The sequence below is a fragment of the Hydrotalea sp. AMD genome (assembly GCF_004100315.1).
Lineage (GTDB): Bacteria > Bacteroidota > Bacteroidia > Chitinophagales > Chitinophagaceae > Hydrotalea > Hydrotalea flava.
Map to the genome: position 1 here is coordinate 1 of NZ_SCKY01000015.1, position 53,548 is coordinate 53,548.

Annotated in this window: 81 protein-coding genes, 21 tRNA genes and 1 pseudogene (1 of these 103 cut by a window edge); 99 read left to right on the forward strand and 4 right to left on the reverse strand. The window is 32.3% G+C overall.

All coding sequences use genetic code 11. From position 1 onward, the window contains the following. Window positions 1-71: 71 nt before the first annotated feature. The 12 genes from EO766_RS11640 (at window position 72) to EO766_RS11695 (ending at window position 3,300) form a co-directional block, all read left to right on the forward strand. Window positions 72-144: transfer RNA gene (locus tag EO766_RS11640), tRNA-Gln, on the forward strand. 55 nt (window positions 145-199) lie between these two features. Further along, window positions 200-272, forward strand: a tRNA-Pro gene (locus EO766_RS11645). Between the two features lie 395 nt (window positions 273-667). Beyond that, window positions 668-742 (forward strand) — tRNA-Pro (locus EO766_RS11650). 20 nt (window positions 743-762) lie between these two features. Next, the gene (locus EO766_RS11655; RefSeq protein WP_287101050.1) at window positions 763-1,086 is read left to right on the forward strand and encodes a hypothetical protein; all 324 of its coding nucleotides are present in this window, start codon (window positions 763-765) and stop codon (window positions 1,084-1,086) included. An 11-nt stretch (window positions 1,087-1,097) separates the two neighbouring features. Further along, window positions 1,098-1,186: transfer RNA gene (locus tag EO766_RS11660), tRNA-Ser, on the forward strand. A 136-nt stretch (window positions 1,187-1,322) separates the two neighbouring features. Continuing rightward, a tRNA-Tyr gene (locus EO766_RS11665) sits at window positions 1,323-1,405 on the forward strand. A gap of 3 nt (window positions 1,406-1,408) precedes the next feature. After that, entirely contained in the window at window positions 1,409-1,873 is a 465-nt protein-coding gene (locus EO766_RS11670) for a group I intron-associated PD-(D/E)XK endonuclease (protein WP_287101051.1), read from the forward strand. Then, a tRNA-Tyr gene (locus EO766_RS11675) sits at window positions 1,847-1,932 on the forward strand. Before EO766_RS11670 ends, EO766_RS11675 begins: the two co-directional genes overlap by 27 nt. Window positions 1,933-1,950: 18 nt before the next feature. Continuing rightward, window positions 1,951-2,217 carry a hypothetical protein gene (locus EO766_RS11680; protein ID WP_287101052.1) on the forward strand — a complete coding sequence of 89 codons (267 nt, stop codon included), beginning with the start codon at window positions 1,951-1,953 and terminating at the stop codon, window positions 2,215-2,217. Further along, window positions 2,214-2,627 carry a hypothetical protein gene (locus EO766_RS11685; protein ID WP_287101053.1) on the forward strand — a complete coding sequence of 138 codons (414 nt, stop codon included), beginning with the start codon at window positions 2,214-2,216 and terminating at the stop codon, window positions 2,625-2,627. Before EO766_RS11680 ends, EO766_RS11685 begins: the two co-directional genes overlap by 4 nt. Next, window positions 2,614-2,847: a hypothetical protein gene (locus EO766_RS11690; RefSeq protein ID WP_287101054.1), complete on the forward strand. Its 234-nt coding sequence runs from the start codon at window positions 2,614-2,616 to the stop codon at window positions 2,845-2,847. The genes EO766_RS11685 and EO766_RS11690 overlap by 14 nt, the downstream gene beginning before the upstream one ends. A 367-nt stretch (window positions 2,848-3,214) precedes the next feature. Continuing rightward, window positions 3,215-3,300: transfer RNA gene (locus EO766_RS11695), tRNA-Ser, on the forward strand. Window positions 3,301-3,328: 28 nt separating this feature from the next. Here EO766_RS11695 and EO766_RS11700 read toward each other — a convergent pair. Beyond that, a complete protein-coding gene (locus tag EO766_RS11700; RefSeq protein WP_287101056.1) occupies window positions 3,329-3,982 on the reverse strand; it encodes a GIY-YIG nuclease family protein in 654 nt (217 codons plus the stop codon). Window positions 3,983-4,147: 165 nt separating this feature from the next. On the opposite strand from EO766_RS11700, the gene EO766_RS11705 reads away from it, so the two are divergent. From EO766_RS11705 to EO766_RS11835, 28 genes and pseudogenes are all read left to right on the forward strand, one after another. Beyond that, a complete protein-coding gene (locus EO766_RS11705) occupies window positions 4,148-4,348 on the forward strand; it encodes an FmdB family zinc ribbon protein (RefSeq protein WP_287101250.1) in 201 nt (66 codons plus the stop codon). 13 nt (window positions 4,349-4,361) lie between these two features. Then, window positions 4,362-4,652, forward strand: a complete 291-nt coding sequence (locus EO766_RS11710; RefSeq protein WP_287101057.1) for a co-chaperone GroES — start codon at window positions 4,362-4,364, stop codon at window positions 4,650-4,652. Between the two features lie 251 nt (window positions 4,653-4,903). Continuing rightward, window positions 4,904-5,638, forward strand: a complete 735-nt coding sequence (locus tag EO766_RS11715; protein ID WP_287101058.1) for a hypothetical protein — start codon at window positions 4,904-4,906, stop codon at window positions 5,636-5,638. Window positions 5,639-5,698: 60 nt separating this feature from the next. Further along, window positions 5,699-5,766: transfer RNA gene (locus EO766_RS11720), tRNA-Gly, on the forward strand. A 633-nt stretch (window positions 5,767-6,399) separates the two neighbouring features. Continuing rightward, complete coding sequence (locus tag EO766_RS11725; protein WP_287101059.1) at window positions 6,400-6,624, forward strand: hypothetical protein; 225 nt, start codon at window positions 6,400-6,402, stop codon at window positions 6,622-6,624. A gap of 59 nt (window positions 6,625-6,683) precedes the next feature. Then, window positions 6,684-6,759 (forward strand) — tRNA-Phe (locus EO766_RS11730). Between the two features lie 14 nt (window positions 6,760-6,773). Continuing rightward, the gene (locus tag EO766_RS11735; protein WP_287101060.1) at window positions 6,774-6,923 is read left to right on the forward strand and encodes a hypothetical protein; all 150 of its coding nucleotides are present in this window, start codon (window positions 6,774-6,776) and stop codon (window positions 6,921-6,923) included. A 108-nt stretch (window positions 6,924-7,031) separates the two neighbouring features. After that, window positions 7,032-7,400 carry a hypothetical protein gene (locus EO766_RS11740; protein ID WP_287101061.1) on the forward strand — a complete coding sequence of 123 codons (369 nt, stop codon included), beginning with the start codon at window positions 7,032-7,034 and terminating at the stop codon, window positions 7,398-7,400. Between the two features lie 4 nt (window positions 7,401-7,404). After that, window positions 7,405-7,830, forward strand: a complete 426-nt coding sequence (locus EO766_RS11745; RefSeq protein ID WP_287101063.1) for a GatB/YqeY domain-containing protein — start codon at window positions 7,405-7,407, stop codon at window positions 7,828-7,830. Between the two features lies 1 nt (window position 7,831). After that, window positions 7,832-8,032, forward strand: a complete 201-nt coding sequence (locus EO766_RS11750; RefSeq protein ID WP_287101065.1) for a hypothetical protein — start codon at window positions 7,832-7,834, stop codon at window positions 8,030-8,032. Then, on the forward strand, window positions 8,029-8,253 hold the full coding sequence (locus EO766_RS11755; RefSeq protein ID WP_287101066.1) for a hypothetical protein: 225 nt from the start codon (window positions 8,029-8,031) through the stop codon (window positions 8,251-8,253). Before EO766_RS11750 ends, EO766_RS11755 begins: the two co-directional genes overlap by 4 nt. 283 nt (window positions 8,254-8,536) lie before the next feature. Continuing rightward, window positions 8,537-8,902: a DUF2493 domain-containing protein gene (locus tag EO766_RS11760; RefSeq protein WP_287101068.1), complete on the forward strand. Its 366-nt coding sequence runs from the start codon at window positions 8,537-8,539 to the stop codon at window positions 8,900-8,902. A gap of 159 nt (window positions 8,903-9,061) precedes the next feature. Beyond that, window positions 9,062-9,129: transfer RNA gene (locus tag EO766_RS11765), tRNA-OTHER, on the forward strand. A 6-nt stretch (window positions 9,130-9,135) separates the two neighbouring features. After that, window positions 9,136-9,209: transfer RNA gene (locus EO766_RS11770), tRNA-Leu, on the forward strand. Window positions 9,210-9,736: 527 nt separating this feature from the next. Then, window positions 9,737-10,012, forward strand: a pseudogene (locus EO766_RS18450) (HNH endonuclease); the annotation flags it as partial. Window positions 10,013-10,045: 33 nt separating this feature from the next. Then, a tRNA-Leu gene (locus tag EO766_RS11775) sits at window positions 10,046-10,123 on the forward strand. A 179-nt stretch (window positions 10,124-10,302) separates the two neighbouring features. After that, window positions 10,303-10,608: a hypothetical protein gene (locus EO766_RS11780; RefSeq protein ID WP_287101069.1), complete on the forward strand. Its 306-nt coding sequence runs from the start codon at window positions 10,303-10,305 to the stop codon at window positions 10,606-10,608. Then, window positions 10,609-10,767: a hypothetical protein gene (locus EO766_RS11785; RefSeq protein WP_287101070.1), complete on the forward strand. Its 159-nt coding sequence runs from the start codon at window positions 10,609-10,611 to the stop codon at window positions 10,765-10,767. 39 nt (window positions 10,768-10,806) lie between these two features. Next, window positions 10,807-10,877 (forward strand) — tRNA-Gly (locus EO766_RS11790). 103 nt (window positions 10,878-10,980) lie between these two features. Further along, window positions 10,981-11,835: a hypothetical protein gene (locus EO766_RS11795; protein ID WP_287101072.1), complete on the forward strand. Its 855-nt coding sequence runs from the start codon at window positions 10,981-10,983 to the stop codon at window positions 11,833-11,835. A 33-nt stretch (window positions 11,836-11,868) separates the two neighbouring features. Further along, entirely contained in the window at window positions 11,869-12,237 is a 369-nt protein-coding gene (locus EO766_RS11800) for a hypothetical protein (RefSeq protein ID WP_287101073.1), read from the forward strand. Window positions 12,238-12,487: 250 nt separating this feature from the next. Next, window positions 12,488-12,566: transfer RNA gene (locus EO766_RS11805), tRNA-Ile, on the forward strand. 186 nt (window positions 12,567-12,752) lie between these two features. Then, window positions 12,753-13,517: a DUF7873 family protein gene (locus EO766_RS11810; protein WP_287101075.1), complete on the forward strand. Its 765-nt coding sequence runs from the start codon at window positions 12,753-12,755 to the stop codon at window positions 13,515-13,517. Between the two features lie 609 nt (window positions 13,518-14,126). Then, the gene (locus tag EO766_RS11815) at window positions 14,127-14,633 is read left to right on the forward strand and encodes a hypothetical protein (RefSeq protein ID WP_287101076.1); all 507 of its coding nucleotides are present in this window, start codon (window positions 14,127-14,129) and stop codon (window positions 14,631-14,633) included. A 25-nt stretch (window positions 14,634-14,658) separates the two neighbouring features. Beyond that, entirely contained in the window at window positions 14,659-15,240 is a 582-nt protein-coding gene (locus EO766_RS11820; RefSeq protein ID WP_287101077.1) for a hypothetical protein, read from the forward strand. 2 nt (window positions 15,241-15,242) lie between these two features. After that, a complete protein-coding gene (locus tag EO766_RS11825; protein WP_287101078.1) occupies window positions 15,243-16,514 on the forward strand; it encodes a class II aldolase/adducin family protein in 1,272 nt (423 codons plus the stop codon). Beyond that, window positions 16,502-16,876, forward strand: coding sequence for a DUF3307 domain-containing protein (locus EO766_RS11830; protein WP_287101079.1), 375 nt, complete (start codon window positions 16,502-16,504; stop codon window positions 16,874-16,876). The genes EO766_RS11825 and EO766_RS11830 overlap by 13 nt, the downstream gene beginning before the upstream one ends. Window positions 16,877-16,933: 57 nt before the next feature. After that, on the forward strand, window positions 16,934-17,419 hold the full coding sequence (locus tag EO766_RS11835) for a hypothetical protein (RefSeq protein ID WP_287101081.1): 486 nt from the start codon (window positions 16,934-16,936) through the stop codon (window positions 17,417-17,419). Here the strand turns inward: EO766_RS11835 and EO766_RS11840 are convergent. Next, window positions 17,404-18,084, reverse strand: coding sequence for a GIY-YIG nuclease family protein (locus tag EO766_RS11840; protein WP_287101082.1), 681 nt, complete (start codon window positions 18,082-18,084; stop codon window positions 17,404-17,406). The two genes, EO766_RS11835 and EO766_RS11840, sit on opposite strands and share 16 nt — an antisense overlap. Before the next feature lie 129 nt (window positions 18,085-18,213). On the opposite strand from EO766_RS11840, the gene EO766_RS11845 reads away from it, so the two are divergent. From EO766_RS11845 to EO766_RS11950, 22 genes are all read left to right on the forward strand, one after another. Beyond that, entirely contained in the window at window positions 18,214-18,525 is a 312-nt protein-coding gene (locus EO766_RS11845) for a Rap1a/Tai family immunity protein (protein WP_287101083.1), read from the forward strand. Between the two features lie 30 nt (window positions 18,526-18,555). Next, a complete protein-coding gene (locus EO766_RS11850; protein ID WP_287101084.1) occupies window positions 18,556-18,819 on the forward strand; it encodes a hypothetical protein in 264 nt (87 codons plus the stop codon). A 9-nt stretch (window positions 18,820-18,828) separates the two neighbouring features. Further along, the gene (locus tag EO766_RS11855) at window positions 18,829-19,521 is read left to right on the forward strand and encodes an NUMOD3 domain-containing DNA-binding protein (RefSeq protein ID WP_287101086.1); all 693 of its coding nucleotides are present in this window, start codon (window positions 18,829-18,831) and stop codon (window positions 19,519-19,521) included. A 324-nt stretch (window positions 19,522-19,845) separates the two neighbouring features. Then, window positions 19,846-20,244 (forward strand): glycine zipper domain-containing protein, encoded by a 399-nt coding sequence (locus EO766_RS11860; protein ID WP_287101087.1) that lies wholly within the window; start codon window positions 19,846-19,848, stop codon window positions 20,242-20,244. 53 nt (window positions 20,245-20,297) lie between these two features. Beyond that, entirely contained in the window at window positions 20,298-20,600 is a 303-nt protein-coding gene (locus tag EO766_RS11865; RefSeq protein ID WP_287101088.1) for a hypothetical protein, read from the forward strand. A gap of 10 nt (window positions 20,601-20,610) precedes the next feature. Then, complete coding sequence (locus tag EO766_RS11870; protein WP_287101090.1) at window positions 20,611-20,871, forward strand: hypothetical protein; 261 nt, start codon at window positions 20,611-20,613, stop codon at window positions 20,869-20,871. A gap of 9 nt (window positions 20,872-20,880) precedes the next feature. After that, the gene (locus tag EO766_RS11875) at window positions 20,881-21,444 is read left to right on the forward strand and encodes a DUF5710 domain-containing protein (protein ID WP_287101092.1); all 564 of its coding nucleotides are present in this window, start codon (window positions 20,881-20,883) and stop codon (window positions 21,442-21,444) included. A 206-nt stretch (window positions 21,445-21,650) separates the two neighbouring features. Beyond that, window positions 21,651-22,481: an NUMOD1 domain-containing DNA-binding protein gene (locus tag EO766_RS11880; RefSeq protein ID WP_287101094.1), complete on the forward strand. Its 831-nt coding sequence runs from the start codon at window positions 21,651-21,653 to the stop codon at window positions 22,479-22,481. After that, entirely contained in the window at window positions 22,445-23,959 is a 1,515-nt protein-coding gene (locus EO766_RS11885; protein ID WP_287101096.1) for a nicotinamide phosphoribosyltransferase domain-containing protein, read from the forward strand. Before EO766_RS11880 ends, EO766_RS11885 begins: the two co-directional genes overlap by 37 nt. Before the next feature lie 135 nt (window positions 23,960-24,094). After that, window positions 24,095-24,271: a hypothetical protein gene (locus tag EO766_RS11890; protein ID WP_287101097.1), complete on the forward strand. Its 177-nt coding sequence runs from the start codon at window positions 24,095-24,097 to the stop codon at window positions 24,269-24,271. Next, entirely contained in the window at window positions 24,268-24,579 is a 312-nt protein-coding gene (locus EO766_RS11895) for a hypothetical protein (protein WP_287101099.1), read from the forward strand. Before EO766_RS11890 ends, EO766_RS11895 begins: the two co-directional genes overlap by 4 nt. A gap of 50 nt (window positions 24,580-24,629) precedes the next feature. Continuing rightward, complete coding sequence (locus tag EO766_RS11900) at window positions 24,630-24,812, forward strand: hypothetical protein (protein WP_287101100.1); 183 nt, start codon at window positions 24,630-24,632, stop codon at window positions 24,810-24,812. A 57-nt stretch (window positions 24,813-24,869) separates the two neighbouring features. Then, a complete protein-coding gene (locus EO766_RS11905) occupies window positions 24,870-25,022 on the forward strand; it encodes a hypothetical protein (RefSeq protein WP_287101101.1) in 153 nt (50 codons plus the stop codon). 58 nt (window positions 25,023-25,080) lie between these two features. Then, entirely contained in the window at window positions 25,081-25,902 is an 822-nt protein-coding gene (locus EO766_RS11910; RefSeq protein ID WP_287101102.1) for a hypothetical protein, read from the forward strand. 1 nt (window position 25,903) lies between these two features. Next, window positions 25,904-26,521 carry a hypothetical protein gene (locus EO766_RS11915; protein ID WP_287101103.1) on the forward strand — a complete coding sequence of 206 codons (618 nt, stop codon included), beginning with the start codon at window positions 25,904-25,906 and terminating at the stop codon, window positions 26,519-26,521. Window positions 26,522-26,588: 67 nt separating this feature from the next. After that, window positions 26,589-27,677, forward strand: coding sequence for a tRNA nucleotidyltransferase/poly(A) polymerase-related protein (locus EO766_RS11920; protein ID WP_287101104.1), 1,089 nt, complete (start codon window positions 26,589-26,591; stop codon window positions 27,675-27,677). Window positions 27,678-27,700: 23 nt separating this feature from the next. After that, a complete protein-coding gene (locus EO766_RS11925; protein WP_287101106.1) occupies window positions 27,701-27,949 on the forward strand; it encodes a hypothetical protein in 249 nt (82 codons plus the stop codon). Between the two features lie 73 nt (window positions 27,950-28,022). After that, entirely contained in the window at window positions 28,023-28,544 is a 522-nt protein-coding gene (locus tag EO766_RS11930) for a hypothetical protein (RefSeq protein WP_287101107.1), read from the forward strand. Between the two features lie 241 nt (window positions 28,545-28,785). Further along, window positions 28,786-28,859 (forward strand) — tRNA-Thr (locus EO766_RS11935). A gap of 29 nt (window positions 28,860-28,888) precedes the next feature. Beyond that, window positions 28,889-29,401 (forward strand): AAA family ATPase, encoded by a 513-nt coding sequence (locus EO766_RS11940; RefSeq protein ID WP_287101108.1) that lies wholly within the window; start codon window positions 28,889-28,891, stop codon window positions 29,399-29,401. A 250-nt stretch (window positions 29,402-29,651) separates the two neighbouring features. Further along, a tRNA-Lys gene (locus tag EO766_RS11945) sits at window positions 29,652-29,726 on the forward strand. A 366-nt stretch (window positions 29,727-30,092) separates the two neighbouring features. Further along, complete coding sequence (locus EO766_RS11950; protein ID WP_287101110.1) at window positions 30,093-30,353, forward strand: hypothetical protein; 261 nt, start codon at window positions 30,093-30,095, stop codon at window positions 30,351-30,353. A gap of 89 nt (window positions 30,354-30,442) precedes the next feature. On the opposite strand, the gene EO766_RS11955 is transcribed toward EO766_RS11950, so the two are convergent. Then, the gene (locus EO766_RS11955) at window positions 30,443-30,688 is read right to left on the reverse strand and encodes a hypothetical protein (protein WP_287101111.1); all 246 of its coding nucleotides are present in this window, start codon (window positions 30,686-30,688) and stop codon (window positions 30,443-30,445) included. Between the two features lie 119 nt (window positions 30,689-30,807). On the opposite strand from EO766_RS11955, the gene EO766_RS11960 reads away from it, so the two are divergent. The 20 genes from EO766_RS11960 (at window position 30,808) to pth2 (ending at window position 40,771) form a co-directional block, all read left to right on the forward strand. Further along, window positions 30,808-30,912 (forward strand) — tRNA-OTHER (locus EO766_RS11960). Between the two features lie 89 nt (window positions 30,913-31,001). Continuing rightward, window positions 31,002-31,075: transfer RNA gene (locus EO766_RS11965), tRNA-Ala, on the forward strand. Between the two features lie 107 nt (window positions 31,076-31,182). Continuing rightward, window positions 31,183-31,389, forward strand: a complete 207-nt coding sequence (locus tag EO766_RS11970) for a hypothetical protein (protein WP_287101112.1) — start codon at window positions 31,183-31,185, stop codon at window positions 31,387-31,389. A 714-nt stretch (window positions 31,390-32,103) separates the two neighbouring features. After that, window positions 32,104-32,415, forward strand: coding sequence for a hypothetical protein (locus tag EO766_RS11975; protein ID WP_287101113.1), 312 nt, complete (start codon window positions 32,104-32,106; stop codon window positions 32,413-32,415). Between the two features lie 78 nt (window positions 32,416-32,493). After that, window positions 32,494-32,555: transfer RNA gene (locus tag EO766_RS11980), tRNA-OTHER, on the forward strand. Between the two features lie 543 nt (window positions 32,556-33,098). Continuing rightward, the gene (locus EO766_RS11985; RefSeq protein WP_287101114.1) at window positions 33,099-33,638 is read left to right on the forward strand and encodes an HNH endonuclease signature motif containing protein; all 540 of its coding nucleotides are present in this window, start codon (window positions 33,099-33,101) and stop codon (window positions 33,636-33,638) included. A gap of 245 nt (window positions 33,639-33,883) precedes the next feature. Continuing rightward, window positions 33,884-34,198 carry a hypothetical protein gene (locus EO766_RS11990; RefSeq protein WP_287101115.1) on the forward strand — a complete coding sequence of 105 codons (315 nt, stop codon included), beginning with the start codon at window positions 33,884-33,886 and terminating at the stop codon, window positions 34,196-34,198. Window positions 34,199-34,269: 71 nt separating this feature from the next. Next, window positions 34,270-34,340: transfer RNA gene (locus EO766_RS11995), tRNA-Ile, on the forward strand. Window positions 34,341-34,430: 90 nt separating this feature from the next. Then, window positions 34,431-34,607 (forward strand): hypothetical protein, encoded by a 177-nt coding sequence (locus EO766_RS12000; protein WP_287101116.1) that lies wholly within the window; start codon window positions 34,431-34,433, stop codon window positions 34,605-34,607. A gap of 89 nt (window positions 34,608-34,696) precedes the next feature. Next, window positions 34,697-34,768 (forward strand) — tRNA-Asn (locus EO766_RS12005). A 37-nt stretch (window positions 34,769-34,805) separates the two neighbouring features. Continuing rightward, window positions 34,806-35,054 carry a hypothetical protein gene (locus EO766_RS12010; RefSeq protein WP_287101117.1) on the forward strand — a complete coding sequence of 83 codons (249 nt, stop codon included), beginning with the start codon at window positions 34,806-34,808 and terminating at the stop codon, window positions 35,052-35,054. 2 nt (window positions 35,055-35,056) lie between these two features. Next, window positions 35,057-35,266: a hypothetical protein gene (locus tag EO766_RS12015; RefSeq protein ID WP_287101118.1), complete on the forward strand. Its 210-nt coding sequence runs from the start codon at window positions 35,057-35,059 to the stop codon at window positions 35,264-35,266. Window positions 35,267-35,642: 376 nt separating this feature from the next. After that, entirely contained in the window at window positions 35,643-36,701 is a 1,059-nt protein-coding gene (locus EO766_RS12020; protein WP_287101119.1) for a nucleotidyl transferase family protein, read from the forward strand. Between the two features lies 1 nt (window position 36,702). Continuing rightward, the gene (locus tag EO766_RS12025; protein ID WP_287101120.1) at window positions 36,703-36,954 is read left to right on the forward strand and encodes a hypothetical protein; all 252 of its coding nucleotides are present in this window, start codon (window positions 36,703-36,705) and stop codon (window positions 36,952-36,954) included. Window positions 36,955-36,973: 19 nt separating this feature from the next. Beyond that, window positions 36,974-37,591, forward strand: a complete 618-nt coding sequence (locus EO766_RS12030; RefSeq protein ID WP_287101121.1) for a hypothetical protein — start codon at window positions 36,974-36,976, stop codon at window positions 37,589-37,591. Between the two features lie 229 nt (window positions 37,592-37,820). Next, entirely contained in the window at window positions 37,821-38,576 is a 756-nt protein-coding gene (locus EO766_RS12035; protein ID WP_287101122.1) for an ATP-grasp domain-containing protein, read from the forward strand. Between the two features lie 302 nt (window positions 38,577-38,878). Then, window positions 38,879-39,172, forward strand: coding sequence for a hypothetical protein (locus EO766_RS12040; RefSeq protein WP_287101123.1), 294 nt, complete (start codon window positions 38,879-38,881; stop codon window positions 39,170-39,172). Further along, on the forward strand, window positions 39,147-39,395 hold the full coding sequence (locus EO766_RS12045) for a hypothetical protein (protein ID WP_287101124.1): 249 nt from the start codon (window positions 39,147-39,149) through the stop codon (window positions 39,393-39,395). The genes EO766_RS12040 and EO766_RS12045 overlap by 26 nt, the downstream gene beginning before the upstream one ends. Window positions 39,396-39,409: 14 nt before the next feature. After that, entirely contained in the window at window positions 39,410-40,372 is a 963-nt protein-coding gene (locus EO766_RS12050) for a MazG-like family protein (protein ID WP_287101126.1), read from the forward strand. Window positions 40,373-40,375: 3 nt separating this feature from the next. Beyond that, the gene (gene pth2, locus EO766_RS12055) at window positions 40,376-40,771 is read left to right on the forward strand and encodes an aminoacyl-tRNA hydrolase (protein WP_287101127.1); all 396 of its coding nucleotides are present in this window, start codon (window positions 40,376-40,378) and stop codon (window positions 40,769-40,771) included. Here pth2 and EO766_RS12060 read toward each other — a convergent pair. Beyond that, the gene (locus EO766_RS12060) at window positions 40,746-41,288 is read right to left on the reverse strand and encodes a GIY-YIG nuclease family protein (protein WP_287101128.1); all 543 of its coding nucleotides are present in this window, start codon (window positions 41,286-41,288) and stop codon (window positions 40,746-40,748) included. The two genes, pth2 and EO766_RS12060, sit on opposite strands and share 26 nt — an antisense overlap. A gap of 381 nt (window positions 41,289-41,669) precedes the next feature. On the opposite strand from EO766_RS12060, the gene EO766_RS12065 reads away from it, so the two are divergent. From EO766_RS12065 to EO766_RS12145, 17 genes are all read left to right on the forward strand, one after another. Further along, the gene (locus tag EO766_RS12065) at window positions 41,670-41,894 is read left to right on the forward strand and encodes an adenylyl-sulfate kinase (protein ID WP_287101130.1); all 225 of its coding nucleotides are present in this window, start codon (window positions 41,670-41,672) and stop codon (window positions 41,892-41,894) included. Between the two features lie 113 nt (window positions 41,895-42,007). Further along, window positions 42,008-42,490 carry a riboflavin biosynthesis intermediates N-glycosidase gene (gene ybiA, locus EO766_RS12070; RefSeq protein WP_287101131.1) on the forward strand — a complete coding sequence of 161 codons (483 nt, stop codon included), beginning with the start codon at window positions 42,008-42,010 and terminating at the stop codon, window positions 42,488-42,490. Between the two features lie 125 nt (window positions 42,491-42,615). Continuing rightward, window positions 42,616-43,737: a hypothetical protein gene (locus EO766_RS12075; RefSeq protein WP_287101132.1), complete on the forward strand. Its 1,122-nt coding sequence runs from the start codon at window positions 42,616-42,618 to the stop codon at window positions 43,735-43,737. Window positions 43,738-43,813: 76 nt separating this feature from the next. Next, window positions 43,814-44,464, forward strand: a complete 651-nt coding sequence (locus EO766_RS12080) for a hypothetical protein (RefSeq protein ID WP_287101134.1) — start codon at window positions 43,814-43,816, stop codon at window positions 44,462-44,464. Between the two features lie 57 nt (window positions 44,465-44,521). After that, window positions 44,522-44,746: a hypothetical protein gene (locus tag EO766_RS12085; RefSeq protein ID WP_287101135.1), complete on the forward strand. Its 225-nt coding sequence runs from the start codon at window positions 44,522-44,524 to the stop codon at window positions 44,744-44,746. After that, window positions 44,746-45,015, forward strand: a complete 270-nt coding sequence (locus tag EO766_RS12090) for a hypothetical protein (protein WP_287101136.1) — start codon at window positions 44,746-44,748, stop codon at window positions 45,013-45,015. The genes EO766_RS12085 and EO766_RS12090 overlap by 1 nt, the downstream gene beginning before the upstream one ends. 144 nt (window positions 45,016-45,159) lie before the next feature. Beyond that, window positions 45,160-45,618, forward strand: a complete 459-nt coding sequence (locus EO766_RS12095; RefSeq protein WP_287101138.1) for a cupin domain-containing protein — start codon at window positions 45,160-45,162, stop codon at window positions 45,616-45,618. 36 nt (window positions 45,619-45,654) lie between these two features. Then, window positions 45,655-47,190, forward strand: a complete 1,536-nt coding sequence (locus EO766_RS12100; RefSeq protein WP_287101139.1) for a TROVE domain-containing protein — start codon at window positions 45,655-45,657, stop codon at window positions 47,188-47,190. Window positions 47,191-47,488: 298 nt separating this feature from the next. Then, complete coding sequence (locus EO766_RS12105; RefSeq protein WP_287101141.1) at window positions 47,489-48,358, forward strand: hypothetical protein; 870 nt, start codon at window positions 47,489-47,491, stop codon at window positions 48,356-48,358. Window positions 48,359-48,404: 46 nt separating this feature from the next. Continuing rightward, a complete protein-coding gene (locus EO766_RS12110; RefSeq protein ID WP_287101142.1) occupies window positions 48,405-49,193 on the forward strand; it encodes a putative endonuclease domain-containing protein in 789 nt (262 codons plus the stop codon). Further along, window positions 49,174-49,887: an RNA ligase family protein gene (locus EO766_RS12115; RefSeq protein ID WP_287101144.1), complete on the forward strand. Its 714-nt coding sequence runs from the start codon at window positions 49,174-49,176 to the stop codon at window positions 49,885-49,887. The genes EO766_RS12110 and EO766_RS12115 overlap by 20 nt, the downstream gene beginning before the upstream one ends. A gap of 205 nt (window positions 49,888-50,092) precedes the next feature. After that, window positions 50,093-50,287, forward strand: coding sequence for a hypothetical protein (locus EO766_RS12120; RefSeq protein ID WP_287101145.1), 195 nt, complete (start codon window positions 50,093-50,095; stop codon window positions 50,285-50,287). Window positions 50,288-50,364: 77 nt separating this feature from the next. Further along, window positions 50,365-51,291 carry a DUF723 domain-containing protein gene (locus EO766_RS12125; protein ID WP_287101146.1) on the forward strand — a complete coding sequence of 309 codons (927 nt, stop codon included), beginning with the start codon at window positions 50,365-50,367 and terminating at the stop codon, window positions 51,289-51,291. Beyond that, a complete protein-coding gene (locus EO766_RS12130; RefSeq protein WP_287101148.1) occupies window positions 51,249-51,551 on the forward strand; it encodes an HNH endonuclease in 303 nt (100 codons plus the stop codon). Before EO766_RS12125 ends, EO766_RS12130 begins: the two co-directional genes overlap by 43 nt. A 3-nt stretch (window positions 51,552-51,554) precedes the next feature. Continuing rightward, window positions 51,555-51,956: a hypothetical protein gene (locus EO766_RS12135; RefSeq protein ID WP_287101149.1), complete on the forward strand. Its 402-nt coding sequence runs from the start codon at window positions 51,555-51,557 to the stop codon at window positions 51,954-51,956. Between the two features lie 214 nt (window positions 51,957-52,170). Next, a complete protein-coding gene (locus EO766_RS12140) occupies window positions 52,171-52,932 on the forward strand; it encodes a hypothetical protein (RefSeq protein ID WP_287101150.1) in 762 nt (253 codons plus the stop codon). Between the two features lie 114 nt (window positions 52,933-53,046). Then, window positions 53,047-53,548 carry the 5' portion of a hypothetical protein gene (locus EO766_RS12145; RefSeq protein ID WP_287101151.1) on the forward strand. It continues 347 nt past the right edge of the window, so the window shows 502 of its 849 coding nt (coding positions 1-502); the start codon lies at window positions 53,047-53,049; the stop codon falls past the right edge of the window.

Consider the following 53,548-nt stretch of genomic DNA (forward strand, 5'->3'; position numbering starts at 1 on the left):
CCGGTTCGATTCCGTCGTAGCCTGGTTGGCGGTGTCTGTTCTGTTTGCGATTATAACTCAATATGTATTTTTGGCCTATAGTGTAACTAGTTAACACACAACTCTTTGAAAGTTGTATTCCAAGTTCAAATCTTGGTAGGCTAGCAAACGTGCCAGAAGATTTGTGGGAAATTTATTTCCTCCCCTTCTGGACAAAATTCAGGGTATAGCTGAGGTTGGTTTAGCATACCGTTTGGGGCGGTAAGACGTAGGTTCGAATCCTGCTATCCTGACAAAAAATTATTGTTGCATAGATAAGAGTTACTTCATTGGTTCAACTCCAATCTTTCCCACAAATATAAACAAATGGGAAAGACGCCGTTGGTGGCACATCTCTCATCAATTATAACTCAATAATTTGATTTTCATCTATAGCTTAAATGTAAATCACTCCCAGTTGGTGGGAAAGATATGGGGTTAAATTCCTTTTTAGATGACAAAATCACAGAGAGACCCAGTACCTCTGATATATGTCTGTCGAACTCTTTATTTGGAGTAGCCCGGTATATTACGTATGTTGACGATTTTGTGATTTTACTTTTAATATGTTGTTGCGTAGATTAACAGTTACTTCTTTATATCAATCATAAAACAAACGTACTGTTATCGATTATAACTCAACATTATTCGGAATGTAACTCAGCTTGGCCAGAGTGCACCGTTTGGGGCGGTGAAGTCGTGGGTTCGAATCCCTCCATTCCGACATATTAACAAAAATAAATTATGACATTAGATGAAATAACCAACAAAATTAAACTAACAGTTACTCTAATTGAAAATGGAGTAGTATGGTTAGAAAACGAGGATCAATCATTTACTGCTGATATTCCATTAAGACATACCTCTGTAGGTGCTAATGGTGATCCACGTGAATTTGAAATAGATAATACCTGTGATATATATTGGTGTTATGATACTACTCGTGGTTATTATTTTGTTGCACATTCAGATATAAATAAAAAAATATTATTTGTTCAAGTATCTGAAACAGATATGGGATTTGAAATAGTAGGAACTTTCATTTTTCATATAAGAACAAAACATTAAGAAAATAAATTGGAAGATTAACCGAGTGGGACTTGGACTCGCCTTGAAAGCGATGGGAGCGTTAACAGCGCTTGGGGATCGAGACCTCAATCTTCCGCCAAATTAAAGAAAAACTAACCGTTGCGTTAAAAAGAGTTCCTTCGTGAAATTGGTAAACACACTAGTCTAATAAACTGGCATTTGCAGGTTCGAGCCCTGCAGGATAAATCCTCTTTTTGTTAAATCTCGGTTATATTGGATATGCTGGTGGGACGGTGACCACCACTTGACTGTAAATCAAGCGCCTCTGGCTTAGTAGGTTCGAATCCTTCCATGTCCACTTATGAATGAATTTGATAAATTAAATCTTAGTGTTAATAAAAAACAAGGTAATCTTGGAGTTGCAAGAGCAATCTATGAATACACTAAGATGGGATATACTGTATTAGTCCCATTATCTGATTCAGATAAGTACGATTTAGTTATTGATGATGGTGTTATGCTTAAACGAGTACAAGTCAAAACATCTAGATGTAAAGCTAAATCATACAAAAGTTACACAAAAACAGGGTATCAAGTAAACCTTTCCACTAAAGGTGGGAATAGCACAATTAATACAATTCGTTGTCGTGAGAAATCAGACTATGATATATTATTCGTTCTACTTGAGACTGGTGACTGTTGGTCAATTCCAACAGAAGCATTAGGAGAAGCGAAACACTCCATTATAGTTGGAGCAACTGGACCTAATGCAAAATATACAGAATATAAAATTTGTAAAGGGTACGCGCTAACGTTGGAGAGTTAGGGCTGGCTGTAACCCAGTTGCTCAATGCTGAATAGGTTCGAATCCTATAGTGCCCACCAATTAAACAGAGATATAATATGATTTTTGTTGCAAAAGATAAACAAACTGGATTATATTCAAATGCAATCCATGATTGGTTTCTTGATAACCAAATTTGGATCAAAGAAACTAATCATTCTGTTGAAGAAGTGATTGATGAACTTTCACAATCAAACGAATCATCTTGTCTGTGGACAGATAATGTACGAGATGCTGATATATGGAATCAATATAATATTGATCGATGGAAGAAATATCTTCCAAATGTTGAATTTGTTACTGTAACAATTACAGTTGAAAAATGATAATTTGGAATCAATCATTAGGAAGACCTGAAGATCCTTATATGAAAAGGTGGTGTTTAATAACACCTTGGTTTTCAATAAGAATTCATCATTGGTTTCGAGGTGATGATGATAGACATTATCATGATCACGATTGGGATTTCACTTGTATAGTTCTCAGCGGATCATATTGGGATTTATCCTACACTGATAATAATGGTGTAGAAGACGTAACATATGACTTATTAACTCCAGGTTCAATTCGCCATAGAAAAGCAGAATTTAGACATATTGTTCGAACAAACGGTTGTTGGACATTAGTCATAACAGGAAAGAAAAGAAGAAAATTTGGTTTCTGGGTTCCTAACAAATCAGGAAAACTAGTTTGGTTAAGGGCAAGAAGGTACTTTTTTAAATATGGTCATCAATAGTCCAGGTTTTTGGAAACATAAAGAGACAGGTGAAATACTTGATGTTTATGAGTTAGAACCAGTCGGCAATATCTTATGTGTTTGGTGTGGCGATGTAGGTAATCCTGTAGATCAAACAGAAGTTTGGTCTTCGGATGAGTGGCTAGGACACATTCCTGTTGACATTTTTGTTAAAACTGAAGGTAGAGATGAGTTAAATTGGATTAAAATTTCCAGTTGACATTTTAGAAAAGTAGTGTAAAATATTAAAAATAATGCGGGGGTAGCTCAGTTGGTAGAGCACAGTTGAGAAAGAAGGGAAATATAGACGCAAAGAACAAGGACATCCTACGACGGTGGGAAAGAATTAAGTAGGGTAGTCTATATAGAAGCTTGAGTATCTTGCTTTAGACACTGTCGACGGTGACTAAAGTAAATAACATGACTGAGGTCGGTGGTTCGAATCCATCCCCTTCGTACTAAATATGTTGTTGCATAAGTAAGAGTTACTTCATTGGTTCAAATCCGATATTCCCCTCGAACTAACAGAAATGGGGAATACGCCGTTGGTGGCATCTCTCTTATTGACATTAACTCAACATATGATCGGAAATTTGGCAGAGAGGCTTATTGCACCTATTTCGAAAGTAGGAGATCCCAACGGGATCCGTAGGTTCGAATCCTACAATTTCCACATAACTAATATACAAGGAATGTAAAAATTATGGAATTTTGTGTTTTTGAAATATTTCAAGATCCCATCTAGGATCTTTAATTTCAATTAATCCTAAAGATTCTCCCGATCTTGAGAACGCCGGTCTTTTCCCCTTTCTAATATTCGACCAATGTTGTCGTGTGGAAATAGATGGCTTAGTATTATTCATTTTTAACGTGTTAAGTCTTCGTTGTATTTGGTCTTTTGTGCGTTTACCTATCTTTTTACCTTTGGTTGCACCCACAATCTCACCAGATGCCCACCTTGGATCATTTATTGATACTCTGGTTATTTTTCCTGTTTCAATAATTATAGCAGTAGTTGTTCCTTTTCTAGTGTTGCTCATTTTTTGTGATGTTTCAGTAGAAAAAGAATGATGAGAACCACCCTCTCGAAGATTATATCCATTTGGATATAAGGTATTGTGAGATTGAATTAGTTTAGATTCTAACATATTAGCTTCATCTAAAGTTAGATTCTCAATTAATATTTCGTGATGGAAGTTATCCCATCCGTATTTTTGTATGGCATTATTGAACGCCATACAACCAGTACTAGATTTATGTTCGTTACATCTACGTTGGTAGTTATTTGTTAATCCAATATACGATTTGCCCGATGGACTTGTATGCTTATAAATGAGATAAATAGATTCAGACATAATTAACCTCTACGTTAATGTTTGTTTAGAATACCTCATTTGACGCCAATCTTATGAGGTATTTGATAATAATATTTATGAAAATCAATTTCCAGTTGAAATTAATAAATGTTAAAGTATAATAAGTAAAATAAATTTGAAAAATTAAGGAGAAGTGTCATAGCTATTTATGAATTTCAGTGTCAGGAATGTGATCATAATTTTGAAGTTATGCAAAAAATGAGTGATCCATATCCAACAGTTTGTCCCGAATGTGGCAAAGAGAATCTAAAGAAACTTGTTTCTGCTAATACAGGAACCTGTTTTATGGGTGGTGGATGGACAAATCCAGGAATGAGTGCTAGTACAAGAAAAGTTAAACGATAATTAAAGGATAAAAATGTCGAAAATTATACCAATTCTTGATCGTATTGCGGTCAAAAGAGATGATGAAAAAGAAGTTAGTGCTGGTGGTATTATTCTATCAGGATCAGCTGTTGAAAAACCATACGAAGGAACAGTAGTTGCTGTCGGTGGTGGTAAATACACAGATAAAGGCGAATTAATGCCAATGCATCTGAAAGCTGGTGATAGAATTGTATTTGGTAAATATGCTGGAACAGAAGTTACCGTTAGTAATGAGAAATTCATTATCATGAAAGAAGAAGAGATTCTTGGTATTTTATCTTAATTTTTAATTAATATGTTAACAGAAATTCAAAAATTAGAAGAATGGATTAACCATAAAAAAGATCTAGTTAATTTTAAAGTTTCTTTTCGTGGATTGCCTAATAAAAAAAACTAGCTAGACAAATCAATAATATTCTGTTAGCATATAAAGAAGGTAAAACATCTGAGTGGAATGATTATTAATTCCAATGTTGATTTTGAGAATTATTAAAGTATAATACTCATTTTTAAGTTTTAACAAAAAGGGTAAAAATGAGAAAATTAGTTTTAACAGGATTGGTATTATGTTCCACAGTTGTCTTGTGTGAAGATATAGCACATGCTGCTGGTGGACATAGAGGACATCATGCTGTTAAACGATTAGATACAACCCCAACTGATACAGAAGATGATTCTTGGATCTTGGGGTTAGAATCTAATACATATGCGGATACAGTATATCTGAATCCAACAGTAGCCTATTCAGGAGCAAATAATTGGGATATAAGTATATCCTCATATAATATTCCTGTTTATGGTGGTGGAGCTCAGAATTATGAATATGATACATATGCAGCTATATCAAAAACATTTGATATAACTAAAGACATATCATTGGTATTTGGTACACAAAACGGAACAACATTGTTTCCTGATTCCATGCAGAGATGGCATAATATGGATTTCTCTAATGGACGATACAAATTAACCAATTGGTTAACAGTATCTGGTGGTGTGTATTTTGCTAATAAATCATTGACTACTGTTGCAAATGAAGTTGGATTTATGTCAGGATTTGAAATGAAACTTATTCCTGGTACACTTCATTTACAAGGTGATTATATGAGTGGACATACAAATGTGTCCGGTGCTGAAATTAATTTGCAATGGTATGCAACTAGACAAGCACAATTGTATATTGGTGTAATCGTTCCTGAACGAGATTCAGGTAATGAGTTTGCTGGAGTTTTAGGTTTTAATATATCAACAAAAGATATGTTAAAATAAAAATTTCCAGTTGACAAAATTAAAAATTAATGTATAATATTTTACATAATTTAGAAAAAAGCAGTGTTAGTGTAATGGTAACACGCTCTTGTCCAAAGAGAAATAAGGTTCGAATCCTTAATACTGCTCAAATGCTGTTGCGTAGAATTAGAGTTACTTCTTTCTTTTGGTGAAATCACAAGCACTCTGTTCGATTATATCTCAGCTAATTTTGTTCGGGTAGACAAATAGGTAAAGTCACCACACTTTCAATGTGGAGTATATGAAAAGTAAAAAATGTGTTGATTGTGGTCAGACCAAACTTCTATCTGAATATAGAAGGGATAAAGTAAGAATAGATGGATTTCGATCAGAGTGCAAAGATTGTTCTAAATTACGAAACCCACGATATTATGCTAAGTATCGTGTTGGACATTTAGCACACACAAAGAAACGAAGAGATTATCATCGTCAGACTTTATCAGATATAAAGACAAATAAAAAAATGCTATGTATGTAATGAGGATACTGCTTGTTGTTTAGATTTTCATCATTTGGATCCAAACGTAAAAGATTTTACTATATCAGATAATATTCATATGAATTTAAATAAATTATTGAACGAAGTTGATAAATGTGTTGTACTTTGCAAAAATTGTCATTATAAAGTACATAATAATTTAATAACTCTTATATTCCCGTCGACTAATGGTTAGGTCATAACTCTTTCAAGGTTACAGTGCCGGTTCGAATCCCGTCATCAATACAACCAAGGAAAAATTATGAATGATATAAAACAACATATTGGTGGATATGTTAACTTTGTTTGTTATGGCAAAGGTGAATTGTGGTATAAAACTGATTCAGGATTGGAGTTTCCAGTTCCAATTGATGATACAGGTGATGGAATTTTCCTTGCCAAAGATAAAGCATTATTGTTTATGAGATATATTCGTAAACATCTTGCTAATATTGAAAAGGGAAAACAAGAATGTCAAATAGATTAAAATTGTGGAGGGTGACAGCCCGTAAGAGTCCGGTAACGGAGTGCTCGCTGTCATAAAATGGAACTGTGGCAGAGGTGGTCCTACATGCGCAAGCCTGAAGAGCTTGAGATTCCGGTTCGATTCCGGACGGTTCCACAATAGAGGATTTTATGGATAATAAAAATATTGGTAGTTCATTTGATGATTTTCTTGAAGAAGAAGGTATATTGGATGAGTGTACCGAAACGGCAATATCCAATATAAAAGAATTTGAAGATACAAAAGAACAAGATAAAATATATCAAGACGTATTAACATAATGGTAATGTAGAGATCTGCAAAATCTCAAATATCAGTTCGATTCTGATATGCGTCTCTAATGACTGGTTCGAATCTAGTCCGATGTTCCAACGCAAAAGGATATCATAATGAACAATCCAAGTAGAAATATTTGTATAACGAATGATTTTGGTAAAACTATATTTTACAAAGCTCATTGTTCTTGTACAGATGATAAACATACACAAACTCTAGTATTAGATCGAGACCAAGATGATGTAATAACATTATCTATTCATTCCACAATATGGTCAAAATATTCATATAAATGGTGTGATAATTGGTATGAGAAATTAGGGGTATGGTTAAATTCACAAAAATTGAAATGGAAACAAGTTTTTATTCTGATTTTTACAGATCAGATTGAAGGTGAAAACGAATTTATGTTTCATGGTGAAGAACAAGTTCAAAGTTATATAGATGCCCTACAATTAGGTCTTGAAAAAATAAAAAGGTAAAAAGATGTCTTTATTACAACAAATCCGTGCTGATTTAGATGCTGCACGAAAAAATAAAAACCAAGGGTTGTTAACTATTCTTACAACATTGTATTCAGAAGCTGCAATGGTTGGTAAAACTAAACGTAATGCTGAATCAACCGATGAAGAAGTACTTTCAGTTGTTAGGAAATTTAAAGTTGGTGTGGAAGAAATCCAAAAGATTAAAGGTTTGACAGAAGAATCTATTAATGAGGTAAATGTCTACGAAAAATATTTACCTCAACAATTTACTCCTGAACAACTTAATAATCACATTAACGAAATTATTTTAGATGTTGGTAAAGACCCTAAAAACATGGGTAAAGTTATGGGTTTATTAAAAGCTAAGTATAATGGCTTTTATGATGGTACAAAAGCGTCTCAATTAGTTAAAGAATTATTAGCTTAATATGAATACTGCATGCAAATGGACATCAGATTTGGTTTTTACAGGTAGCAAATGGAGTCCAGCTAGTATACAATACACTACGGGATGTGGATATCCACATCCCAGAAGTGATATTAATGGTAATGAATATAATTATTGTCCATATTGTGGTCAGAAAATATCTGACACAATTGATGAAAAAAGTGAAGATAAAACAATATGACCAGTTATTCAAACTATGTTAAAGATAAGTTAATTAAGTTATCGGAACAATATGATTATCCTAATCAGGAATTGGATGCTATTGGTGAAGTAATTGCTAATTCCATTATAGCTTCTCAAATGGATACATCAATAGTAGGAGATGCATTATCTTGGTTAAACGACAATGAATTAGTCCAAGACACTTCAGATTGGTTAAAAGGAAACGATATCATCACCTAATTGTTTTAATGAATCAAAACATGTGAATCATGTCCTGCCACATGGGAAACGTGGATATGGCTACTTGTTTCCAATCGGTATAACAAGTCTTCAGGTTACGATGGAAGATAACCGGTGCCAACGTTTAGGAGTATCAACGCCTTAAAGATGAAACTTCGTGCTGATAGGTAAGCTATAAGTGTTTAGGATGATAACTAAATGCGTTTTTCGTGATATAGCATTATGGTAATGCATAATTTTCATAAGATTAAGGAAGTCAGTTCGATTCTGGCTATCACGACATATGAGAACAATAATAGCAGGAAGTAGAAATTTCAATGATTACGAATTACTATGTGCTGTAATCGAATCATGTCCTTGGGAAATAACAACAATAGTTTCTGGTAAAGCTAGAGGTGCTGATTCCCTTGGTGAAAAATATGCTAAGGATAATGATATCCCTGTTGATGAATTTCCAGCTAATTGGAATTTACATGGTAAAGGTGCTGGTCCTATTCGAAATCAACAAATGGCTGAAAATGCAGAAGCATTAATTGTTCTTTGGGATGGAATTAGTACTGGAACAAAAGATATGATTTCCAGGGCTAGAAAATCCAATCTCAAAATAATGATATACATTTACACAACTGGAAAATTAGTATTCAACTGAAAATGGATCCAAACAAAGCTTGTGTAATATTTGATGAACATTTAGGTTGGGCAATAGTTCATGATTTAATTGCTCATCCAATTATGGCACTTACCTTGTATAGTAAGATAAGTATAAAATTTCATAATTGGACATCTCGTAAAGCATGGAAAAGAATATAGGTCAGCCACTGGGTGGTAACTGGTCTCCAAAACCGGTTTTGGTGGGTTCGATTCCCACTTGGCCTGCATAATGCCCTTATAGTCCAATTGGCAGAGGCACTAGGTTAAGATCCTAGATAGTGAGAGTTCGAATCTCTCTAAGGGTACAGATATTCTAAGTAATACTATAAATACCTTTATCATTGATAAAGGATAATATATGTTACTTAAAGAATTGTTTGAAAATTTGCGTAGTGAATATGCTGCCAATGCTGCCTTAGCATCTACTAACTCTAATCCTACCAGTTGGGGAGTTTATAACTCACAGGATTAACACAAAATGCTGCTGTTGCAATTGCACAACGATCAGACTTAATTAAAAAACATGGTAAATTAATTGCAAAAAGAATGTAACAATTAATATGGATATTGCTCTCGTGGGCCAATTGGAAGAGTCGTTGGCTCATTAATTTAGTAATTGGTAGAGCTTATTCGAACTTATATAAATATATACAAGTTCGAATATAAAATGATGCGACAATACAAACGTCTAACGAAAGAAGAATTAGAAAATGTTATTAAAGGTAGTATATCATACGCCGAGGCCCTTAGAAAACTGGGACGAAAACCTGTTGGGGGATCAATTACTAATATAGCATTAATATGTAAGCGATTTAATATTTCAACAGATCATATGCTGGGGCAATCTCATCGAAAAGGAAAATCATATCCAAGGAATATTGAACAAGTAAAAAACAGATTAACTGTTGGGACATCTGTAGATCGTCGGATATCATCCTATATATTACGCAGAGCATTGTTAGATTCCGGAACTAAACATGAATGTGCCTATTGTAATATTCAAACTTGGAATGGAGAACCTTTAGTACTCGAAATTGATCACATAAACGAAAAGTACTGGGATAATACATTGGATAATTTACAATTTCTTTGTCCTAATTGTCACTCAATTAAAACCAAACATTATATAGAAAATAAAAAGGCCTCCTTATCCCAACTGGCAGAGGAAACATGTTTAGACCATGTTAATGTACTGGTTCGAATCCAGCAGGAGGTACCAAAAAAAGCTTCCTTTACAAAAGAAATTTTAGAAAAATTAGTATGGCAGCTTCCAATTACTTCAATAGGTAAGAAATATAATATGTCAGATAATGGAATTCGTAGATGGGTTAAGAGGTGGAAGATTACAACTCCACCCCGTGGATATTTTTTGCGCGGTAGCTCCTTTTTGGATAAAGTATGAATAATAAAGTAACTGCATTCAATAACATCTTCGAAGGAAGAATTCAGAAATTAATTAAACAAATAAAAGAGCTTCGTAAAAAGAAGGGTAACCTGGAATTAATAAAAGGTTTACTCAAAGAAGCTAAACACATAAGATCAAAAATGAAAAAGGTTGAGAAAAAGAAGAAACAACCTTGTTATTTTATTACTATTGATAAAGATATTAGTAGTAGATTAATAGAATGTTCACCAAACATTCATATTACCTCAGTATCTGAAACTGATAATGAAATAACAATTAGATTTATAAAAGGTGTATAAATGGATTTGATCTGGGCAATAATAGTAGTAGCATGTTTATGTTTAATCACAATGATACCTAAACAACCAACAACAGAAAATAAAAAACCTGTTGTAGTAGTAGAAGAAGAAAAAAGACCAGTTGTTTATATTATTAAACCAATGTCAGAACGAAAGTAATTGGTTTACTAGTATGATTTTGTTATAAATATAATAGATGCGATTATAGTATAATGGTATTATATCTGGTTGCCAACCAGATGATATGGGTTCAATTCCCATTAATCGCTCAAAGGTTTTCCCTTTCTAAAAGATAAATAATCAATCACAAAAATCTAAAGTAAATAAAATTCCATATAAATAAGTAATATTATTAGTGGATTTTAAATGCTTTTGTCAGAAATATTAATTGAAAAGATTATTGTATCACCTCAAATACATGATAAGATTCAAACAGCAATATTAAGTTGGATCGAGGCTGCTATACCTTATGTTGATAACAATCTATCATCAATAGACCACAATAAAAAACAAATAACTGAATTATTAAGACGAAGATTAGCTCCAACTATAACCAATATTGTTAAACAATATAGACAACCAATTCCTGATCCTGAATATATGGGACATAAGGTTAATGTCGAAGTAGATATTTTACATGCCTATTCAGAAGCCGGATCAGTTCGTAGTAGTTGGACAAAATATCGTGATGTACCTAAAATGCGAACAGCATATGTATATAAGAACACTCTTAATATAACATTATCACCTTATCAAATATCTAATATTGTATTACATAAAAACGAAAATTCGATTGGAGAATTAGTATCTACTATAACCCATGAAATAACTCATTTGATTCAATCATTAAGTTCAAGAAGAAATTCAGTTTACAACAAAAATTATTATAGTACTGGTGCTGATAAAGACACAAGATATTATATGGCTAAATTTGAAATAGATGCTCATGCTCAAAGTCTCGCATCAGAAATATTATCAAAATCTAAAAAGATGCCTGATCCAATAAAATATATACAAAACATATTACCTTTAATTGGAATGGGAATACAAACTGTATTTAATCGACCAACCTTTCCATCTAAACATTATCAAGAGATTAAAAATTTATTAACATCCCCCTCAGATGATCCAAAATTAGCTGAAGCAAAAAAGAGAGCATGGAGAAGATTTAATAAACGAATTTATGAAAAACTATCTAATTATCTAGAACATTTACAACAGAAATAGATAAATAATGTTATATTAACAAAGGATATCCCAATGAAAGTGTTTGAAATACTAAATGAAAGTTCTGATACATTAGAAGACTTACGAAATCAGTTATCTCATGAACGTGATATGTTCTCAAAAATAGATCATCCATCTAAATCAGAACATGATGATTTTAATCGTATTGTAGCAGACTTAAATAAAAAAATACAACAATTTAAAAAACAACCTACAGCTACAGAACAGCCGTCTAAAATACCAGCATTAAAACAACAAAATTTAGATAAAGCAGAAGCTAATCTCAAGAAAGCACAAGAAAAATTACGATCAGCAAAAACAGATCGAGAGAAAAAATCCTGGAAAGCAAATGTAGAAGTAGCTAAATATGATCTACGAAAGGCACAACAACAAATGAAATAAAAATAGTAGGGGCCTAGCCCCTATTTTTTGTCTATAAATCCATCGTTGACTTTAATAAATTATTAAGTATAATATTTCAAATAAATTGAAAACAAATATAAAAAATGAATCCTTTATACTTTGAAGCATTTAAAGTAACCAATACACATTACTTTGAAACCTTAAATTCATTCCTATCAATTGGATTAGGGCTTCCTGTACTAATAAGTTTATTCATAATCTTATTTCTCCCTAAGAGATAAATCCATTTGGGCCGGAAGCTTAAGTCCGGTATAAGCAACCGGCTCATAACCGGAAGACAGTGAGTTCGAATCTCACTCGGCCCACCAATTTCGATGTGTTAGTTTAGTGGTAGAATACTTAAATTATACATTTACTGACAATAACTCACTAATGTGCTGCATAAGTCAATGTTACTTCCATGTCCAGGAAGAGACAGAGGTTCGATTCCTCTACACATCGCAAAACACAAGTAATGTGTTTTTATACTTATAATCATATTAAGGAGAAATCGTATGTCAAAATTACACGAAATTTTAGCTGTTGAATCAAGTACTGAAGGTTATTTTAAAGACGCATTGGTTGAAATGACCAATTTGTTCAAGAACAAAGTAGCACATTTCAACGCATTCAACAAAACCTTGACTCTTCACGGTGAAGATACACCTGAAAAAGCAGCCAAAGAATTGGCTGAAACTGAAAACCAAACATTAACCACTACTGTAAAAACAGAGTTGGATTATCTTGCTGATGTTGTGACACAATATCTTGATGTCATCGCTCAAAAAGATGATGCAAATCAAAGAGCCGTTGCCGATATCATTATCAACGGTGTAACAATTGCTTCAAATGTTCCTGCTACAACCCTATTGAGTCTGGAAAATAAATTGAAACAATTACGTCCTATTTATGATCAAATCCCAACTCTTCAACCAGGTACTGATTGGAAATTGGATCCATCTTTGGGTGATGGTGTGTATGTTGATTCTAACAAACAAGTTAGATCAAAAACCAAAAAAGGCTTTGATTTCAAAGTGTTAACACCTGCAACTGACAAACATCCTGCTCAAGTTGAGAAATGGGAAACTGTTGATGATATTGGATTCACAACTTTGACACGTTGGACAAGTATGATTTCTGTTGCAGACAAATCTGCATTGTTGAAACGTTTTGATGCATTATCAAAAGCTGTTAAACAAGCACGTCAACGTGCAAATGAAGTAGAAGTACATGATGTACATATTGGACAAGCATTGTTCGATTATTTGTACAATAAATAAAGTAATATGATTGGAATATTAAATTTAATATTCCAATCTCAAATAAATTGAGATAAGTTTATCGTTAATATTGTTTTTGTAATTAGTTAACTATTTACATTATTTGGTGGTTCGAATCCATCTCTGCCCACTAAAACAGTTTAGAAAGGACAATACGTTCCGTAGTACGCGAACAAACATTAGTAACTAGTTGCTAATGTTTAAGTAGAGGCGTGAAGAATAAACTGTTATTATTTTTATGGGCAGGTGCCGGAATTGGTATACGGAATTGTAATTAGTTGTTTTATAGTATTGTCTCAACAACATTATCTAAAAACATTGTGTAAGTATATAACAGGGTTTTATTACTGAACGTTGTGGGTTCGAGCCCCATCCTTCCAACATAGGGTAAAAAGTGTTAATTATTGGAAGGTAATTCAATGGTAGAATGTCAGTTTGTCATCGTCCCTATACCTGTAAAATCGAAAACACCCATGTTTTAATATTATTGCAAATAATACAACTGAAACCGACGGTTAGGTTAAACCGTCGGTTTCCCTTTATCCCACCGTTGATTTCACAATAATATTTGTGTATAATTTCTTCAAATATCAAATTGGAGATTTAAAAATGTATATAGTTTATAAGGCACAAGGTGAACAATCTCATCAAGCTTATTATGCTTATACAGAAGGTAATACAGTTGATGATGCTCGTAAAACCTTCCTATCCCACGCATCTGTTCGTTCAGATGAAATGAGTGGTGATTATAGATTATTTCATTTAAATAATAAAGACCCTAATTTAATAACATTCGATATTCTCGAAACATTCGAAGATGAAGTATCAGCTTACATCTATCGAAATATGTTACGTACAATATGTCATAATACCGTAACTGGTACATCAACTTGGCCAACTCGAGTGGCTCAACAAATCAAACAATCAAGACCACCCAAAAAAGCAAAAAAGAAAAAAATCATACAACAATTAAAAACTGCTAGACAAGCATGGGCTAACGGTAAATGGTCTAAAAACATAATTAGTGGATTAATTGATTTGTATGATAGGGATGATATAGTGTATGATTTAGACAATTTAACACCCAACGAATTTGAATTGAAGTATTCAATTTAAAGAATTACAAATCAAGGATAATAATATGACAACACAGGATAAAAAAATAACATCGGAATATACTGGAATATTACAACCAAAAATGAGAAATCGTTTTAATGTGACATTTGATAATGGTGCGGATGATTTATCCGCATTATCGATGCAAACTATGATGGTATCAACTTTTGATGTTCTTTCACCACTTTTAAATAAGTTTGGCATTAGTGTGAAAGATGAAATTCAAGTTGTAATTGAAGATGATGTTACAAATAAAGCAAATACTGCTGTCAGATGTTTACTTAATCAACAATTTACACTAAAGGTAACCATTCTAAATGGTTTTGATAATGTAGTTGAATCCTATACTTTTGAAGATGCAGAAATTATAGGTATACAAGTAGATCAACCATTTGATTATGGATGTGGCAGTAATACAATCGAATTTGGGTTAAATTCAACTTCCCCAGAATTTAACAAAGAAGTTAATTCATTAGGCACAATAGCTAGTGCAATTTATCATGCACTGAGAAAAATTAATATTTGGTTTACAGCTAAACAGAGACCAAGCATGGCGGTAACCAAAATTTTAACAATTAGTTATTCATCCGTAACTCACAAGTTTTAATTATGAAAAAAATACACATCATTGGCGGTGGAACAATCTCTCATGTTCGCAATCATTTGTCGCTAATAGCTCCTGCTTGGGGCACCACTGCTCGACAGATTAATAGACTGATAGAGAATTGGATTAATGAATATGAGTATAAATGGGATTATAACAATCCTATTGAATATGATTGGAATTTACATTTGACTAAGGTAGCTGATTATGAATCCAAATTAGTCACCAACGAAGATGTGGAACATTTAGTTGATCAGTTAATTGCTGATCCAGATACTAAAGTCATATTTTTTAATGCTGCTATGTGTGATTATGATGGTAGTATTAATAACCAAGAAAGTGGTAAATATGCTGATCGTCTAAAAACAACAGATGGTTATCAAACCATGTTGTTAAGACCATCAGCTAAAATCATCAAAAAGATCAGACGTGAACGAAAAGATATCTTTTTGGTTGCATTCAAAACAACCACAAATGCAACAGAAGATGAGCAGTATATAGCTGGTTTGAATCTGTTGAAAGAAAATAGTTGTAATTTGGTATTAGCTAATGATACGGTTACCAGAACAAATATGATTATTTGTCCTGAAGAGGCACGTTATTGTGTTACTACTAATCGTGATCTTGCAATTAACACATTGGTAGATATGACAATGAAACGTCAAGATCTACATTTCACTCGTTCAACTGTAATCGAAGGTCCATCTGTTGATTGGAATGATCCAGAAGTTCCAGAATCATTACGCGAAGTGGTTAACTATTGTATCGAAAAAGGTGCATATAAACCTTTTCGAGGCGCAACTGCAGGACATTTTGCAGTTAAAGTTGATGATCAAACGTTTTTAACAAGTAAAAGATCTACAGATTTCAACAAGTTAAATGAAATTGGGTTAGTAAAAGTTGTTTCATCTGGACCTGATGAGGTAATTGCATATGGTGCAAAACCAAGTGTGGGGGGACAAAGTCAGCGAATTATATTTGCTGAACATGAAGATGTTGATTGTATTGTACATTTTCATTGTCCGCCTAAAAATAACATTGCGATGCCAATTAAAAGGATGTCTCAGTATCCATATGAATGTGGATCACATGAATGTGGACAAAATACATCAAATGGATTATCAGAAATTTGGAAAGGTATCAAAGCAGTATATTTAGATGAACATGGTCCTAATGTTGTATTTAATAGAACTGCTGATCCTAAACGTATTATCAGATTTATTGAAACATTTTTTGATCTATCAGAAAAAACAGGAGGTCCAGTATGGATTCAATAACAGTATTATTACTAATAAGTTTGTTCGTATCTAAACATTTTTTGTGTGACTTTTTGTTACAATGGAAATATCAGTATAGTAATAAACATATATTTGGTCATCCTGGTGGTATATTACATGCTGGTATTCATTCGGTTGGAACTATAATTGTATTATTTCAATTACCATTATCTACTGTACTTATATTGGGGTTATCATTATTGGATGGTATTATTCATTATTTTGTTGATTATGGTAAAATGAACATCAACAAATTTTATGGATGGGGACCTACAACACATGAACAATTCTGGTGGTTAACTGGCTTCGACCAATATGCCCATTATTTAACATACATACTAATTATTTACATATTGATTTAATTTAAATATTAGTGTATAATATAATTCTATTTTCCTTCTTATTATTAAGAGAATATTATGACTTATATTAAAAGTACTGGACGAATAATATATGATCCTAATCGTCCAGGAATGAAAAAGAGAAATACTGGATGGTGTATTATTTCTGTTGATACGGAAATAACCAGATATTATAGATGGTGGTTAGAATATCAATATCATATACATTTACAACCACCATCTTGGGATGCACATATATCTGTTGTCAGAGGAGAATTCCTGTCTGATGCTGTAAAATCCTTATGGAAAAAATATCATAAACAACCTATTGAATTTGAATATGAACATGGTAATATTCAAAAACATCGAAGTGGTCGTGAGCAAGATGGTATAGTTCCTGGTGATTATTATGTAATTGATGTTAAGTGCCCAACTATTGATATGATACGTCAAGAATTAGGCCTAAAAACAGGGTATAAATACCATCTAACGGTTGGTAGGTCATATGAATATGTCAGTCGTTATGAGAACAGAAAAGATAGAAGACATCAATCTGGTAAATAATATTCTCGTTTACCGGTTTCAGGATTAATTCTCCATTTTTTACCTAGATTGTATGCCATATTGTATCCTTTCATTGATTTTGCTCTTTTTGATTTAGTTTCTTCAGATTGTGGAGGCAGTTTTAACCCCTTATTCCATGGGTCTTTCCCTCTACTTCCATTATGTTCTGATATTTTACATTTAGTTTCATCAGAGTGTTTCCTACCTCTGATAGCAGACATACGTTTTTCTATATGTTCGGGTGATTGGGATATACCATTTCTATTATTTCCAGAACGAGATTTTGAAATATTCTGTTTATGTTCTTCTGATAAATGTTTACCTTTTCTAGGATGATGTTCAGAAAGTTTTTGTTTGAGTTCTTCTGAACGAATAAAATTAATACCACCTATGTGCAAATTGTATCCATTAGGAGCTAATGTATTATGTTCAAGGATCAGTTGTTGTTCTAGAGTATTCGCCTCATCAAGTGTAAGATTGTTTGCTAATATTTCTAAGGTTAGACTCTCAAAACCATATTTTTGGATGGCATTGCGTAAAGCAGTACATTCAGATTTTGGATCTTTATGACCTGAAATTCGTCTTGATAAGTGTTTCGTTTGTCCAATATAAGATTTTCCGGATGGACTAGTGAATTTGTAAATTATATAAATAGCTTCGGACATAACAGTCTCCTCAATAGATTGTTTGTTTTGAGATAGTAAGAAATTACCGTTTCTTACTATCTCACTCTACTATTTATCCTTGTTGATTTTTAATTATATTATTGTATAATATAATTTTGGAGAAAAATAATGAAATATATATTTTTGTTGATGTTATTTCTAGCATCATTTAACACATCAGCAATTTCAGGTAATGAATTAACACAACTAAACATTAATAACCAACATTACTATATAGTAGGAACAATAGATGCATTCTTAATATTTAATAACGTATCTAAGTCACCGGCATTCTGTATTCCTGATAATGCAACACATAGTCAAAGTTGGAATATAGTAAACAAATACCTTACTGATCATCCACAGGATTTGCACCAACCGGCGGCTGGAATAATATTGATGGCATTGTCTCAAGCGTTTCCATGTTCTAATGATAAATAAACAACCTAAACGTTTTATAAAGGATAAAAGATGAGTGAAGAAAACAAAAAACCAAAAATCATATTTGCACCAGGAGTATTAGAACAATTGGAAGCTGAAAATACTCCTGAGGAATTACAAGAATTGTTTGATAGTTTATCAGCAGGTTTTGCTGATGGATCTATTTTCGATAAATCTACTCCTGTAGATTTGGAAGAATTGGAGCAATCAGATCCTGAATTGTTTACACATTTAATGGAACAAATGTCTAAAATAAATGAGGATGGAGAATTTGATCAACCAACAGTTCATTAATGGAAGTATATGTATCTAATATACAAATTTACTAGTCCATCTGGTAAGAGTTATATTGGTCAGACAAACAACCTTATTAAAAGGCAACAAGCACATATCAACATTAATAGTAAATGTTCGGCGATTAGAAATGCCATCCAAAAATATGGTTGGGAAAATTTCACTGTTGAAATTTTAGTGGAAAATATATCTTTAGATGAAGCAAATATATTAGAAGAAAATCTTATCAAGGAACATAATACGTTATACCCAAATGGATATAACCTACGAACAGGAGGATTAAATCAATTATTTTCTGATTACACCAAACAAAAATTGTCTGAAGCTCACACAGGAAAGATATTATCAGAAGAACATAAACAAAAAATTTCCATAGCTGGACGAGGGAAGAAACGATCTGATATAACAAAATCGAATATTTCGAGAGCAAAGACTGGTGTCAAACATACGAAAGAGACTAGAATGAATATGTCTAAATCTCATCAAAACATTTCAGATGAAACTCGCCAAAAAATGTCAAAAGTACGACTAGGTAAAAAACAAACATTAGAAACTAGACAAAAAAGATCAGATGCGTTGAAAGGAAAAGCTAGATCCGATGATACTAAATTAAAGATTGCTAATAGTAAAAAAGGAACAAAATTAGTCATTGATCCTTTAACTGGTAAACGAACATATGTAAAAAAGGAAACTATAGGATGAGAACACATTTTTCTGATCAAATAATGTTAACACAAATTCGATTGAATTCAATCGATGATATTTCTTTTATGTTAGAATATCTCATGTGGGAAACATCAACAGATACAATAATCGGTATAGGTACTCCAACTTATGATGATATCTGTGAATGGATTAGAGTACTTGAATGTAGACTTGATCGTGATACAGATCAAGTACAACAATGTATTGATAGTTGCAAAGAGTATATAAAACCATAAATATTAGATGGTTAATAAATTATAAACCATATAATATATCAAAACAAAAATTAACAACTCAATTATTATCCAAGGAGGATTTGGAATGAGAACAAACAAAATTTTTAACGTAACAGCATTATTAGCACCAATATTATTGGTGGGATGTGCATCAATGACAGGATATTCACCTGTAGTAGATCCATATAGTGATAGAAATGCAATGAATCTTAACAGAGATTATGCACAATGTGAAGCTATCGCTAAACAATCTAGCTCTGTAGGTAAAGATCTATTAGTTCAAGGTGGTACCGGTGCACTGATTGGTGGAGCAACTGGTGCTGCATTAGGTGCAATTTTTGGTAATCCAGCTGTTGGTGCTGCAGCGGGTGGTACTATTGGAGGATTAGGTGGAGCATCCAAGGGTGGATTTGAAGCTGATGAAAGATATAAACGAGTATTTCGTAACTGTCTAAGAAGCAGAGGCCATTCTGTATTAGATTAATATCTAAATCCACTTGAATGTATAAATATTATATATTCAAGTGGAGATAATACATGAGTGGATTAGTATTAAATGAGTCAGTTATAGACCCAGCAACAATTCAAACAAAAAATATTACTATCAGTAGAATCCAGAGCATTAATTCTGGTGTACGTATTTGGTTTGTAATATTAACAACCGAAAATGAAATATATCAACGTTGGTCAATGTTGATGAATCCAACAGATGAGTTATTGATATTATCACAACCAGGTGATACAATAACAATCAATTATATAAATGATACAGTAGAAGATTTGATTACTAAACAATTCGAATCTTTTAATAGAACTGTAATATTGAAAGCATACAAATAAGGACATAGATATGAAATTATTTGAGATTGCACAATATACAGAACTTTTTACTCTTACTAACGAAAAGGGTCAAACTATTGCTACTGGATTAACCTTTAATAAAATCAAGAAAATTGTAAATGATCCACAAGATGAAGCAAAATATGGAAGACTTAGGGTAATAAAAGATGCTCCTAATGAGGATTGGTTAACTAAAAAACAAGGATTAGTTAATTATGATAAACCAGTTGATAATGAGGATGATATATTATCAAAACATCAAGCGTTCTAAGGATAGATTATGAATTTAATTAAACATTTACATGAAACAACTGTAGTTTCAACAGCGAAACAGAAAAAATATGAAGCTGTAAAGTTCCCTAATGGATTTATCCAATTCATGGAGTCATTAGTTATTAATGAATTAATTTCATCTGATTATCATCGAGTTAAAACTGAAAATGGTATAAAATGGGATGATCATTTACTTAATGGTGGTGTCATATTAGAAACTAGTTCTAATCCTTTGTTGGAGACATCAGATATAATAATAACAGGAAATAAAGATGCAATTGAAACGTTTGAATATCTTTTAAGAATAAATGAAGTAGAAAGTGAAAAAGATGATCCTTGGACTGATATTGGATATACAAGAAAAACAACGCCAACAAATGTATCAGCACCACCACCTCCACCAGATGAGAATAAAAAACCTGTTAGAAAAATTAGAATCAATTTAAATGTACCTTATTCTCAAAGAGAATCTGCAAAGAAGATGGGAGCAAGATGGGATGCAGGTATTCGTCGTTGGTATATGTTTGTATCTAATGAAGATTTAAAGAAAATACCTAATGCTTGGAGATAGCATTAAATTCCATATTGACTTTTATTTTAACATATAGTATAATATATTTTTCATTAATAAAACATTCGGATAGACTGAATGTTCAACACACTTTAGGAGGAGTTCCTATGTTAGAAACAATATTACCATTCAATGCAATCCTTGCCGCTGATGGCTATTCATCTTAGTTGATACATAAATATATCCATCAACAACTGGAATATTTTATGACAAAATTTTATGTATATCAGTTAAGAGCTGAAAACGAAGAGCTACCATTTTATATTGGTAAATCTTTTGATGGAAGCAAGAGATACATTGAGCACTGTCATTCTGCCCGATGCAAAACGAATTCGTGTTATAATACACTAAAATCAAAGAAAATACGAAAATTATGGAAACAACAGTTAGTATTTGTTGAAGAAATACTAGCAGTTGTAGAAAATGAGGAATTAGCATTAATATTGGAGTCAGAACTAATTAAAAAATATGGTCGTCGCGACAATAAAACTGGTATCCTATGTAACCATACAGATGGTGGTGAAGGTGGGTACGGGAAAATTATTTCTGAAGAAACTAAACAGAAAATGTCGGATTCTAAAAAGGGAAACAAGATAAATGTAGGACGTTTACGTCCTGATATGAAAGAACGTTGGAGTAAACCAATAACTATGTTTTCTGAATCTGGTCAAGTAGAACAATATTTCGCGTCTCTACAAGAGTGTATGAATATTACTGGTATTCATAAGGCTACAATAAGTATGTGTTTACTTGATAAGTGCAAGTATGCAAGTGATAAACATGGTGTTAAACACCAATTTAAATTTGGTAATATAAATGAACCTATTGCACCACTTATTACTAATTGGCAAAAAATAGAGAAAGTATATCAATATGATACTAATTTATCATTGATTTATGAATTTACATCAGTACAAGCAGCTGCTTTACACACCGGGATTTCTGAATCAAGTATTCGAAATTGTATAAGAGGAGCATCGAGAACTGCTGGTAATTTCATATGGACAAAAAATTTATTAACAACTGTTGGAGAATAACAATGCTCACTAATATCTTACCCACGAATTATATATTATTAACCGATGGCTATAAGGCGAATCACTGGGAAGAAGAATTAGGATTAAATATCGACTATCGTTGGGCAGTAATTGTTCCACGAAAAGTTAGTAAGTATTCCGACATCATTGTGGCAATGGGTCAAACCTTCCTGTCAACAATGTTATCATCCATTCGTATTACTGAATGGATGATCGATGAGGCAGAAGTTGAAATCACTGAACAAGGTTACAATTTCAATCGTCAAGGTTGGCAAGTCATTTGTCGTATGATGGACGGTAAGCTTCCACTAGCCGTGTATGGTGTTGAAGAAGGACGAATTGTAAATCCACAAACACCAATTGTCGGTATCATAAACACACAACCAGGATTTGGATGGCTCGTAACATATTACGAAACATTTGCCCAAGAAATCATTTGGAAGATGTCTACAGTTGCATCCATTTGTCGCTCAATTCGTGTTGGATTGACGGAAATGTGTATTGAAACTGGAACAGATGTAGATTGGGTTAACTTCATGCTTCACAATTTTGGTGATCGTGGTGCTGATAGTCCAGATGAAGCACCTGTAATGGCCGGTATGGCTCACGCTGCAATTTTTGATGGATCTGATTGTTTGAGAGCAAATAGATATATCAAAAAAATGTACGGTACATCAAGACCGTCTACATCTTCAATTGAAGCAACCGAACATAGTATTATGTGTGCACACTCAGATTCTGAAAAGAAAGATGACTGGGGTGCAGCGGTTATGGCGGTGGATCGTTTATATGCAGCCGTTGAAAGATTTAATAAAGGTGTGGGCTTGCCTGCTGTATCTGTTGTAATCGATACATACAACAGTCGTCGATTTGTTAAAGAATATCTTGGTACAAAATTGAAAAATAGGATCTTGACATCGGGTGGTCGAATGGTAGCAAGACCTGATTCTGGTGATCCAAAAATTGAACCAAGTATGGTAGGTAAAGATTGGGAAGATACATTTGGTGTTACGCTTCGTACAGTAGGTGAAAAAACGTTCAAAGTTTTACACCCACAAAATGGTGTCATCCAAGGTGATGGTATTCGTGTTGATACCTGGAGAGGTGTAGCAGAAGGTTGGAAGAACTCTGGATTTGCTATGGATAACTTCTGTCTTGGAATGGGATCTGGTGTAACACATGATGGTGCACGAGACGATTTCAGTTTCAGTATGAAATCAATTGCCGACTACAAAAACGGTCGTTGGGTTGCTAATCTGAAAGATCCAATTACAGATTCAGGTAAAAAATCATTATCAGGATTGGTTCGTTGTCGCGAAGATGCAAACGGTAATCTGGAAGTGTATGATGCCATTCAAGAAGGTAGTATTTTCTCCTTCTTAGATTCTACTCCAGGTTGGAGACTTTGGTCTAAAGATGGATTCCGTGAGTTCCGTCAAGCTTGGGATGATGTTAAAACCAGAGCAAGATCAATATAAAAAACAAAAAATGGGTACAATTGTACCCATTTTTCTTTGTTGTCAATTTTTAAATTACATTATATAATATTCCTCGAATATTATTGAAAATGAAATATATTATAATTCCCAAATTAAACAAACGAAAATACTTATATGATAGACAAAGTGAAAATTTTACGAGCAAATGGCAATCAAATTGCTCTATTAGAAATTGAGATTAATCAATATATTCAACAGGGATATCAACCCCATGGTGAATTAAAAATTTTAAAAGTGGATCGAGATGAAGTTCTGATCCAACAAATGGTTTTAACAACGGAGCAATCATGACCCCTTATATTAATGCTGATGATAAACAACAACTTGATCAAGCAATTGACAAATTGTTAGATGTACTACGCCAATTAGAGAGTGATGAACCAGACATTCATGATCATACTGATGATCGTGTGATGTATATAATCACATCTCTCTTCAAGACAATTTACACCCACAATCCAACTGCACATAATCAAGCTCTAGGTGTACTAGAAAATACCAAACTCCATTTCTTTATGGAACATATACGCTCAGTACAAAAACAATCAAAATTTGATAGCGAAATGTCAGACACTATCATAATCAAAGATTCAGAATAACCTACCTCAAATCTAACATAAATATCTCTGTCCTTTTTTCGGAGATATTTATGTTAATCACAGAAAACACCCCTATTAAATTTGCTGTTATTGTTAACGGTGTCCAAGTTGGAACACCACAACCTACAAAAACATTAGCAGAAGCTATTATTTTAAATCTACCTCCTCAACAACGACAATTAGCTGAAATTCGTCCAGTAACAACTGGTGGAGCCGAGTTATTACTTGGATAATACCAATAAAATTTTAATTATCTGTAAATAGTATTGAAATAACTATGGTAACTTATAATGGTCATTGATAAACTTACAGTAAAAGATATATTAGAACATTTAGATATTATTATTGAATATCTCACATATAATGAAGCATGTTGTTCCGCTTTAGATATAGCACTTCAATTAAGAGAAGAAATTGAAGAAACAGCATATAATGATGACTAATATTGTGTAAAATTTTATAGTTATACATAAATACTGAATATACATCTAGGAGAGAAATATGCCTCAAGCATATGTTAAAAAATTAGCAAAAACACACGGAACATCAACCAGTTCTGCAGAATCAAAATGGAAACAAGCTAAATCATCTGCAAAAAAACAAGGTAAAGAAGCAAACTATGCCTATATTACCAGTATCTTTAAAAAAATGATGCACGAGGAATCTTATACAGGTAGTCTTAAAGATTTCTTAACATTAGTAGAAAGACATAATGATGATGATGAAAGTTATGATCGTGGTCGTATGGGTGATAGCTTTAATTTTTCACCAGAAGATAGAGAAGAATATGATCGTGACGAAATGAAAGGTATCGACGATGAGGATGAATTCGATGATGAACGCGAGTTTGACGATGAAGACTTAGGTAATCATGGACACCGTCTAGCAGATATTGTTGAACCAGAAGATTTAGACAACGATGAACATGAATTTGATGACGAACATGAATTTGATGACGAACATGAATTTGATGACGAACATGAATTTGATGACGAACATGAATTTGATGATGAACATGAATTTGATGATGAACATGAATTTGATGATGAACATGAGTTTGATGACGAACATGAGTTTGATGATGAAGATGATAACAAATTTAACTTTGGTATAAAGGAAGATATTGCTGATACTATGTCATTAACATTCCTAGGTGAATTAATGAACTTAACTGAAAAGAAAAAAGTTCCTCTTAAAAAAGCAGCTAAAAAGGTTTATCACAGAGATTATGAAAGAACAAAAAATAAACCATATAGAAAATATCATCCTGAATCAGAATATGTAAAAGAAACTATTACTAGATCAAATTCAAGAAGGGTTTAATATGAAAGTAAATGAATTATTAAATGAAGGTCCTCTTGATTATTTTAGAGGAGCAGGACAAGAGTTGGGAAACAAAATTCGTAATATTTCCCAACCATTTAAAGATATTCATCGTGCTGGTCAAGTATCATCTATGGAGTCCGATATTACTAAATCTGTTGTTAGATTAGCTAAAACCATTCAAAAATATCGTGAAGTCAAAAAACAATTAACTCCTGTACAAGAAGGAGTTTTTGATTATCTTCGTGGTGCTAAACAAGAAACTGGTAAAAAAATGCAACAAGCATTTCAACCATTTAAGGATATTCATCAAGCGGGTAAACAAGAATCATTAAGAAGTTCTCTATCACAATTAGAGCAATCTTCAAAACAACAACTAAATGAATTAGTTCGATTATTAAATAGATATGGACCTAATTCTATTGATGTTGTTAAAAAGGCTTTTCAAAAATATGATATTCCTATTGGTATTCGTGCAGCAGTGATTAATAAATTAAAAGGATTGGTTAATCAATCAACCAATAATCCTCCAAGATCTAGACCAACTCAACAACCGAATGTTGGTTCTAATAATACACCAACAGGATCAGCTATTCAAGCTCGTTATCACAACTTTTAATCCTATTGAAAATTGTTAATTATTAACGTATAATTATTACGTTAATAATTAATGATGGGATTTTATCATGCAACAATATATCGTAGGTGGATCAATAAGAGACGTCCTTTTAGGATTAGAACCGAAAGATATTGATTATGTTTGGACTGGAGCAACCCCCGATGATATGACAACAAGAGGGTTTGTTCAAGTTGGAGCAGATTTTCCTGTCTTTTTAGACTCTAAAGGTGATCAACATGCATTAGCCAGAATCGAACGAAAAGTTGGTACTGGATATAATGGATTTGAATGTACTTTTGCTCCTTCCATTACTATAGAAGATGATCTAATGAGAAGAGATTTAACAATCAATTCGATGGCTGTTAAAATTGAAGATTGGGATCAGTACTGTATAACTAAAGATCAATCATTAGTAATCGATCCATTTAATGGTATTCAAGATTTGAAATATGGATATCTAACACATACAAGTGCTGCCTTTGCAGAAGATCCTATTCGGATATTACGAACAGCTCGATTTGCTGCGAGATATGGTTTCACTATAAGTTCAGACACGTTAGAGTTAATGAAGAATATAGCTCCTGAATTAAACCATGTTTCTACTGAACGGATATGGGCTGAATTTGCAAAAGGTTTAATGGAAAAACATCCCAGTAAAATGATGAAAGCATTATATGTATGTGCATCAGAGGTAAACATTTTACAACCATATTTGTATTTTCATGAAGACGTATTGGATAGATGTGATGCATCTATTCCATTAGAATGTCGATTTGTTTTAGTTGGATATGATTTTAGACCTGATGATTATGAAAGACTCTCTATTCCAAATAATTGTAGTAGATTGAATATATTGTATCGTCAAGTTAAACCATTATTGTGGAATTATGAGCTTTTATCCAATGAAGACAAAATTAAATTGTTTACATTGACTAGATCGTTTAATGATGATCATAATCTTGAATTGATCTTTAAAGTCATGTCAGTACACAGATGTTTTAATACTAATCTGGTAGATATGATTAAAAGAGATTTACAAATATTGAAACAATTGGACTTAACAGAATTGATTAAAGGTATAAAAAACGGTAAAGATATCCAAGATATTATATTTAAGGCAAGAATATCTGTTTTGGAAGAAAACTGTCATAAATAATATATCCTTTAGGAGATTTATATATGGCAACCGCAACTTATGCATATCCAGCAGGATCAGTTGTTTTTCATGTTAATGCTGTAACAGGTGTTAGAGAAGCAATCGTATCAGCTGTAAACATCAATGTAACATTAGCAAACGGAACTGTTATTAACTATAACATTGCGTATAAAAATTCAGTATATGGTATTGCAACTGTATTAGAATCTGTATTATATAATGATATAGATCTAGCATTAGCTGCATATAAACCGTTGGTGGATTTACCCTAATATTCCTTATTGATTTTTTTATTAATTAGTGTATAATATTCCTCATAACTTAATAACTTATGAGGAATTTTTTATGTCTGCTGTTATCTCCGAAGTAACCAATACTCGTGCAAAAAGCAAAAGAACATTAAACCCGATTAAAGGTATAACACATTGGTTTAACAATGTTACTAGCGATTCCAGTTTTCAAGATCATTTCATAATTCGAAATGATGTCAAAGTTATTAAACCATTTCTTGATGGAATTAATGCTGAATACAAATTAATCCATCAATTGCTTTTTGTTCGTAATACACCAGAAGTAATCAAACGATTAGAAGAACTTGATTTCAAATTGGCAAATGATGTTTTTCATGGTATGAAATGGAACGGTTTACCTACCAGCAAACACCTAAAAGATACAACTATACGATTGTATCATCGTGAATATAACATCGAGATATATCTTCAACCAGCAGAAAGTTGGTCAATTGTCACATCAGCATGTATTATTACTGATGATTTAGCAAAGAAAGATAAAATTAAAGTACCAGATACTTTCCTATCTGTTTATGATAGTTTATTAACAATAATGATTGGTGGCACAAAAAAATAATTTTTCACCACTGTTGATTTATTAATAAATAATCTTTATAATGTTAAAAAATGAGGAGACAAAATAATGACTGATTTGAATGATCAATATCCGTTATATAAACCTCAAGTTGAATCACTAGAAGATTATATAACATTAATAACATCAGGTGATATTAGTTTTGTCGTACCTCTGATTATGGCTGGATTACTAACTTGGTTAGTTTTAACGGCAACGAAAGGTTCAGATAAGTAGATATAAAGCTAAGTTAGCACAACGGTAGTGCAGTGCATTTGTAATGCGAAGGTTGGTTGGGTTCGAATCCCCCACTTAGCTCAACAACAACTCATGGATGAGAACATTAGATGAAAGTTATAAATTTATTTGGAGCGCCAGGGTCTGGCAAATCAACAATTCGTGCAAGAATATTTTCAGATATGAAAATTGCAGGATTTAAAGTTGAGGAAGTTACGGAATATGCAAAGGATATAGTTTGGGAAGAACGATTTAATGTTTTTCAAGATCAAATTTATATTCTAGGAAAACAAAATCGTAGGTTATTACGATTACAAGATAAAGTTGATTATGTAATAACAGATTCACCTGTATTGTTGGGTGTTTGTTATATGACACCGATCCCTTATTTTGAGTCATTGGAGCAATTGATTATTGCTGTATTTAAGAGTTATGATAATATCAATATCTTCTTGAATCGTACACATGAATATCAAGAGTATGGACGGAATCATAATGAAGAGGAAGCTAATGTATTATCCAATGATATCAAATCGTTGATGATTAAGAATAACATTCCTTTTATTGAAATGAATAGTAGTGAAGTAAGTTTAGAACATATTTTACCATTACTAGAAAAATAATTTTAAATTTATGGTGACTCACCATAAATAAAACATATATAATATAAACAAGTTAAAAACGGTAAAACCAAAATGAAAACAATCAACACAACCACAATTAGAAATAATGTGACAGCCATCGCAAATAAAAATGCGAAAGGTCAGGGGTTATTGTAAGTTTTATCTAATATTAGAACTAACAAAAACCTCGGAATCGCAAGAAACCGAGGTTTTTTAGTTTTAGGCTCTTTAAAAATTTGGAATGCATATTGGATGTATGGCCTAACTGGACAAAGGCACTCGTCTTTTAAACGAGGATATCTGGGTTCAAATCCCAGTGCATCCACATATGGGGACAGTGATGGGTCACGGAGTTGTCTTGCACACAACTTGTCTACAAGGATTCGATTTCCTGGGTATCCACAAATGAACACGGAGAGATAATATGACAGATAAAGATGCTATTATAAAATTGAACAAATGTATTAAGACTGTTAAAAGAATCAATAATATGTTAGAGGATTTAGGTGTACGTCATGAACGAGAAAGAATTAAGCGAAAAGGACAAACAGATACTAATCAAGAAAGCACATAAGTTGTTAGATAATATTGAAGACACATTAAAGTTTATAGTTAATGACATTAAAGAACGGAGGTTGCATATGTCACAGCGCCAAGCAGACCAAGACAAGTAAGTGTAAAATTTAGAAAGATGTGTGAAGTGTATAGATTGTTTGCCAAAGACTGGGAGCAATGTTGTGACTTTAGTGAAGAAATGATGGTAGAATTGTTTTATTCAGAATCATATGGTGAAGAGGTTTCACCTAATAATGGTTTCTATGTGGGTAAGAGATATTTGAATTTAAATGTGGCTATGTGGAAAGAAGACATCCAAAAAGGATTGTTATTTAAACATGAACTATATGAGGATCATTATCCACATTGGTGGCTTGATAAGATATTACGAAATTAGATAACAATATCAAAAAATATCGTTTGAAATAATAAGAAAATCGATGGAAAATGATTTACAAATAATGTAAATACAAATATATCACTTTATTATTTTGGAGAAATTATTATGACATCAAGCAAAACAAAAATTGTTTTAGGATGGATTAAGAGAAGTCCATTTTTATCAACCTTAACAGCCTTTATTGTATTAAATTTAATAACAACAATATTGACAGGTGGGTTTAATTGGTTAGGATTATTAACCAATTTATTTCCAACATTAATGGTATTCTTTTTATCTTCTTTACAAAATGAAAATAAAAAATCCAATGTTGAAAAAGTAAAAAAATTCATGTAAAATATTTTACATAATTTGAAAAAGATTTATGGAGTGACTTTGAGGCTTACCAAACAGCTTCAAATAGTAAGCGATTTGATTAATGTTTGCTCATAGAAACTCCACCACGATTTGTGGATCAGTAAGATCAGTCGGTAGAGAATGCCACATCTATGAATGCAAAAGATGCTGAAAAAATGGTGAGAATGGTGGGCCGAGGGTTCGATTCCCTCCTGATTTGCATTATTTGGTGGTAAGCTGGAATATATTGGAAATATCCAATACCGAAAGGTAAAAGTGACAATGCCATTATATTCTAAGCACCACATTGGGGCTGTAGCTCACTTTGGTAGAGCATCGTGTTTGCATCGCGAGGGTAGTCGGTTCGATTCCGTCCAGCTCCACAAAACGGAACAATACATTTTAATTGGGAAATGGTGGGTAAACCATCTTTGGATGAGGTCTGCGTTGAAGGTTCGAGACCTTCTTGTTCCTCAAAAATGAGGGTTATATGTTTAGTCAAGAAAGTTTAGTTCGAACACCAATAATTGGATTGAGAGTTAAGTTACGAAATCATTTACGAAGGTTGAATTTTGTTGGTAAATTTTCTGTTGTGCATCATAGAACAAAGGGTTTGATAGTAAGTTATAAAACAGAACAAGATCTTCCTGATGTGACAGAATTTAATGGATATCCAGTTCGTTATAGGAAAGAATAAGCTTCTTTAGTATAGTGGTAATACAAAACCTTGGTACGGTTTAGACAGGCGTCCGATTCGCCTAAGAAGCTCTGAAGACAAAATAGTTGAGAAGCCAAGTGACCAGGCATCTGCCCTACAAGCAGACTAAAGTGGGTTTGATTCCCACCTCAACTACAAAATCCTTAGTAGGAGGTTGGCCTAAAGGTAGCCATCCTATAATGAGTTGCAAGTGGAAAGAGTTATACTAGTTACATGGCTCAAAATCGTATTATGGTAAAACCCATTCAGGGGTGACAGATAATCGTAGAACCACACGGGAAGGATAAGTACAGTTTATTGAATAATAACACATTACAACACTATTAGTAATTTTTAATTGCATCTGCAGGATAGGTTGGTGTTAATGTTGTTGGGCGAAGCCTTCGACTCAAGTATATAGGAGATGCTGAAAGGACTATATAAAGTTCAATAAGACCGTTAGAGCATTTGGTGTAATAACACACTACTAAGGAACTTTTAACCCTCGTTGACATTTTTTAAAATTAATGTATAATGGGTAAATAATTTGAAAACAAAGCTCTTGAAACTTTGATGGTGAAGCCCTCTCTTGTAAAGACATGCTCTAAATGTAAAACTGAAAAATCTTTAGATCAATTTTATAAATCTAAAAGATCTCCTGACGGATATCAGTATGCATGTAAAGCATGTGCTAATATTGAAAACAGAATGTCAATGGCCAAAAAACCAGAGAAATATTCTAATATTAGAAAACGAGTAGGGAAACAATTAATTGACAGATATCATAATTGGAAACGTAGTTTAGGATGTTGTTTTTGTGGTGAGAATGAACCAATATGTTTAGAGCTACATCACAAAGATCCTAGTACAAAAGATATCCAACCAAATAAGTTAAGGACTCTTTCTTGGGAACGAATACAAAAAGAGTCTGTAAAATGTATTATGGTATGTTCCAATTATCATAAAAAGATACATGCTGGTTTATTGGATGATAGTGATAAACCTTTAATAACATTTAGCTCCTAAAACATTGTTGGCGATGTGCCTCTCTTGTAAGGAGGAAAACTCAGTTCGATTCTGGGTAGGAGCTCAAATTTGTAGTTGCGTAGATAAGAGTTACTTCGCCTAATAAGCGGGTGGTTGTGGGTTCGAATCCCACCGTTGCAGCAACCATAAAAGTATTGCAACGTAGCTCAATTGGTTAGAGCACCTAAAATCTCTCTTGTCGCCTATAACTCTACAAACTATTTTTTAAAATTGGAGTCCAAGCCTCTTAATAATGCTCCAACTGGACTCCCCGGATTATAAACTGTCGTCGTGGACGGAGACACGAACTGGTAGCCGAGCTTATCTTGATTTCTATTGGTACGAAATCAACATGTAGCGCAGGTAGCTGAGAATAATAACCAATTATTCAAGATCGCTAGATGGGTTCAACTCCCATCACAGTTTACTAATAATGTTTGTTGCATATGATAAAATTTCTTCATATCAAAGCAGTATGTCGTAGGTTCGAATCCTACTCTCCCAACTAAAATGTATTATTTGGGAGATAGCTCAGTTGGTAGAGCAACCGCCACAAAAAAGTGTTTATCAGACTTTAACTCAACATTATATTCCATCTAATGCACAAGGTGTGCTGACAGACTGTTAATCTGTTCGAGCTTGGTTCGATTCCAAGAGATGGAGCAAATATGTAGGGAGAGATTGTGAGTGCTAATTCTAATCGAGTATCTAAATGGAGACTTAGGAAAAAGGAACGTTTATTAGAAGCTTTTGGGAATTGTTGTGGGATTTGTGGGTATGATAAATGTAAATCAGCACTAGAATTTCATCATTTAGATCCAACACAGAAAGAATTTACAATTTCCACAACAGATTCGAGTGGAAAAGGATGGAAACAAATTGTTTCTGAAATAGAAAAATGTGTATTGTTATGTGCTAATTGTCATAGAGAAGTTCACTCAGGAGTGACTCAAATTCCAGATGGGATTACACGTTTTGATAGAAAGTGGGTTGACTATTCGGAGGTTGATGTACAAAACAGTTGTCCAGTATGCGGTGAGTCGAAATCAGCATCGAATGGATATTGCTCGACAACGTGTCGGTCATCAGCTTTAGCCCGACACGATTGGGACAAATTTGATATAGAAGAAATGTTAAAGGTTAAAACCAGAGCTGAAGTTGCAACTATCATAGGATGCACAGTTCCTGGATTAGATAGATATCGAAGATTAGGTAATAAATAAAATTGCTCAGTAGCTTAAGTGGTAAAGTACTCGCCGAAAGTCTGGCCAGACAAATTAAAAGGTGGGGGAATGAAGGATCGAGACCTTCCTGAACAGCAAATAGAATATTGGAGAATGATATGCTTTGTCATGTATATGGATGTATAACCCATAGTATTAATCCAGTTACTGGAGAACGAATTTGGTACAATTTTTGTCCAAGATGTGGAGAAAAATTGGATAGATAATAATTAGAGAATAGAATAATGGCTAACCCAATTACACCACAAGAAGTAGTTAAACGAAGATTGAATAGTATTCCAGGTATCGTTATCGATATCATTAACGATTTAATTGTTAAAAACTGGAAACATAGTTCTAATTGGGCTATAGTTAAACAAGATGATATTGTAACTGCAATCGCTACCACAATGAATGTTTCTAATCAAGAAATATTTAATAAAGGTTGGTTAGAGATTGAAGATCTTTATCGTGAAGTTGGTTGGCAGGTTTTATATGATAAACCAGATTCTGATGAAATAGGTGCTGCCTATTTTAGATTTAAATCTAATAATAGATGAATAAACTGGTGGGTTGATGCTCCACTACTCCGTTCCTACGCCAGAAGTAGTTATTGAAATTGCATCTTTTTCCTCTGATAGTACAATGGTAGTACATTCGACTGATAATCGAAAGACGATGGTCCGATTCCATCTCGGAGGACAACTGACACCATCCATTAAATTGGAAAACCATCTACATAGATGTACTGCATGTATGATCGTGGTGTCGATTTTTATGAAAGGAACAAACATGGAACTACAAATAGGTACAATGTATTGGCTAACAGGTCCTGATGAAACTAAATTCAGACAAGAAGTTGATCATGATAAGTTTGTATACAGATTATGTGCTTGGCCCTTACCAAGTAATAAAAATAAACCAATAAAGTTTGGTGTGTATGTTGCACCAAAACAAGAAAGAAAATAAAGAATTTTACAGTTGCGTAAAGATAAGTTACTTCGCTATTATTTAAATTGCACAAAACATACTTATTTTGACTTAATCTCTGTAATTATTCCCAGGTAGTTCAGCGGTAGAATCACGCACTATTAATGCGTTTGTCGTAGGTTCGAATCCTACCCTGGGAGCATATAAACATCAAATATATTAGAGAAGGTAAAAAATATGTTAACAGCATTTTGGTTATTATTTTCAACTACAATTGGATTAAGTGTTGAAGCATTTATCAATCATCCTGAACCAGCAACTTGGATTGGAGGAGCATGGGGATTTGGTATTGGGGTACTTATTAGATTATTAATCGCTGCTGGTAGTGGTGAAGGATTTTCAGATATACTAGGTGGTATTAGTGATTTAGGTAGTTCTGATGGTGGTAGCTGCGGTGGTGACAGTGGTAGTTGTGGTGGAGATTAAGTATGGCAGTGTGTATTGGTATTAGATGTGATCAAATAAATTCTGTCCAACCAGCTGGAGCTAGAAGTATTGATATTATTATCGAAGCAGAGGTAGATAATATTTTACATGATATTGATGATGTGATTAAATCATATGGTGTATCTGCTGTTCTTGATAGTATTGGTCAAGATGTAGTGGAAAAATATTTTGATTTAGTTCCAGCAGAATAAAAAATTGGCCTTGTATCGCCTGAGGTTTCTACCCTCTTGAAAGCGTAACTGGACACATGTGGGTTCGACTCCTATCAAGGCCGCTTATAAAATAGGTATATTAATCAAATATGTTTAAACCAAATGATGTGGTAGAGACCATAAATTCTGAGTTCGATATTGAACTAATTCCTGCTGGAACAAAGATTTCATTGAATAAACCAAATGGATCAGATTTCTGGTATGGTTATGGTGAAATTAATGGAATAGAGAGAATATTGTTAGTATGCACTAATAATCTAAGAAAAGTATCTGATTAAACAAATCAAAATTCCTTGTTGATATTTATTATAATTTTAGTATAATAAATTATCTTTTTAAATATTACTAAAATATTATGTATCAACAATATGTCAAAAAAATAAATGAATCTCCATATAAGTTGTATTTAGCAGCTACTGGTGGCGGACAATCATTTGCATATCATTTTATGAAATATCCTGGGGCTTCAAGCACTATTGCAGGAATTACTATTCCATACGGAAGCAAAGTATCTAAACAATTTTTGGGTAAAGAAATTGATAAGTATGTTAGTGTTGAAACTGCAAGAGACCTTGCAACTAAATCATACGAGTGGTGTTTAGAAGAAATCGATCCAATGCATGCAGTTGGGATTGGTGTTAGTTGTTCATTAGCTACAGATGATGAACGAGTTGAAAGAAGACACAAAATCATTATTGCCATTCATAATTATAACTTTACTAAAGTTATAAATTGGGAATTACGACAAGGTTTAACTCGTGAGCATGAAGAAGGAATCGTTTGTAATCTAATATTCTCAGTATTGTGTGAATTGATTGGTATAGCATCTCCATCTTTTACTGTTAATAATTTACACCAATATCTAATCAAACAAGAAGTCGATCGAATTGATCGTAATCAATTCGATACACACATTAACGATTCCGTTCAACAATTAATTATCGTTCCTGGTAGTTACAACCCATTTCATATCGGTCACGATAAAATGATTCGATTAGCTGAACAAATATTAGGAGCTAATCCATATGTAGAATTATCTACCTTAAACGCTGATAAAGGTGCATTAGATTACTTTGAAGTCAAAAACAGATTGGATAATGTACCATTCGATACTATTTTAACAATTGATTCGACCTTTAAGGATAAAGCGTTACGGTTTGCTAAACCAGGACGACAAATCTATTTTGTAGTTGGATCGGATACATGGAATAGAATTCTCAATCCAAAATATGCTGGTGATACAGAATATTTGTATTCAGAATTTTCCAAATTAAATGTTCGATTTCTAGTAATCAATCGAGCTGGTTCAGAAATATTAAAAGATCAATATTTGGATAAATTAGTTATCCAAGATGACCGTGCAACAACATTTGATATTAATATATCATCAACTATGATTAGACAAGGACTATAATATGTGGGTATTATGTAAGTTAGCTATAGCATCCTTTATTGGATATGAAATTATACTTAACTATTACCTAACAAATCCATTATTTGGTGCTGGTATTGGACTTGTAGTTGGAATTTTTATCTGTATATTTACAGGCGAAGAAATAATAGAAATGTTATTTGGATTAATAGAAATGATATTCTCTTTTATTGGAAGATTCATTTACATATTAAGTAAAGGATTATCAGCACTTTTTTCATCTAAACAATCATAATCTTAAAAGGTAAACCATCATGACAACCCAAATTTCCAAAACTGAAATTCAACAAATTTTTCATTCACAAACATCAAACCGATTTTATAAGTTTCGTGAAGTTCAGGCTAGAAAAGCCATTCCTTGTGAAGTAGTAGTTACTGTCATCAATGGTGAAATTGAAACAAAAAATGTTGCAGATCAGGATAGTGTCGTAGTTATGAATATAACTACAAAAAGTAGAGAACAACATATTATATCCACCACTAAATTTGCTTCAAGATATCAAAATGGTGAAAATATTACCGAAGATTGGTCTACTTTTCAGCCAATTGGTGAAGTTGATGCAATGGAATGGTTTGAAGATTCTGTTGAATTTGAAGCACCATGGGGCGAATTAATGATCATCCACAAAGGTGACTTTTTGTGTGGTATTCCTGATTCTCCAACAGACATTTATCGAATAGCTCGTGCAGAGTTTTTTGATACATATTCTAACCAACCAAAAACATCGTCAGATGAAACTATTACCATTTCTGTTAAAGAATATGATGAGTTAGTCGAATCATCAATATTTCTAACCTGTCTTGAAAATGCAGGTGTTGACAATTGGAGTGGTTATAGTTTTGCAAAAGAATTGTTGGAGGAGTACGAATGAGATGGCAAAGAAATTAAAACCAGGTATATTCTTTGGATGTATTGAGCTGAGTGGTCCGAGAAACGAAACACATACAGATAATTTGATGGGTGAACGATATCATTTAAATTATGATAATAAAACGATCACCCGTCTAAAAACTAATACAACCCATGAAATTTATGAATGGACTGATCATTCAATAACATTTAAACAATTTCAAATAGCATGAAAAAGCCAACATTGTGGGTTGAACATCTTCCCACCGACAAAAAAAAGATTAGCTTTTGATTTTTGTTATTCTGCCAAAATGGGTGCAGAATATATGGATCACAATGTCAAGGTATTTGAAGATGTTTCAACTATTCCTGAAGATCCAACTAATATATTAGTTGGATCAGTTGAATCATTAACTGAATGGTTAACAAAAAATGGATATCCTGTTCCCGAAGCTGTAGATCTATTACAATATAATCAATTCCTAGGTCGACCTATTGCAGAGTCGACTATGGAAGATTTTTCTGAATGGATTAAAACAGTTAATAGAGAATGGATTAATAGATATCCAACTTTTATTAAACCAAAGAGTTCAATCAAAGCTTTTACTGGTTTTGTTCCTACTGATACATTAACATTACAAGTATATACTCATGGATACAATGGTCCTATTTGGATGCAAGGTTTTGTAAGTATTGTTAGTGAATATCGTTGTTATGTATCCAATAATAAAATAATTGGAATGAAACATTATAGTGGTGATTGTTTAGTTTATCCTGATAGTCAATTTATTAAAAATTGTTTTGAACATTCTAAAACAATCTTGGATTACCATTCATATACATTAGATTTTGGTATATTAGAAAACGGTCAAACTATATTGATCGAAGTCAACGATGGATGGGCTATTGGTAATTATGGTCTAGAACCATTACAATATTACTTGTTTGTTAGAGATCGTTGGTTACAAATGACAGGTATTCGTAAAAAAATGGATCATATGTTTTAACATAAAAGGAATTAAAAATGGATTGGTTACTTGTTATAACTGTTTTAATGAACAATCAACTACAGACGGTTGAAGTTAAACCGTTTGGTGAATGGATGTGTGCAATTGTTTCTAGTAGTATTAAAGATAAATCTATTAGTGTAACTAATTATACAGTTGATATATAAAAAGTTGAATGTAAACAAAGAACATGAGACCATTGGATTCTTATCTAGTATGTGGATAAGAACCTGAAAATGATATTCGAAAAGATATCCATATATCTATAACTGGTTGGGATATAAATTTTTTAAGGAGAAGTTATGAGTTTACAGGATTTTTTAAATAGTTTTGATAATACACAATCTTTACATACATCTTTTACAATTTGTTGGACTGAACACGGTAGAGGATTTGGACAATATCGTTTTTATGTTAGTGAAGATGGAAAAGTTCATATTGATAATGAATGTGATGGAAAAGAATCAATTAAACGAATTGTATGTCGTTTAATTGATGAAGCAGTTTTAGATGACATACCATTCGCAGAATTAAAAGCACAACGAGAAAAAGAAGAACAGGAAAAACAAAATGGAACTCACAACAACGAAATTTGAAGAGGAAGATCATTGTCCACATTGTGGATATGAGTTAACAGCAGCCTCTTCTACGAATGGACATGTTCCATCACCAGGAGATTTATCTATTTGTATTAAGTGCTACACTTTTTTACAATTTGATGAGAATTTAAAACATCAATTAATATCTGACGAGGATATTCCAGTTGAAGAATATTTGGCATTAACGGAAATAAAAACTCAGTTATTACTGAATAAATGATATAGGGAAATAATATGCAACAAGGATTGTTTGATATAATTAAACAGTTATCCACAACTGACGAAAAAACATTAACTCAAAAAACTTTAAAATTGGGTGAAGAATTTGGTGAACTAGCCAAAAAGGTATTACCATATGAAAATGGTTTTGCTACCACACATCGATTTGTAACACAAGAAAATATATTAGAGGAAGTAGCTGATGTATTATTGTGTGCCTATTCTATAGCATATGATCTAGGTTTTGATAATGATGATATAGAAGAGAAGATGAAGGAGAAAACCTTCAAGTGGAACAAATTACAACAAAATAGTATTAAAGGTAAATTTCCATTACCATTTGAGATTCATGTTACTGTTCGTTTACCTAATAGTGAATGGGTACAAGAATTCAAAGATGCGTGTGCAATGATTGGAGTTAAACCAATAGTATTAGATTTAGGTCATAGTGCACAAGATGTTATGACATCTTCTGTTATTATAACAGATAATAAAGGTGCATATGATGAGATGAGAAGAATAAGTCAATTATTATCTCATCATGAATTTAATGTTGTTAGAGAAAAGATTGAAACAGTTCCTTGGCATCCAGCAGTTCCACAATCAAGATTTGATGAAATTGTTACAGATCGTTATTTCGAGAGTCATATCAATATTGTTGTTAGTCAAGAAGAACGTAACAAATTAATGGATTGGGTTGAGACATCCGGGGCAAACATTCAAGGTCATTTTAGTAATAACATATTTAAAAAACTGAATGAAACTGATTTAGTACAAATGTTAACATTAAGATCATCAACAATTAGTGGGATATGGATAGATAATGCAGAAGATTTTACCAATTATGTAAATCGTGTAATCGAAGTATTAAATGATGTATCATTTTTGAGAAAAAATGCAGTATTAAAGCATGTTATTGAATATGCTATATATGATACTAATGTATCACATGATACTACTTGGATTAATGGAGAATAACAAATGGCTAATAATGAACCAAAACAAGTATTAGTTTGGCGAGCTGATTTGAGAAATTCAAACGGTCAAAAAGTTAGGACTGGAAAAATTGCAGCCCAATTGGCACATGCTTCATTAGGTGCAATATTGAATTACAATTTATGTGATTACACAAAATTACCTACTCCTGTTAGACAGTGGTTAGAAGGTAGATTTACAAAAATTTGTGTATCTGTTGATAGTGAACATGAATTGCTTGAAATTTACAACAAAGCAATTCAAACTGGCATCAATGTGAAACTAATTAAAGATGCAGGATTAACAGAATTTAATGGTGTACCAACATTAACTTGTTTATGTTTAGGACCAGACTATCCATCCGTTATAGATCCAATTACATCTCATCTTCGTTTGCTATAACATAATTCCAATTCCAATATTTACTATCTAACCTAGATCGTAATGTTGATCTATGTATATTGTAGGCATTCATAACCTCGCGCATAGAATTGAATATTTGTCCATCAATATTTATTTTCTTTTTGAGATGATTATGTGCATTAGATAATTGAGTTCGATTATCAATTGATAATCGAACTCCAATTCGACCACGTGATATTTTTTGTTTGAGCAAATCGGATGGAACTCTAACATCTCCTCCAGTATTTAAATTATATCCGTCCGGTACTAATGTATTATATTGTTGAATATATTGTGTTTCAAGTAAGTTTGCTTGATGTGATGCTAAATTTTCAGCTAGTATTTCAACAGTAATATTTTTCCATCCATATTTTTGGATAGCACGATGAATAATAGTACATTTGCTATGTTTACTTCTATGACTAGATATTCGTTTAGGTAAGTTGTTTGTTTGACCGATATAAGATTTGCCACTTGGACTAGTGAATTTATAAATTAGATAAATATTATCAGACATAATTGACCTCGTTTGTCGATTATAGTTTAGAAAACCCTAATTAGATTGCAGTCTATTTTAGGGTTTTTGTTTTTATAATATTTATGAGAATTTGTTGACTTTTATATGTAACTTATAGTAAAATATTTTCTTTTGGAGTACGGATATGACAAATTTAGCAGAAAAATTAAAACAACTATCGATATCAACCTGTATTGGATGTGAAACACCAATAACTTTGATCATAGGTGATACAGTAATTAATAATCTATATGTATCATCTGTAAAAGTAAATTACAGCAATACTCATCATATTGATGGAACACCATTAGTTGATTCCGCTTTAGTTACATTGACAGTAAGTGATTAACCAAGCATTTGAAATTATTATAGGAGTATGTTATGAAGAATATTACAGTAACTGTAAGTGGTATAGCTGGTGCAGGTAAATCAACAATTGCTTTTTTAGTAGGTAGATATTTGAGACAAAAGGGTTTTAATGTTGATCTTAATATTGATGTTATACCAGAAGTTATTGAGTCGGACATTCAACAACGAGTTTGTAACTTACAACAAACAGATATGCACATTACAGTAAATGAAATGCAAATTAAAAGATTATCTTAAAAATTTGTATTCTCACACCAAAAACCACTAATAATTTAAGAGATTATTAGTGGTTTTTTATTGACTTTAAGTTTTACTTATTGTATAATTCTTATTTTAACAAGGAGAAAAGTATGAACGAAAATTACACATTTTTTTGGAGCGGTATTTTTAGTCAATGGTATCCATCCCAATTTACAATTAATGGTATTACATTTAGTTGTGCAGAACAATGGATGATGTACAGTAAAGCCAAATTATTTGGGGATGAAGAAACAGCTCAACAAATACTTGAAACTATTAACCCAAAGAAACAAAAAGAGTTAGGTAGACAAGTTAAAAATTTTGACCCTATTATTTGGAATAATATTGCTCGTATTTTGGTATATCAAGGTAACTATGCAAAGTTCTCCCAAAATGCTGTTTTATTTGAACAACTAATGAACACCGATGATACAACCTTAGTGGAAGCATCACCATACGATCAAGTTTGGGGAATTGGATTAGGTGAGGAACAAGCTAAAATCACTCCACCTAATTTGTGGAGAGGAAAAAATTGGCTTGGTGAAGTTTTAACAAAACTAAAAAATGATCTTAGATCAATAAGCAACACATAATTAAATGGTTATCCTATTACATTATTAGGATAAGTAAATGTAATAGGGTGATTAATAAGGAAAAATTAATATGGATATTAAACAAAAAGTAACAGATGCATTAAGGGCAGGATATAATTTTGTTATTGAACAACGATTATTGGATAGAATTCAATTTTTTAGGAATTGGACCTAAAGTTGTTGATATACGACAACGTAAACACAAAGAAGAACAAGATACATATGATAAGGATTTAATAACAATATTAATATCGCATTTGTCTGATACTGAAAAACCAATTGCTCAACATATAATGGAAAATCAGTTACAATATTTTTATATAGATTGCAATCAAAATAATGTACTTCCAAAAGAAAAATTGTTGAAACTAACAGCTAATGTTATAACTGATCTTATGGTTATTAGAGAAATAATTGGTATTCAACCTTTACCTAAATCTCCAGTTGGTCTGGTATATTCTTTACAACTCAAATATGAGTCTGATGATAAACAAAGAATGTTATTGGAAGTAATTTCACAAGCAGTTCAAGCTGGTACTCGTAAGTTACAATCTTGTTTTAATATTGAAGCTATGGAAGATTTAAAAGTACAGTTTGGTGGTGATCTTGAACAAGAATTGTTATTAATAATTGGTGCAGAAATCAGTTCAGAAATTTGTAATGAAGTGATGTATGATCTAGTAAAATTAGCATCAGACAATGAAATTCATCATGTTTCATCAATGGCGATTGGTGATAAGGTACAATCATTGATATTGAGTGTTAATAGTCAAGCTAATAATATTGCTAGAACAACTCGTAGAGGTGTTGGTAATTTTATTGTAACATCACCACTAGGTGTTGCAATGTTACAAAGTAGTAATACAGGGTTACAAATTGTCTCATCACAAAAACAAATAAGTACTAATGCTTTAACATATGTAGGTTATTTAACATCTTGTGGTGGTAAAGAAAATAGTAGGTACAAAGTATATTGTACATTATCTAATTCTTTAACGGATGATCCGAATAAAGTTAAATTTTTGGTCGGATACAAGGGAAAAGGGGAAACTGATACAGGTTATATATACAGTCCATATATTACTGTTATGACAAAAGGACCAGTAGTTGATCCAGTTACTTTTAGTCCTATGTATACTATGATGACAAGATATGGAAAAAGTACTAGATATGGAAATGATCTTGGTAATTCAAATGATTATTATAGATTGGTGGAATTAGATATAGACGAACACGGAAATATTTAATAAATCCTCCGTTAAAATTATTAAAAAATAAAGTATAATCGATATGCTTTTTTAATAACTTTAACGGAGAAATTATATGTTTTTTGACGCACCAGCAATATTGCTATCTGCAATGTTTTTTAGTGGGCTAATCCCTACTATCTTATCAACAATTTTGATTGTTGCTTTAATTTTGGAAATCGCTGCTGAAGAATTTGCGTGGGGTTATGGATCGTTGATAGTATATGCTGTACTAATGGCGGTCTTTACAGATATTAATCCATTCGTTTGGATTTGGCATAATCCAATGGATGCTATTGGTTTTCTATTTGGTTATGTATTATTTGGAGCTGTTTATTCAACAGTCAAATATCGATCTTTTGTTAAAACAATGGCTCAGAAAGTTCAAGAACTTAAGATCGCATTTATTCGTGAACGTAACTTGGATATTCAACCATCATCTGAAATTCCACAAGAACTATATCCTGCTTGGAAATCATATCTAATAAATCATTTGTCCTCTTCTGATTGGAGTAGAGTTAAAAATGGTTTATATCCAAGTGCACAACGTGATCTAATTATTAACTGGATTACATTTTGGCCAGTATCAGCAATTGGTTTATTTGTTGCTGATCCGTTGAGAGAATTGGTTAATTGGGTTTATGAGCAAATGATATCTGTATATCGTATCACTTATGATCGTATCATTAATCAGTATATCAATACCAAAGATATCGATTTTAAATAAAACATATCAAAAAGGAACTAGAATATTCTAGTTCCTTTTATTAATAAGGAAATTATAATGTCTACTAAACAAGAAGTACATATCACCATCTCAGGCGTAACTAATCTTCATGCCCAATTATTGTCCACAATATTGGCTGAATTTTTGGAATTTACAGGATTTGAAACAACTTTGACCATGTCATCAGATCCAACCGATGAAGAACTATCCAACATATATGAGAATTTTGGTGATCATTTACAAGAATGTATTAACACTACCAAACTAAATATTAGCTCATAATGAAAAATAATGTTGACCAAAAAATAATTGCAGATTGGAAAGCATACAACAAACGTATGAAATCTGCTAGAATTCCTCCAATGTCTCTGGATGAATATAAAAATTGGATTAACGGCACAACACCAAAAATAAAAAGAAAAACAACTAATAAAGAACCAACATTATCAAAACCTATTTGGGCATATACAACTGAACATATTTCTTCTGTAAAACCAGGAAGTTATATTCCAGTAAAATCAACAATGGTAGAAAGAGCTAGATTAGATTAGGTTTAGAAAGTGCGGAAGTATCAGAAGAGATAATTCGTAAGTCGAAAAGGATAGGGTTGATGTATTCCAAAGGGACATATGGATACATTACGGATGAAACTGATATAAAAGATTTAGGTAAAAAGAATCCTACAATGGTGTAACATGATAAAATTAACAGTATATAAGAATAACGAACGAATTCAAGTTGTATTTGGAGAAGATGATGCGTATACTATCCTATTACAATATGATATTGTATATCAAAAATGTAAAGATGTAGAATTCAGTGTAATTGATGACTATTGTAAAGATAATGGTTATAAGGGATGGGATATATATCATCCTTCAGAATTACCAATCAATATGAACTTTCATTATCATAATGATAATGAAGAGCGAATTATTTTACAAGGTAAAGTTAAATTCATATTTTATATTGAAGATTGTTTGTATGAGTTACAAGCAATCGCAGGAGATTGGGTAATCATACCAGGTGGTATGGTTCATTCGTTTATAGCTATAGAAGATTTTGAAGCTATCAGATTTTTTGGACAAGAAGAATATGTATCAATTGATGTTGATATTAATTCCCAGTTGAAAAAATCAAAAAATAATGTATAATTACATTTTAAATATTTACTTTTAAGGAGAACAAAAATGCAAAGAACAAAACTCAACAAACCAGCACAACGTAAACCAGTTACTGTGCAAGCTGTTGCTGCAAAACAAAATTTGGAAATCGGAGTTTCTGCTAACGGAAATCTTCAGTTTAAAAAAGAACCTTTGCAGCATTTGTATGAAATCGTAGTATCCACTTTGTTTGGTAAAGATACTTATTATCAAACATCTGATCAACTTGTAAAAAACATGATTGTTGAAGTTGATCAAGCAGTTAAAATGGGTGCTTTGGATTTCGTAGCTAATCTAGCTATCCATGCTAGAACTGAAATGAATATTCGTACCATGCCAGTTGTATTAGTAGTACAATTTGCTAATTCATTACGCAAACATGGAAAAGTATATCCACAAATGCGTCAATTGGTATGTGATGTAATTCAACGAGCAGATCAAATCAACGATTTGTATGCATACGCATTAACTGTATTCGGTGATAAACGTAAAGTTCCAACTGCTATCAAACGTGGTGTGGCAGATGCATTTAACAAATTTGGTGAATACCATTTTGGTAAATACAATCGTGATACATCTTTAAAATTCAAAGATGTACTACGAATTGTTCACCCAACTGCTAAATCAATTGATCAAGGTCAAATTTTCGATCGAATCATGAAAGATCAGTTGGAAACTCCATACACATGGGAAGTTGAATTATCTACTAATGGTCAAAAACCAGTAGCAGAAAGATTGACCAAAGATCAATTGTGGACTAACTTGATTAATTCAGGTAAAGTTGGTTATATGGCTCAACTTCGTAATCTACGTAACATTGTAGAAGCAAAAGTTGATTCTGCAGTTTCAACAAAAGTTGCACAATTTATTGCTGATCCAGTTCAAGTAGCGAAATCCAAACAATTACCATTCGATTTTGTTGAGGCATATCGAATTGTTAAACCATTGGATACTAAATTGGCAACAGCAATATCCAAAGCAATCGATGTCAGTTGTACTAATATCCCTAAATTGGGTAACAACATCTGGATCATTATCGATTACTCTGGTTCAATGGGTAACGATACTGCATTACCAATTACTAATGCAACATTATTGGCAGCTGGATTGATTAAATCTAGTGATTTGGTCGATAATTTGGCAGTTACCTTATTTGGTAGTGATGCAAAAACTTTGAATGGTGTGGATACTAATAATTCTGTTATGAGTATTCAACAAGAATTGTTGAGACATCGTACTGGTAGCATTGCAGGTTCAACTAATTTCCGTGCTGCTTTGAGTCAACGTAGCAAATTAGGTTTTAAACCAGATACTATTATTGTATTGACCGATGGTGAAATCAATGATTTCCCATATCGTGAAATGCATGAGTTTTCGAATCAACACAACATTGTTAAATTGGCTATCAATTTAAACAGCACACCAACAACCCCAATGATTCAATCTGACGGTTGGTACTCATTGGCTGGTTGGTCATCTGCAATGTTTAAATGGATCCCTGCGATTCGTAACAAAGATTCGGTAACAGATACATTATCTGGTCCATATAAATCGATTCGTTAATCAAACCGATAAAGGAGGCTTCGGCCTCCTTTTTTATGTAAGGAATTAAAAAATGAAACATACCCCAACATATCAAACGATATATGTAAATGGTGTTTGTTATAATAAGATATCAAATACAACATTATCATATAAAGATATCCTTATATTTGCACAAAAGGAATCATCAGATTTACCATATTCGATAACATATTCTTCTAACGAAGAAAATGGTATGCTCAAACCTGGAGAACGAGTTAGAGTCATATTCGGAATGAATTTTAGTGTGTATTTAACAGTCAACACATAGGAGAAAAAAATGGCTAGTTTTGAAGTTAAAGTTTATCCAATTTTTATTAAAGATCATCCCAATGCTGATCGTTTAGATCTTGGAAATATTGGATCACCAGAAGGATGGCAAGTAGTTATTGCAAAAGGTCGATTCCAAACAGGTGATCTTGTTGCATATATTGGTGAGAATGCAGTAGTACCGGATGATATCCTAAAATATTATGGATATTGGAATGAAAACAAAGATATTGGTATGTTAGCTGGATCAAAAGGCAATAGGGTTAAAGCTATTCGTCTTAGAGATGCATTTTCTTTGGGTATTGTTCTACCAATTGTAGAATGTAAAGAAGGTTGGTATAAATTACCACATACCCCAGAAGAACAATACACTGGATATTTCAAATTGGACGAAGATGTATCTGAAATTCTTGGTGTTACAAAATATGAACCACCTATTCCAACACATATGGCTGGTGAAGTATGTAATTTGATTGGATATACATTGAAGTTTGATATTGAGAACTACAAAAAATATCCTACTCTTATTAATCATGGTGAAGAAGTAATATTCACAGAAAAGATTCATGGATGTGTATCTCCTGATACTAATATTATGTTACCTAATGGTGAAGAGATAGAAATTGAAGAAATAATTTCTAACCAAAATTATACTCATGTTTTATCGTTTGATATTGCATCACATCAATATCAATCAAAACTTATTACTGGACGGTCCAGACGAGAAAATATCGAAAAAAAGAGATGGGTAAAATTAACAATGGAAAATGGACGAACAATTAAAATAACAGAGGATCATCCAATTTTTTCCAAAGACCGTCAAGAATATGTTGAAGCGAAAGATATTACCAACGGTGAAGATATTGAGAGCCCATTTTAGACAAAGTGCCATAAATAACTATAAAAATTATAATAAAGGTTGATTTATGGCAAATCAAGAATATAACTGTACTGATTGTGGTAATATTGAGATATTACCACATTGGAGATTTAAACAACGAAAACAACCATTTAGATGTAATAAATGTTCTAGAATAGAATCCAGAAAACAATATAAAGCTATAAAAGAAACTAATCCTGAACGCTGGGAACAAATTACTCAAGCAAAAAGTAAAGCTGCTTCCAACAAACATGCATTGCTGACGCCTGAACAAAGAAGTAACCATGGAAAGAAAATGAGGGCTGCAGTTACTATATCTGGCTTAGAATTAAGACAAAAACAACAATTGTTTATAGATAATGCTGGTTCAGAGTATTATGATAGGTATTGCGAAAAACGGAGATTAATATCAAAACATTTTCACGATAATTTAACTCCTGACGAAAAAGAAACACATTATCGTAAAGTATTTAAAAATAATGGTAGATCAAAAGCCTGTGATAATTGTTTAGATATAATAGAACTGGAAAATATTCAAATAGACAGAGAACATTATATTAATGGGTTTATTGTGGATGGTTTAATTAAAAATACTAATATAGTTATTGAATTTTATGGTGATACTTTCCATTGCAATCCTATAAAATTTAAAGATCCAACTCAATATTGCTCATGGATTAGTAGGACTGTCCAACAACAATGGGATCGGGATAGAATTAGATTATCAGCTTTATATCGATTAGGTTATCGGGTGATATTAATTTGGGAACATGGATGGAATATTGATAAACAAAAATATATAAAGAGGATACAAAATGAAATGTGTAAAAGTTGAATATATAGAAGAATCATTTGACTTATGTGATCTAGAAATAGATGGTGGCGAAAATAATTATATTGCAGAGGGTATAGTTGTTCACAATACTTGGTGTGCTATGGGTATTGTTCCAGAATTAGATCATCCTGAAATTGATGAGGGAAAATTTGTTGTAACATCAAAAGGTTTAAGTGAACAAGGATTGGCATTTAAGTTCAATGAAAACAACAAAAACAATGTCTATCTAAAAATGTTTTGGACTGTCAAAGACAAAATCCAAGCATTAGCTGATTGGATACACGAATCATCTGATTTGGAAAATACTCCTGTTTATGTTCTTGGTGAAGTATTTGGACCTATTCAAGATTTAAGATATGGTTTTTGTGAACCACAACTTAGAGTATTTGATATCTATATCGGAATGCCTAGTCATGGATATTATATGAATATGGATGCTGTTATAGAAGTATGTGATAAGTTTGGTTTCTTACATGTTCCTGTTTTATACAGAGGACCATTTAGTGTTCGAGTAATGTTAGATTTTACAGATGGGAAGGAAACAGTATCTGGTCATGAAGTTCATTTAAGAGAAGGTATTGTAATGAATGTTATTCCTGAACGATATGTTCCAGAAATTGGCAGATTAGTATTGAAATCTGTATCTGAAAAATATTTGACAAGAAAAAATCCCAATGCTACTGAATTTAATTAAAAGGGAAGTAAAATCCAATGGATTCACTTAAATTTTTAGTGGTTTTTTTGTATAATTGAGATTTTGATAATTATGATATCAGCTTTAATAACTGGTATCATGATACCAAAATGGTACGATAAAACTAGACCATTACCAGATTTCATTATAGAAGAATATTCTTGGAAATATGGAAGACCTGTCTTTTTAGTACTAAATATTATATATGGGATTAAATTGGTTATGGAGATGTGACATGAGAAGAATTGTTAAACATGATTGGGCAATGTTATTTTTACCCATTCCGATTGTATTAATATTAATGATGTTTGGGGTTAATCTATTAATTATGATACTGGTATATGTTTTTTGTGCTGGTGCATTATTTGAAAGTAAACAACAAGATAAATCAAACAAATAATTGTCCAATGATCATATATGTTGTGCTCATACTTTTCATTCGTTCATAAATATAATTAATACTACTTGAATATTAAGATGGCACTATCAAAAGATGAATTTGTACGACGTTCAAATATTATACATGAAAACAAATATGATTATTCAAATTTTAATTATGTAAATTGGGATACTAAATCTATTATAATATGTCCCTCACATGGGGAATTTCTTCAAAAACCAAGACAACATATAGAAAGAAAAAGTGGTTGTAAATTGTGTGGACATAAGAAGCAAGCAAACAAGAAATCAATATCTAGAGATGAATTTATCAATCGAGCTGTTAAAGTACATGGTACTAAACATAACTACGATTATCTAGAATATACAGGATTTATACAACCAGCATCTTTAGTATGTGTTGTTCATGGAAAGTTTTTATTTAAATATGCATATGCCCATATAATCAACGGAACAGGATGTCCAAAATGTGCACGAGAGAGTCATCGTAGTACAACAGAAGATTTTATCAAAAAATCTTCACAACTATTTCCAAGTCTATTTACATATGAAGTTACAGAATACATAACTGTTGATACTCCACTTACCATAACTTGTATATTTCATGGTTATCAACATATTACTCCTATAGATCATTATAGGATTGGTTGTAGGATGTGTAAGTATAATAGAATGCAAGATCTTTGGTTGAATGATATGGATATTCCAAATAATAAGGATAATAGACAAGTTCGATTATGGATAGATAACATACTCCATATAGTAGATGGATTTGATAAGAATACAAATACGATCTATTTATTTCATGGAGATTATTGGCATGGTAACCCTAATATATATAATTCATTGGATGTTAATAAACGTAATGGAAAAACTTTCGGAGAATTATATCAGCAAACGTTAGACTATGAAAATAGATTAAAAAATGTGGGATATAATGTTATTAGTATATGGGAACAAGAATGGATACAAAACAATATTGTCAAATCTGTGGAAGATTGTTAGGAAATGTTAGAATCAGTGAACACCACTTAATTCCAAAAGAGTTTAAGGGTACACAAACTATACTTATTCATGATATATGCCATAATAAAATTCATGCTACGTTTGATAACAAATCTTTGGTGCATACTTATCATACGGTTGAACGAATTGTTGAGCATGAAGAAATACAAAAATTCATTAATTGGGTTAAAAATAAACATCCTGATTTTTATGATAAGAATGATGATACAAAACAAAGACACAGTAAAAGGAGAAACTGAATAATGCAACCAAATATAGATTCATGCAAAGGAATGAATGGAGTTAATATTAAAGTTGGTGATTTTGTTTATTATCCAGGTAGAGCTGGATCAGATATTTGGTTAAGATATGGATTTGTAACTGAATTTGTTAAAAAACGAAAACGAATTCTTGTTAAGATTGCTCGTGGAACTAGATATCAGACATATGATATAACAGACAATGATACAAAACAAACCGATTTTTATAAACGAACTATAACTGTTTGGAAGACAGGATTATTAGTTAAATCTAATTTTGACGAAACAGAATTTGCTGATCCATCTCATGCAGAATATAATATCTTCCAACAAATTCAAAAAGATTTAAATAAACCAGTAAATATGGATATATTTATTGATATTGGAGATAATAATGGCTGCTAATGATATTGATGTTTTAACAAAAAAGATAGCAACACTTGAAAAAGTGATTAACACATTGAATAAACATATAGCTCAACAAGCCAAATCAATATCTTCCATTAATGCAAAGAACAGAAATCTAGAACTCCAAGTTAATAATCTAACAAGATTAATTAATAGGGACAGAGATTAGTTTAAAACAGATAAATACTTAATATATATCTGGAGTACTTGCATGTCAGGACCTGCAAAAGAAAATGAATTATCTCGTAAATCAAAAAACATGACTGGAAAAATTCCAAGTCAGTATACAAATACGGATTTTGGAAAGAAACGTAAAGCCAAATTTCATAAATTTAATGTACGTAGTACTGGAACTGGTAAATTATATTGGAGTCCAGCTATTGCCGAATCATGTACTTTTTCCGAATTTCTTATTAATGAAGCATCTGATATTAAACTATTAGACAAGATGACTGTATTACCTGATATGGTTATATCAGAACTTCAAAAATTAATTAATCAAGGTGCTCGTGATTTAAACCAAAATTGGATGAATGCTGCTGAACTTGTTAATACGGCATTCCATATTTCCAACATCAGAAGACCGAATCCTGATCAAAAGGGTGCATGGAAACAATATACTGAATTACTTGGGTATGGAGTAAATGCATTACATAAGGCAAGAGGTCCAAAAGGTTCTTGGAGAGCATCTGATGCAGTTTATGGTGAAGGAATAGATTATAATCCTATGTATCAATTAACAGAACAATCTGCTACTATGGGGGGTCATAGGTTTTTTGTAAAAATTCCTGGAGCAATGGATGTAGAAATTGATGCTAGTGATATGAGTGAAGTGTTGCGTGAATTAATAAACAAGTTGCGTAGACATGGAGCTCAGGCAGAAGTTACACATCGAACACAAGAAGGTGCTGTACTAACAGTTATGAAACAAGGCGAACCAGTTGAAGAAATAATTGTTCAAGATATTAGTTAAACTAATAAACAATCAACAAAAGGGCCAATCGGCCCTTTTTCTTTATCCTAAATATTCTCTGTTGATATTATTTTATTATTAGTGTATAATAATATTTTTTAATGGAGTATTTTAATGACTTTACAGCGACCAGTTCATCCATCTTTTTGTATTATCGCTCCAACCGCATATCTAAGTTCATATGCAGTTTTGAGTGATACACATCTTGCGTTAGCACATTTAGTTGATACAGATAGTAAATATGCATCTTGGTATAAAAATGTTTCAGAGCATGGTGATTTTATTATTATGGACAATGGAGCATTTGAATTAGGTGAAAGTTATGAACCTGCTAAATTAATTGAATTGGGTCGTAAATGTGGGGCAAAAGCAATTGTATTACCAGATTATCCTGGACAAAGTTCGCAATTAACTATTGATGCTGCCATTAAATGGGCGCCAATGATACAAAATGCAGGATTTTATACTATGTTTGTACCACAATCTAATATAGGTAATACTACTGATTGGATTAATGCTTATAATTGGGCTGCAGGTAATGAACTTGTTGATATGATTGGAATGTCGATATTAGGTATCCCAAATGCATTACCACATGTTCCAAAATCATATGCTA

Coding starts and splice junctions, on each gene's coding strand:
- EO766_RS12130 (WP_287101148.1), top strand. CDS start 51,249: ATGGATACAAAACAATATTGTCAAATCTGTGGAAGATTGTTAGGAAAT.
- EO766_RS12100 (WP_287101139.1), top strand. CDS start 45,655: ATGCAAAGAACAAAACTCAACAAACCAGCACAACGTAAACCAGTTACT.
- EO766_RS11820 (WP_287101077.1), top strand. CDS start 14,659: ATGACAACACAGGATAAAAAAATAACATCGGAATATACTGGAATATTA.
- EO766_RS11905 (WP_287101101.1), top strand. CDS start 24,870: ATGGTCATTGATAAACTTACAGTAAAAGATATATTAGAACATTTAGAT.
- EO766_RS12135 (WP_287101149.1), top strand. CDS start 51,555: ATGCAACCAAATATAGATTCATGCAAAGGAATGAATGGAGTTAATATT.
- EO766_RS11815 (WP_287101076.1), top strand. CDS start 14,127: ATGTATATAGTTTATAAGGCACAAGGTGAACAATCTCATCAAGCTTAT.
- EO766_RS11810 (WP_287101075.1), top strand. CDS start 12,753: ATGTCAAAATTACACGAAATTTTAGCTGTTGAATCAAGTACTGAAGGT.
- EO766_RS11880 (WP_287101094.1), top strand. CDS start 21,651: ATGACAAAATTTTATGTATATCAGTTAAGAGCTGAAAACGAAGAGCTA.
- EO766_RS11690 (WP_287101054.1), top strand. CDS start 2,614: ATGGTCATCAATAGTCCAGGTTTTTGGAAACATAAAGAGACAGGTGAA.
- EO766_RS11885 (WP_287101096.1), top strand. CDS start 22,445: ATGGACAAAAAATTTATTAACAACTGTTGGAGAATAACAATGCTCACT.
- ybiA (WP_287101131.1), top strand. CDS start 42,008: ATGAACGAAAATTACACATTTTTTTGGAGCGGTATTTTTAGTCAATGG.
- EO766_RS12090 (WP_287101136.1), top strand. CDS start 44,746: ATGAAAAATAATGTTGACCAAAAAATAATTGCAGATTGGAAAGCATAC.
- EO766_RS11830 (WP_287101079.1), top strand. CDS start 16,502: ATGGATTCAATAACAGTATTATTACTAATAAGTTTGTTCGTATCTAAA.
- EO766_RS11855 (WP_287101086.1), top strand. CDS start 18,829: ATGTATCTAATATACAAATTTACTAGTCCATCTGGTAAGAGTTATATT.
- EO766_RS11955 (WP_287101111.1), bottom strand. CDS start 30,688: ATGAATTTTTTTACTTTTTCAACATTGGATTTTTTATTTTCATTTTGT.
- EO766_RS11835 (WP_287101081.1), top strand. CDS start 16,934: ATGACTTATATTAAAAGTACTGGACGAATAATATATGATCCTAATCGT.
- EO766_RS11940 (WP_287101108.1), top strand. CDS start 28,889: ATGAAAGTTATAAATTTATTTGGAGCGCCAGGGTCTGGCAAATCAACA.
- EO766_RS11735 (WP_287101060.1), top strand. CDS start 6,774: ATGGATAATAAAAATATTGGTAGTTCATTTGATGATTTTCTTGAAGAA.
- EO766_RS11845 (WP_287101083.1), top strand. CDS start 18,214: ATGAAATATATATTTTTGTTGATGTTATTTCTAGCATCATTTAACACA.
- EO766_RS12015 (WP_287101118.1), top strand. CDS start 35,057: ATGGCAGTGTGTATTGGTATTAGATGTGATCAAATAAATTCTGTCCAA.
- EO766_RS12025 (WP_287101120.1), top strand. CDS start 36,703: ATGTGGGTATTATGTAAGTTAGCTATAGCATCCTTTATTGGATATGAA.
- EO766_RS11760 (WP_287101068.1), top strand. CDS start 8,537: ATGAGAACAATAATAGCAGGAAGTAGAAATTTCAATGATTACGAATTA.
- EO766_RS11800 (WP_287101073.1), top strand. CDS start 11,869: ATGAAAGTGTTTGAAATACTAAATGAAAGTTCTGATACATTAGAAGAC.
- EO766_RS11840 (WP_287101082.1), bottom strand. CDS start 18,084: ATGTCCGAAGCTATTTATATAATTTACAAATTCACTAGTCCATCCGGA.
- EO766_RS12110 (WP_287101142.1), top strand. CDS start 48,405: ATGGCAAATCAAGAATATAACTGTACTGATTGTGGTAATATTGAGATA.
- EO766_RS12010 (WP_287101117.1), top strand. CDS start 34,806: ATGTTAACAGCATTTTGGTTATTATTTTCAACTACAATTGGATTAAGT.
- EO766_RS11685 (WP_287101053.1), top strand. CDS start 2,214: ATGATAATTTGGAATCAATCATTAGGAAGACCTGAAGATCCTTATATG.
- EO766_RS11970 (WP_287101112.1), top strand. CDS start 31,183: ATGTTTAGTCAAGAAAGTTTAGTTCGAACACCAATAATTGGATTGAGA.
- EO766_RS11890 (WP_287101097.1), top strand. CDS start 24,095: ATGATAGACAAAGTGAAAATTTTACGAGCAAATGGCAATCAAATTGCT.
- EO766_RS12140 (WP_287101150.1), top strand. CDS start 52,171: ATGTCAGGACCTGCAAAAGAAAATGAATTATCTCGTAAATCAAAAAAC.
- EO766_RS12060 (WP_287101128.1), bottom strand. CDS start 41,288: ATGTCTGATAATATTTATCTAATTTATAAATTCACTAGTCCAAGTGGC.
- EO766_RS11745 (WP_287101063.1), top strand. CDS start 7,405: ATGTCTTTATTACAACAAATCCGTGCTGATTTAGATGCTGCACGAAAA.
- EO766_RS11920 (WP_287101104.1), top strand. CDS start 26,589: ATGCAACAATATATCGTAGGTGGATCAATAAGAGACGTCCTTTTAGGA.
- EO766_RS11670 (WP_287101051.1), top strand. CDS start 1,409: ATGAATGAATTTGATAAATTAAATCTTAGTGTTAATAAAAAACAAGGT.
- EO766_RS11715 (WP_287101058.1), top strand. CDS start 4,904: ATGAGAAAATTAGTTTTAACAGGATTGGTATTATGTTCCACAGTTGTC.
- EO766_RS12030 (WP_287101121.1), top strand. CDS start 36,974: ATGACAACCCAAATTTCCAAAACTGAAATTCAACAAATTTTTCATTCA.
- EO766_RS11865 (WP_287101088.1), top strand. CDS start 20,298: ATGAGTGGATTAGTATTAAATGAGTCAGTTATAGACCCAGCAACAATT.
- EO766_RS11875 (WP_287101092.1), top strand. CDS start 20,881: ATGAATTTAATTAAACATTTACATGAAACAACTGTAGTTTCAACAGCG.
- EO766_RS12120 (WP_287101145.1), top strand. CDS start 50,093: ATGGGATTAAATTGGTTATGGAGATGTGACATGAGAAGAATTGTTAAA.
- EO766_RS12115 (WP_287101144.1), top strand. CDS start 49,174: ATGAAATGTGTAAAAGTTGAATATATAGAAGAATCATTTGACTTATGT.
- EO766_RS11860 (WP_287101087.1), top strand. CDS start 19,846: ATGAGAACAAACAAAATTTTTAACGTAACAGCATTATTAGCACCAATA.
- EO766_RS11910 (WP_287101102.1), top strand. CDS start 25,081: ATGCCTCAAGCATATGTTAAAAAATTAGCAAAAACACACGGAACATCA.
- EO766_RS11785 (WP_287101070.1), top strand. CDS start 10,609: ATGGATTTGATCTGGGCAATAATAGTAGTAGCATGTTTATGTTTAATC.
- EO766_RS11780 (WP_287101069.1), top strand. CDS start 10,303: ATGAATAATAAAGTAACTGCATTCAATAACATCTTCGAAGGAAGAATT.
- EO766_RS11700 (WP_287101056.1), bottom strand. CDS start 3,982: ATGTCTGAATCTATTTATCTCATTTATAAGCATACAAGTCCATCGGGC.
- EO766_RS11975 (WP_287101113.1), top strand. CDS start 32,104: ATGGCCAAAAAACCAGAGAAATATTCTAATATTAGAAAACGAGTAGGG.
- EO766_RS12125 (WP_287101146.1), top strand. CDS start 50,365: ATGGCACTATCAAAAGATGAATTTGTACGACGTTCAAATATTATACAT.
- EO766_RS12065 (WP_287101130.1), top strand. CDS start 41,670: ATGAAGAATATTACAGTAACTGTAAGTGGTATAGCTGGTGCAGGTAAA.
- EO766_RS12040 (WP_287101123.1), top strand. CDS start 38,879: ATGAGTTTACAGGATTTTTTAAATAGTTTTGATAATACACAATCTTTA.
- EO766_RS12085 (WP_287101135.1), top strand. CDS start 44,522: ATGTCTACTAAACAAGAAGTACATATCACCATCTCAGGCGTAACTAAT.
- EO766_RS11725 (WP_287101059.1), top strand. CDS start 6,400: ATGAATGATATAAAACAACATATTGGTGGATATGTTAACTTTGTTTGT.
- EO766_RS11755 (WP_287101066.1), top strand. CDS start 8,029: ATGACCAGTTATTCAAACTATGTTAAAGATAAGTTAATTAAGTTATCG.
- EO766_RS11740 (WP_287101061.1), top strand. CDS start 7,032: ATGAACAATCCAAGTAGAAATATTTGTATAACGAATGATTTTGGTAAA.
- EO766_RS11895 (WP_287101099.1), top strand. CDS start 24,268: ATGACCCCTTATATTAATGCTGATGATAAACAACAACTTGATCAAGCA.
- EO766_RS11750 (WP_287101065.1), top strand. CDS start 7,832: ATGAATACTGCATGCAAATGGACATCAGATTTGGTTTTTACAGGTAGC.
- EO766_RS11870 (WP_287101090.1), top strand. CDS start 20,611: ATGAAATTATTTGAGATTGCACAATATACAGAACTTTTTACTCTTACT.
- EO766_RS11990 (WP_287101115.1), top strand. CDS start 33,884: ATGGCTAACCCAATTACACCACAAGAAGTAGTTAAACGAAGATTGAAT.
- EO766_RS12020 (WP_287101119.1), top strand. CDS start 35,643: ATGTATCAACAATATGTCAAAAAAATAAATGAATCTCCATATAAGTTG.
- pth2 (WP_287101127.1), top strand. CDS start 40,376: ATGGCTAATAATGAACCAAAACAAGTATTAGTTTGGCGAGCTGATTTG.
- EO766_RS11930 (WP_287101107.1), top strand. CDS start 28,023: ATGTCTGCTGTTATCTCCGAAGTAACCAATACTCGTGCAAAAAGCAAA.
- EO766_RS11950 (WP_287101110.1), top strand. CDS start 30,093: ATGTGTGAAGTGTATAGATTGTTTGCCAAAGACTGGGAGCAATGTTGT.
- EO766_RS12050 (WP_287101126.1), top strand. CDS start 39,410: ATGCAACAAGGATTGTTTGATATAATTAAACAGTTATCCACAACTGAC.
- EO766_RS11710 (WP_287101057.1), top strand. CDS start 4,362: ATGTCGAAAATTATACCAATTCTTGATCGTATTGCGGTCAAAAGAGAT.
- EO766_RS12095 (WP_287101138.1), top strand. CDS start 45,160: ATGATAAAATTAACAGTATATAAGAATAACGAACGAATTCAAGTTGTA.
- EO766_RS11655 (WP_287101050.1), top strand. CDS start 763: ATGACATTAGATGAAATAACCAACAAAATTAAACTAACAGTTACTCTA.
- EO766_RS11925 (WP_287101106.1), top strand. CDS start 27,701: ATGGCAACCGCAACTTATGCATATCCAGCAGGATCAGTTGTTTTTCAT.
- EO766_RS12045 (WP_287101124.1), top strand. CDS start 39,147: ATGGAACTCACAACAACGAAATTTGAAGAGGAAGATCATTGTCCACAT.
- EO766_RS12105 (WP_287101141.1), top strand. CDS start 47,489: ATGGCTAGTTTTGAAGTTAAAGTTTATCCAATTTTTATTAAAGATCAT.
- EO766_RS12000 (WP_287101116.1), top strand. CDS start 34,431: ATGGAACTACAAATAGGTACAATGTATTGGCTAACAGGTCCTGATGAA.
- EO766_RS11900 (WP_287101100.1), top strand. CDS start 24,630: ATGTTAATCACAGAAAACACCCCTATTAAATTTGCTGTTATTGTTAAC.
- EO766_RS11680 (WP_287101052.1), top strand. CDS start 1,951: ATGATTTTTGTTGCAAAAGATAAACAAACTGGATTATATTCAAATGCA.
- EO766_RS11915 (WP_287101103.1), top strand. CDS start 25,904: ATGAAAGTAAATGAATTATTAAATGAAGGTCCTCTTGATTATTTTAGA.
- EO766_RS11850 (WP_287101084.1), top strand. CDS start 18,556: ATGAGTGAAGAAAACAAAAAACCAAAAATCATATTTGCACCAGGAGTA.
- EO766_RS11825 (WP_287101078.1), top strand. CDS start 15,243: ATGAAAAAAATACACATCATTGGCGGTGGAACAATCTCTCATGTTCGC.
- EO766_RS12080 (WP_287101134.1), top strand. CDS start 43,814: ATGTTTTTTGACGCACCAGCAATATTGCTATCTGCAATGTTTTTTAGT.